The sequence below is a fragment of the Cephaloticoccus primus genome, assembly GCF_001580015.1.
Lineage (GTDB): Bacteria > Verrucomicrobiota > Verrucomicrobiia > Opitutales > Opitutaceae > Cephaloticoccus > Cephaloticoccus primus.
On the sequence record NZ_LSZQ01000052.1, the window covers coordinates 57672 to 113625 of the forward strand.

55 protein-coding genes (2 of these 55 only partly in view) are annotated in these 55954 nt (G+C 64.1%); 19 read left to right on the forward strand and 36 right to left on the reverse strand.

From position 1 onward, the window contains the following. The 26 genes from secY to uvrA all read right to left on the reverse strand — a co-directional run. Window positions 1-1016: the 5' portion of a preprotein translocase subunit SecY gene (gene secY / locus AXK11_RS06865; protein WP_068630622.1), read on the reverse strand. 487 nt of this gene lie to the left of the window's left edge; the window shows 1016 of its 1503 coding nt (coding positions 1-1016); it begins with the start codon at window positions 1014-1016; its stop codon lies beyond the left edge, outside the window. A 118-nt stretch (window positions 1017-1134) separates the two neighbouring features. Then, on the reverse strand, window positions 1135-1584 hold the full coding sequence (rplO, locus tag AXK11_RS06870) for a 50S ribosomal protein L15 (protein WP_068630623.1): 450 nt from the start codon (window positions 1582-1584) through the stop codon (window positions 1135-1137). A 125-nt stretch (window positions 1585-1709) separates the two neighbouring features. Further along, the gene (gene rpsE / locus AXK11_RS06875; protein ID WP_082780998.1) at window positions 1710-2363 is read right to left on the reverse strand and encodes a 30S ribosomal protein S5; all 654 of its coding nucleotides are present in this window, start codon (window positions 2361-2363) and stop codon (window positions 1710-1712) included. Window positions 2364-2374: 11 nt separating this feature from the next. Further along, window positions 2375-2737 carry a 50S ribosomal protein L18 gene (gene rplR / locus AXK11_RS06880; protein ID WP_068630625.1) on the reverse strand — a complete coding sequence of 121 codons (363 nt, stop codon included), beginning with the start codon at window positions 2735-2737 and terminating at the stop codon, window positions 2375-2377. A gap of 35 nt (window positions 2738-2772) precedes the next feature. Then, the gene (gene rplF / locus AXK11_RS06885) at window positions 2773-3309 is read right to left on the reverse strand and encodes a 50S ribosomal protein L6 (RefSeq protein ID WP_068630627.1); all 537 of its coding nucleotides are present in this window, start codon (window positions 3307-3309) and stop codon (window positions 2773-2775) included. 20 nt (window positions 3310-3329) lie between these two features. Next, window positions 3330-3722: a 30S ribosomal protein S8 gene (gene rpsH / locus AXK11_RS06890; protein ID WP_068630629.1), complete on the reverse strand. Its 393-nt coding sequence runs from the start codon at window positions 3720-3722 to the stop codon at window positions 3330-3332. Between the two features lie 79 nt (window positions 3723-3801). Then, the gene (gene rpsN / locus AXK11_RS06895; RefSeq protein WP_068630631.1) at window positions 3802-4107 is read right to left on the reverse strand and encodes a 30S ribosomal protein S14; all 306 of its coding nucleotides are present in this window, start codon (window positions 4105-4107) and stop codon (window positions 3802-3804) included. Window positions 4108-4122: 15 nt separating this feature from the next. Next, window positions 4123-4704: a 50S ribosomal protein L5 gene (gene rplE, locus AXK11_RS06900; protein ID WP_068630633.1), complete on the reverse strand. Its 582-nt coding sequence runs from the start codon at window positions 4702-4704 to the stop codon at window positions 4123-4125. Window positions 4705-4842: 138 nt separating this feature from the next. Then, window positions 4843-5121 (reverse strand): 50S ribosomal protein L24, encoded by a 279-nt coding sequence (gene rplX, locus AXK11_RS06905; RefSeq protein ID WP_068630635.1) that lies wholly within the window; start codon window positions 5119-5121, stop codon window positions 4843-4845. 2 nt (window positions 5122-5123) lie between these two features. Further along, window positions 5124-5489, reverse strand: a complete 366-nt coding sequence (rplN, locus tag AXK11_RS06910) for a 50S ribosomal protein L14 (protein WP_068630637.1) — start codon at window positions 5487-5489, stop codon at window positions 5124-5126. A gap of 98 nt (window positions 5490-5587) precedes the next feature. Next, the gene (gene rpsQ, locus AXK11_RS06915) at window positions 5588-5911 is read right to left on the reverse strand and encodes a 30S ribosomal protein S17 (protein WP_068630639.1); all 324 of its coding nucleotides are present in this window, start codon (window positions 5909-5911) and stop codon (window positions 5588-5590) included. Between the two features lie 49 nt (window positions 5912-5960). Further along, entirely contained in the window at window positions 5961-6158 is a 198-nt protein-coding gene (gene rpmC, locus AXK11_RS06920) for a 50S ribosomal protein L29 (RefSeq protein WP_068630641.1), read from the reverse strand. A gap of 51 nt (window positions 6159-6209) precedes the next feature. Continuing rightward, the gene (rplP, locus tag AXK11_RS06925) at window positions 6210-6617 is read right to left on the reverse strand and encodes a 50S ribosomal protein L16 (protein WP_068630643.1); all 408 of its coding nucleotides are present in this window, start codon (window positions 6615-6617) and stop codon (window positions 6210-6212) included. 53 nt (window positions 6618-6670) lie between these two features. Next, complete coding sequence (rpsC, locus tag AXK11_RS06930; RefSeq protein ID WP_068630645.1) at window positions 6671-7303, reverse strand: 30S ribosomal protein S3; 633 nt, start codon at window positions 7301-7303, stop codon at window positions 6671-6673. A 28-nt stretch (window positions 7304-7331) separates the two neighbouring features. Further along, window positions 7332-7673, reverse strand: coding sequence for a 50S ribosomal protein L22 (gene rplV / locus AXK11_RS06935; protein ID WP_068630647.1), 342 nt, complete (start codon window positions 7671-7673; stop codon window positions 7332-7334). 118 nt (window positions 7674-7791) lie between these two features. Beyond that, entirely contained in the window at window positions 7792-8067 is a 276-nt protein-coding gene (rpsS, locus tag AXK11_RS06940) for a 30S ribosomal protein S19 (protein WP_068630648.1), read from the reverse strand. 36 nt (window positions 8068-8103) lie between these two features. Continuing rightward, window positions 8104-8970 carry a 50S ribosomal protein L2 gene (rplB, locus tag AXK11_RS06945; protein ID WP_068630650.1) on the reverse strand — a complete coding sequence of 289 codons (867 nt, stop codon included), beginning with the start codon at window positions 8968-8970 and terminating at the stop codon, window positions 8104-8106. Between the two features lie 89 nt (window positions 8971-9059). Next, a complete protein-coding gene (gene rplW, locus AXK11_RS06950; RefSeq protein ID WP_068630653.1) occupies window positions 9060-9341 on the reverse strand; it encodes a 50S ribosomal protein L23 in 282 nt (93 codons plus the stop codon). After that, a complete protein-coding gene (rplD, locus tag AXK11_RS06955; RefSeq protein WP_068630655.1) occupies window positions 9338-9976 on the reverse strand; it encodes a 50S ribosomal protein L4 in 639 nt (212 codons plus the stop codon). The genes rplW and rplD overlap by 4 nt, the downstream gene beginning before the upstream one ends. 22 nt (window positions 9977-9998) lie before the next feature. Beyond that, complete coding sequence (rplC, locus tag AXK11_RS06960; protein WP_068630656.1) at window positions 9999-10646, reverse strand: 50S ribosomal protein L3; 648 nt, start codon at window positions 10644-10646, stop codon at window positions 9999-10001. 143 nt (window positions 10647-10789) lie between these two features. Next, window positions 10790-11098 (reverse strand): 30S ribosomal protein S10, encoded by a 309-nt coding sequence (rpsJ, locus tag AXK11_RS06965; protein ID WP_068630659.1) that lies wholly within the window; start codon window positions 11096-11098, stop codon window positions 10790-10792. A gap of 44 nt (window positions 11099-11142) precedes the next feature. Beyond that, a complete protein-coding gene (gene fusA, locus AXK11_RS06970; protein WP_068630660.1) occupies window positions 11143-13323 on the reverse strand; it encodes an elongation factor G in 2181 nt (726 codons plus the stop codon). Window positions 13324-13348: 25 nt separating this feature from the next. Then, window positions 13349-13822 (reverse strand): 30S ribosomal protein S7, encoded by a 474-nt coding sequence (gene rpsG, locus AXK11_RS06975; protein ID WP_068630662.1) that lies wholly within the window; start codon window positions 13820-13822, stop codon window positions 13349-13351. A gap of 43 nt (window positions 13823-13865) precedes the next feature. Beyond that, window positions 13866-14243 carry a 30S ribosomal protein S12 gene (gene rpsL / locus AXK11_RS06980; RefSeq protein WP_068630664.1) on the reverse strand — a complete coding sequence of 126 codons (378 nt, stop codon included), beginning with the start codon at window positions 14241-14243 and terminating at the stop codon, window positions 13866-13868. A gap of 467 nt (window positions 14244-14710) precedes the next feature. Then, on the reverse strand, window positions 14711-14884 hold the full coding sequence (locus AXK11_RS09825; RefSeq protein ID WP_156469246.1) for a hypothetical protein: 174 nt from the start codon (window positions 14882-14884) through the stop codon (window positions 14711-14713). Between the two features lie 282 nt (window positions 14885-15166). Beyond that, complete coding sequence (gene uvrA / locus AXK11_RS06990; protein WP_068630668.1) at window positions 15167-18067, reverse strand: excinuclease ABC subunit UvrA; 2901 nt, start codon at window positions 18065-18067, stop codon at window positions 15167-15169. Window positions 18068-18265: 198 nt separating this feature from the next. Between uvrA and AXK11_RS06995 the strand changes: the two genes are divergently transcribed. The 4 genes from AXK11_RS06995 to rpmA all read left to right on the forward strand — a co-directional run bounded on the left by AXK11_RS06995 (window position 18266) and on the right by rpmA (window position 21311). After that, window positions 18266-19459, forward strand: a complete 1194-nt coding sequence (locus AXK11_RS06995; protein ID WP_068630670.1) for an AI-2E family transporter — start codon at window positions 18266-18268, stop codon at window positions 19457-19459. Between the two features lie 90 nt (window positions 19460-19549). Further along, window positions 19550-20452 carry a DUF3108 domain-containing protein gene (locus AXK11_RS07000; protein ID WP_156469247.1) on the forward strand — a complete coding sequence of 301 codons (903 nt, stop codon included), beginning with the start codon at window positions 19550-19552 and terminating at the stop codon, window positions 20450-20452. Between the two features lie 237 nt (window positions 20453-20689). Then, window positions 20690-21004, forward strand: a complete 315-nt coding sequence (gene rplU / locus AXK11_RS07005) for a 50S ribosomal protein L21 (protein WP_068630674.1) — start codon at window positions 20690-20692, stop codon at window positions 21002-21004. 67 nt (window positions 21005-21071) lie between these two features. Next, window positions 21072-21311 carry a 50S ribosomal protein L27 gene (gene rpmA / locus AXK11_RS07010; RefSeq protein WP_068630675.1) on the forward strand — a complete coding sequence of 80 codons (240 nt, stop codon included), beginning with the start codon at window positions 21072-21074 and terminating at the stop codon, window positions 21309-21311. A gap of 304 nt (window positions 21312-21615) precedes the next feature. On the opposite strand, the gene pheA is transcribed toward rpmA, so the two are convergent. Further along, entirely contained in the window at window positions 21616-22701 is a 1086-nt protein-coding gene (gene pheA / locus AXK11_RS07015; protein WP_231865793.1) for a prephenate dehydratase, read from the reverse strand. After that, window positions 22701-23714 (reverse strand): SMC-Scp complex subunit ScpB, encoded by a 1014-nt coding sequence (scpB, locus tag AXK11_RS10295; protein WP_082781008.1) that lies wholly within the window; start codon window positions 23712-23714, stop codon window positions 22701-22703. The genes pheA and scpB overlap by 1 nt, the downstream gene beginning before the upstream one ends. A gap of 188 nt (window positions 23715-23902) precedes the next feature. Between scpB and ilvD the strand changes: the two genes are divergently transcribed. From ilvD to AXK11_RS10070, 3 genes are all read left to right on the forward strand, one after another. Continuing rightward, window positions 23903-25636, forward strand: coding sequence for a dihydroxy-acid dehydratase (gene ilvD, locus AXK11_RS07025; RefSeq protein WP_068630681.1), 1734 nt, complete (start codon window positions 23903-23905; stop codon window positions 25634-25636). Window positions 25637-25758: 122 nt separating this feature from the next. Further along, entirely contained in the window at window positions 25759-27360 is a 1602-nt protein-coding gene (locus tag AXK11_RS07030; protein WP_068630683.1) for a glucose-6-phosphate isomerase, read from the forward strand. Between the two features lie 132 nt (window positions 27361-27492). Beyond that, the gene (locus tag AXK11_RS10070) at window positions 27493-27654 is read left to right on the forward strand and encodes a hypothetical protein (protein ID WP_197456835.1); all 162 of its coding nucleotides are present in this window, start codon (window positions 27493-27495) and stop codon (window positions 27652-27654) included. A 57-nt stretch (window positions 27655-27711) separates the two neighbouring features. Here the strand turns inward: AXK11_RS10070 and AXK11_RS10075 are convergent, their stop codons facing one another. Together AXK11_RS10075 and AXK11_RS07040 are read right to left on the reverse strand one after the other, a co-directional pair. Further along, window positions 27712-28254, reverse strand: coding sequence for a hypothetical protein (locus AXK11_RS10075; protein ID WP_197456836.1), 543 nt, complete (start codon window positions 28252-28254; stop codon window positions 27712-27714). After that, a complete protein-coding gene (locus tag AXK11_RS07040; RefSeq protein ID WP_068630685.1) occupies window positions 28251-28577 on the reverse strand; it encodes a hypothetical protein in 327 nt (108 codons plus the stop codon). Before AXK11_RS07040 ends, AXK11_RS10075 begins: the two co-directional genes overlap by 4 nt. Window positions 28578-28866: 289 nt before the next feature. Here AXK11_RS07040 and rsmI point away from each other — a divergent pair, with 289 nt between their 5' ends. From rsmI to AXK11_RS07060, 4 genes are all read left to right on the forward strand, one after another. Continuing rightward, a complete protein-coding gene (rsmI, locus tag AXK11_RS07045) occupies window positions 28867-29592 on the forward strand; it encodes a 16S rRNA (cytidine(1402)-2'-O)-methyltransferase (protein WP_068630687.1) in 726 nt (241 codons plus the stop codon). After that, the gene (locus AXK11_RS07050; protein WP_068630689.1) at window positions 29589-30845 is read left to right on the forward strand and encodes a Ppx/GppA phosphatase family protein; all 1257 of its coding nucleotides are present in this window, start codon (window positions 29589-29591) and stop codon (window positions 30843-30845) included. The genes rsmI and AXK11_RS07050 overlap by 4 nt, the downstream gene beginning before the upstream one ends. A gap of 134 nt (window positions 30846-30979) precedes the next feature. Beyond that, window positions 30980-31309 carry a helix-turn-helix domain-containing protein gene (locus AXK11_RS07055; RefSeq protein ID WP_068630691.1) on the forward strand — a complete coding sequence of 110 codons (330 nt, stop codon included), beginning with the start codon at window positions 30980-30982 and terminating at the stop codon, window positions 31307-31309. Window positions 31310-31331: 22 nt separating this feature from the next. Further along, the gene (locus AXK11_RS07060; RefSeq protein WP_082781000.1) at window positions 31332-31925 is read left to right on the forward strand and encodes a PIN domain-containing protein; all 594 of its coding nucleotides are present in this window, start codon (window positions 31332-31334) and stop codon (window positions 31923-31925) included. On the opposite strand, the gene AXK11_RS07065 is transcribed toward AXK11_RS07060, so the two are convergent. From AXK11_RS07065 to lpxK, 3 genes are all read right to left on the reverse strand, one after another. Further along, complete coding sequence (locus tag AXK11_RS07065) at window positions 31917-33011, reverse strand: RluA family pseudouridine synthase (protein WP_082781001.1); 1095 nt, start codon at window positions 33009-33011, stop codon at window positions 31917-31919. The genes AXK11_RS07060 and AXK11_RS07065 overlap by 9 nt on opposite strands. Continuing rightward, a complete protein-coding gene (locus tag AXK11_RS07070; protein WP_068630695.1) occupies window positions 33008-34132 on the reverse strand; it encodes an aminopeptidase in 1125 nt (374 codons plus the stop codon). The genes AXK11_RS07065 and AXK11_RS07070 overlap by 4 nt, the downstream gene beginning before the upstream one ends. 463 nt (window positions 34133-34595) lie before the next feature. Next, the gene (gene lpxK, locus AXK11_RS07075) at window positions 34596-35858 is read right to left on the reverse strand and encodes a tetraacyldisaccharide 4'-kinase (protein ID WP_068630696.1); all 1263 of its coding nucleotides are present in this window, start codon (window positions 35856-35858) and stop codon (window positions 34596-34598) included. 192 nt (window positions 35859-36050) lie between these two features. Here lpxK and AXK11_RS07080 point away from each other — a divergent pair, with 192 nt between their 5' ends. The 3 genes from AXK11_RS07080 to AXK11_RS07090 all read left to right on the forward strand — a co-directional run bounded on the left by AXK11_RS07080 (window position 36051) and on the right by AXK11_RS07090 (window position 40969). Beyond that, window positions 36051-37130, forward strand: coding sequence for a pyridoxal-phosphate-dependent aminotransferase family protein (locus tag AXK11_RS07080; RefSeq protein WP_068630698.1), 1080 nt, complete (start codon window positions 36051-36053; stop codon window positions 37128-37130). Window positions 37131-37409: 279 nt separating this feature from the next. Further along, window positions 37410-40313 (forward strand): type IA DNA topoisomerase, encoded by a 2904-nt coding sequence (locus tag AXK11_RS07085; protein WP_068630701.1) that lies wholly within the window; start codon window positions 37410-37412, stop codon window positions 40311-40313. 104 nt (window positions 40314-40417) lie between these two features. Beyond that, complete coding sequence (locus AXK11_RS07090) at window positions 40418-40969, forward strand: hypothetical protein (RefSeq protein WP_068630703.1); 552 nt, start codon at window positions 40418-40420, stop codon at window positions 40967-40969. A 114-nt stretch (window positions 40970-41083) separates the two neighbouring features. Here AXK11_RS07090 and AXK11_RS07095 read toward each other — a convergent pair whose 3' ends face one another. Then, window positions 41084-41710 carry a PIN domain-containing protein gene (locus tag AXK11_RS07095; RefSeq protein WP_197456837.1) on the reverse strand — a complete coding sequence of 209 codons (627 nt, stop codon included), beginning with the start codon at window positions 41708-41710 and terminating at the stop codon, window positions 41084-41086. Between the two features lie 773 nt (window positions 41711-42483). On the opposite strand from AXK11_RS07095, the gene AXK11_RS07100 reads away from it, so the two are divergent. The 4 genes from AXK11_RS07100 to AXK11_RS07115 all read left to right on the forward strand — a co-directional run bounded on the left by AXK11_RS07100 (window position 42484) and on the right by AXK11_RS07115 (window position 47383). Continuing rightward, window positions 42484-44583 carry a potassium transporter Kup gene (locus AXK11_RS07100; RefSeq protein WP_082781002.1) on the forward strand — a complete coding sequence of 700 codons (2100 nt, stop codon included), beginning with the start codon at window positions 42484-42486 and terminating at the stop codon, window positions 44581-44583. A gap of 486 nt (window positions 44584-45069) precedes the next feature. After that, window positions 45070-46107, forward strand: coding sequence for a glycosyltransferase family 2 protein (locus AXK11_RS07105; RefSeq protein WP_068630705.1), 1038 nt, complete (start codon window positions 45070-45072; stop codon window positions 46105-46107). An 18-nt stretch (window positions 46108-46125) separates the two neighbouring features. Beyond that, a complete protein-coding gene (locus tag AXK11_RS07110) occupies window positions 46126-47007 on the forward strand; it encodes a glycosyltransferase family 2 protein (RefSeq protein ID WP_068630707.1) in 882 nt (293 codons plus the stop codon). Then, complete coding sequence (locus tag AXK11_RS07115; protein ID WP_068630709.1) at window positions 46997-47383, forward strand: DciA family protein; 387 nt, start codon at window positions 46997-46999, stop codon at window positions 47381-47383. The genes AXK11_RS07110 and AXK11_RS07115 overlap by 11 nt, the downstream gene beginning before the upstream one ends. 272 nt (window positions 47384-47655) lie before the next feature. On the opposite strand, the gene AXK11_RS07120 is transcribed toward AXK11_RS07115, so the two are convergent. After that, complete coding sequence (locus AXK11_RS07120) at window positions 47656-50208, reverse strand: hypothetical protein (protein WP_068630711.1); 2553 nt, start codon at window positions 50206-50208, stop codon at window positions 47656-47658. A 144-nt stretch (window positions 50209-50352) separates the two neighbouring features. Continuing rightward, window positions 50353-51951 (reverse strand): 2,3-bisphosphoglycerate-independent phosphoglycerate mutase, encoded by a 1599-nt coding sequence (gene gpmI, locus AXK11_RS07125; RefSeq protein ID WP_068630713.1) that lies wholly within the window; start codon window positions 51949-51951, stop codon window positions 50353-50355. A 232-nt stretch (window positions 51952-52183) separates the two neighbouring features. On the opposite strand from gpmI, the gene AXK11_RS07130 reads away from it, so the two are divergent. Then, a protein-coding gene (locus AXK11_RS07130; RefSeq protein ID WP_068630715.1) for a DEAD/DEAH box helicase crosses the window boundary here: on the forward strand, window positions 52184-55954 show its 5' portion. The gene runs 1371 nt beyond the window's last position; only the first 3771 of its 5142 coding nucleotides appear in the window; it begins with the start codon at window positions 52184-52186; its stop codon lies beyond the right edge, outside the window.

Sequence of the window (55954 nt, forward strand, 5' to 3'; positions counted from 1 at the left end):
AACAGGATCAGGCAGGTGTAGATCGCGTAGTAGCTCCAGTGGCCGCGCAGCAGCTGCTGCGAAAACTCGGTCAGGAACTTGATGTTGAAGGCCGCGCCGATCTGCGAAAAAATCTGCTGCGGGAAGAGGATGATCGCGCTGGCGAAGATCACCGGCATGACGCCCGAGTAGTTCACCTTGAGCGGGAGGAAGGAGCTCTGCCCGCCCATCACCTTGTTCCCCACGACGCGCTTGGCGTACTGCACGGGGATTTTTCGCTGGCCCTGGACGACCATGATGATGCCCATCGTCACCGCGAGGAAGAGCAGGATCATGACAATCGCCTGCGGGAGCCCGAGCCGCGCCACGCCGATGGGCGCAAAGAAAAGCTGGTAGGTCGCCGTCGCCGCAGCCGGGATATCGGCCAGGATACCGACCGTGATGAGCAGCGAGACGCCGTTGCCGATGCCGCGCTGGGTGATCTGCTCGCCGAGCCACATCAGCAGCATCGTGCCCGCCGTCATGTAAATCACCGAAGTGAGCAGGAAGCCCATCTTCCCCACCATCACAATGGGCCCGTAGATCGTAATGTCGTAGCCGGGGAAAAGCCGCCCGGGATTCTCAAGCGCGAGGATCAGTAGCGTCCCCTGCACCAGACATATCAGTACCGTCGCATAGCGCGTGTACTGCGTGAGCTTCTGGCGGCCGACATCGCCCTCCTGCTGGAGGCGGCTCAACGCGGGCACGAGCGCCGTCATGAGCTGAAACACAATCGAGGCGCTGATGTAGGGCATGATGCCCAACGCGGCAATGGCGCCCTTCACGAGGGCGCCGCCGGTGAACATGTTGTAGAGGCTGACGAGCGCCCCGCCGCCGCCCGCCGTCTGGTCGGCGAAAAAGGCCTGGAGCGGGTGCGGATCAATCCCGGGCAACGGGATGTGCGCCGCCACGCGGGCTACGAAGAGCAGCGCGAGCGTGTAAAAAATGCGCGAGCGTAACTCCGGGATTTTTAGAGAATTGGTAAACGCGGAGAACATTAAGCGTAGGGGGCGGGCAAATTAACCAAGAGAGAGTCGGTGCGATGAGAGAAGAGCGGCGCGAGTGTGGCGAGAGAGGCTGCGGCCCATGACAAAAGCCGTAGCCTCCGCATTTGCATCAGGCCGCGACGATGGCCTGGCCGCCCGCCTTTTCGAGCTTGGCCTTGGCGGACTCCGAAAACTTCGCCGCAGTGATTTTCAGTGCGCGGGAGATTTCGCCGTTGCCCAGGACTTTGAACTTCGTGTCGCCCTTGCGCAGGAAACCGTTGGCGGCGAGGACGCCGGCATCGACTTCGCTGATCGCGGCGTCGAGCGTTTCGAGGTCGCCCAGATTCACGATCGGCAGCTCGGTGCGGAAGTTCGCGTTGTTAAAGCCGCGATGCGGGAGCCTGCGGTAAAGCGGCATCTGCCCACCTTCAAACCCGGGGCGGATGCTGCCGCCGGAGCGGGCCGTCTGGCCCTTGCCGCCGCGGCCGCTGGTCTTGCCGTGGCCGCCGCCTTCGCCGCAGCCGACACGCTTCTTGCGGTGCACGGCACCGGTAACGTTCTTAAGTTCGTGGAGTTTCATAGTGTTCCTGTAAGGGGCGCCCACCCACGAAAACGCAGCACATGTAAGTGTGCGCCTCCCCGGGCGGACTCGGATAAGTTTGATTCTTCTTCGGGCAACGCGGAGCGGAAGAGAGGGCGGGGAGCTCAGCCCTCGCTCTTCAGCGCGTTCCTGTAAGCCTCGGCCACGCGCAGTTTGCGCAGCCCTTCAAACGTCGCGTTCACGACGGCGATGTGGTTTTTCGAGCCGAGCGACTTGGTCAGCACGTTTTTGACACCCGCGGCCTCAAGAACGGCGCGGACACCGCCACCTGCGATGAGGCCGGTACCGGTCGTCGCGGGGCGCAGCAGCACGCAGCCGCCATCGTACTCGCCCAAGACCTCGTGCGGGATCGTGTCGCCCTTGATCTGCACGGTGACCATGTGCTTGTTGGCGTGCGCGGTGCTCTTGCGAATCGCTTCGGGCACTTCGTTCGCCTTGCCGTAGCCGATGCCGATCTTGCCCTTGCCGTCGCCGACGACGGAGAGGGCCGAGAAGCTGAAGCGGCGACCGCCTTTGACGACCTTGGCGCAGCGGTTGATGAAGACGACTTTCTCGATCAGGCCGGAGTCGTCTTCCTTGGCCGAGTTATCGCGGCGGGAGTCGCGGCGCGGGCCACGCCCGCCACCACCGCCTTCGCGACGGCCGGGGCGGGAAGGACGCTCGGGACTCGGAGCAGCAGCAGCGGGTGCGGCAGCCGCTTCGGGGCTGGCAGCGGAGGTGGGCTCGGGGGCGATAGGAGTTTCAGTTTCGGTGCTCATGAGCGAGGCGCTTAGAATTGGAGTCCGCCTTCACGAGCGGCTTCGGCGAATTGTTTTACTTTACCGTGGTAGCGGGCGCCGTTGCGGTCGAAGACCACGGAGCCGATTCCGGCTTCCTTGGCCTTGACGGCAAAGGCCGTACCCAGCTCCTTGGCTCCGGCCACATTGGCCGCGACTTTCTTTTGGCGAAAATCGGGGGCCAGCGAGGAGAGGAACGCGAGGGTCACACCGCGGTCGTCGTCCACGGCCTGCGCGTAAATGTGCTTGCCGGTAAACTTGACGGTGAGGCGCGGCCGCTCGGCGGTACCATTGATCTTCTTGCGGATGCGCCAGCGGCGCTTCTGCAGGAGTTTGCTTTTTAGAATAGTGTTCATGGGTGGTGCTCCCTTGAGAGAAGTTGCGACTAGGGTTAAGCGACGGTCTTGCCTTCCTTGCGGCGGACGCGCTGGCCGACGATCCGGACACCTTTGCCCTTGTAAGGCTCGGGCGGGTAGTAGCTGCGGATCTCGGCGGTGACGGCACCGACCAGTTGCTTGTCCGCGCCCTCGACCTTGACCTTCGTCTGGTCGGTGACCGTGACGGTGATCCCCTCGGGTATGTCCATCACGATGGGGTGCGAGTAGCCGAGCGCGAGGTCGAGCTGCTTGCCCTTGAGCGTGGCGCGAAAACCGACGCCCTGGATTTCGAGATCTTTGACAAAGCCCTCGCTGACGCCCTTCACCATACCGGCGATGATCGAGCGGGCCGTACCGTACATCGAGCGCGCGAAGCGGCTCTCATCGACAGGCTGGACCGCGATCTGGCCTTCGGCATTGGTGATGCTTACGACGGGCGCGAATGTTTTGGAAATTTTCCCCTTCGGGCCATCGACGCTGACCGTGGTGCCATCAATGGCGACCTTTACGTTGGCGGGGACCGGGACGGGTTGTTTACCGATGCGACTCATGGTGCTTGTGGTTCTCCGTGTTACCAGATTTTGCAGATGAGCTCGCCCCCCGCCTTTCTGCGGCGGCAGTCCTGGTCCTTCAGCAGGCCTTGCGAGGTGGAGAGGATCGAGATGCCGAGGCCGTTGAGCACGCGGGGAATCTCGGTGTAGCGGTAGTAGAGGCGACGCCCCGGCTTGGAGACGCGCTGCAAGTCCGTGAGTACGGGCTGGCCGTCCACGTACTTCATTTTAACGACGAGGGTTTTGTGGCCGCGCGCGTCGGTGCCGAGCGTGTAGTCGGAGATGTAGCCGTCGCCTTTGAGAATGGCGGCGATGCTCTCTTTAAGTTTGGAGTGCGGCGCGGAGCACTCGTCGAGCCGGGCCCGCGAGGCATTGCGCAAGCGGGTCAGGAAATCACTGATTGGGTCGTGCATGAGTTGGATGTTTTCTTGTCGCGCCCGGGCGGGTCATATCCGACTCCCGCTCAGGCCAAAAATCTGGGTTTTCCCCCGTTTACCAGGAAGACTTGGTGACGCCGGGAATCTTACCCGCGAGGGCGAGCTCACGGAACTGGATGCGCGATACGCCGAACTTTCGGATGTAGGCGCGCGGGCGGCCACTGAGCTTGCAGCGGTTGTTGACGCGCACGGGCGAGGAATTGCGGGGAAGCTTGGCGAGCTTCTTCTGCGCCGCGAAGAAGTCTTCGTCGCTGGTCTCGGGATTTGCGAGGGCCGCTTTCAGCTCGGCGCGCTTGGCCTTGTATTTTTCGACAAGACGCTCGCGCTTCTTGTTGCGTTCGATGGCGGATGTTTTCGGCATGGGTGGTCGAGAGTGTTAGGCGGCGGCTTTTTGCTCGGTGGACGCGGTCGCGGCAGTGCGGCGGAAGGGCATGCCGAGCAGGCGGAGCAGCTCGCGGCCTTCTTCATCGTCCCTGGAGGTGGTCACGATGGTGATGTCCAGGCCCATCGTCTTCTTCACGTTTTCCACCGTGATTTCGGGGAAGATGGTGAAGTCGGTGATGCCGAGGTTGTAGTTCCCGTTGCCGTCGAGTTTTGGGGAGATGCCGCGGAAGTCGCGAATGGTCGGCAGTGCGACGGCGATCAAGCGGTAGAGGAAGTCCCACATGTTGGCGCCGCGCAGCGTCACACAGCAGCCGACGACCTGGCCCTGGCGGAGCTTGAAGTTGGAGATCGCCTTCTTGGCCTTGGTGAGCACCGGGCGTTGACCGGCGATGAGGCCGAGGTCGCGCTGGATGTCGGCGATCTGCGTCTTGTCCGCGTCGGCATCGATACCGGTGTTGAGGACGATCTTCTCGACCGTCGGCACTTGATGCTTGTTGGTGTAGCCGCGCGCCTTGGTCAGCGCGGGGACGACCTGCTCGGCGTAGAGGGTTTTAAGTGTCGGTGTGTGGCTCATTGCTGGATCCACCGGATTTCCGACCCGGCGGCATAGGGAGTGAAAAAAAGGGGGCGAGTAGCGTGTGTCTCAGGTGCGCTTGGCAAGTGCGAAGATTGAGCGCGCCTGCGATTGGGCTTCGGTTCGCACAGGTAAGGCTCAGGCGGCGGCCGCAGCGGCGGACTTGCCGCGCTTGCTCGCATCGTAAGTCGCCTTGAGCATGAGGTTGGAGATGTGGATCGAGCCCTCGCGCTCGGCAATCGTGCCATTGGGGTGATCCTGCGACTTCTTGAGGTGGCGCTTGATCATCGCCACGCCTTCGACCCGCGCACGGGACTTGGCGGCGAGGATTTCCAGCACCTTGCCTTCTTTACCTTTATGCGAACCGGCGATGACGGTGACCTGGTCGCCGCGTTTGATGTGAAATTTAGCAGCCATTGTTAGAGTACCTCCGGGGCCAACGAGATGATCTTCATAAAATTCTTCGCGCGCAGCTCGCGGGCGACCGGGCCAAAGATACGGGTGCCCTTGGGGTTGTTGTTGGCGTCGATGATGACGACCGCGTTGCTGTCAAAGCGCAGGTAGCTGCCATCCGCGCGGCGGACCGGAGCCTTGGTGCGGACGACGACCGCCTTGACGACCTCGCCCTTCTTGACCGAGGCATCAGTCGAGCTTTCGCGGATGTGGATGGTGACGATGTCGCCAATGCCCGCGGTGTCGGTGTTTTGCCCCGCCTTGCGGATCATGGCGGCCTTTCGCGCGCCCGTGTTGTCGGCGATGGTGAGTCTGGAACGAAGTTGGATCATGACGTGAGTCCGTGTGTGGGATTTAAATAGTCAGTGCAGACGCGAAGTGCGGCGCGCGGCGGTGGAGGGAAAATCGCAGTGCAAGCGGAGGCGCGTGCTCAGGCCTTGGCCTCTGCGCCCGCAGCAGCGGCAGTCTCGGCAGCGACGTCCTCAATGCTCGCGGCGCGCTCCAGGATCGAGACGATGCGCCAGCGCTTCAGGCGGCTCAGGGGGCGCGTCTCCATGATCTCCACCTTGTCCCCCGGGTGCGTCTCGTTTTTCTCATCATGCGCGTGCACGACGGTCTGGCGGTTGACGACCTTGTGGTAAAGCGGGTGCGGCGTCTTGTAGGGGATCGTCACCTTGATGGACTTGTCGCCGGAGCGGCTGGTGACGAAGCCGATGAGTGTCTTGCGGCTGTTATGGCGAATGTGCTGGGACATGGGCGGCAGTATGTGTGGCGAGCGTATGAGGCAGTGACCAGAGCGCGCGTCAGGCGGCTTGGCGGCCCTTCTCGTTCAAGATGGTTTCCAGGCGGGCGATTGTCTTGCGAAGCGCGCGCAGTTCGTGGGTTTTCTCCAGCTGGCCGGTCTGCTTGCGCAGGCGCATCTGGAGGAGCTGGTCGCGGGACTCGCGGAGCTTGGCAGTGATCTCGACCGGTGAGAGTTCGCGGATTTCTTTAGAAGTCATGAGTGCAGTGTGCGCGTGGGCAGGAGTGATCGGCGGGCGGGCGCGCTCAGGTTAGCGGGTGATGAAACGGCAATGGAAAGGCAGCTTCGCATCCGCCAGGCGGAAGGCTTCCTTGGCGATCGTGGCAGGCACGCCGGAAAGCTCGAAAAGCATGGTGCCCGGCTTGATGACGGCGATGTAGTAGTCGACCGAGCCCTTCCCCTTACCCATGCGGACTTCGGCGGGCTTGCTGGTGACGGGCTTGTGCGGGAATACGCGGATCCACAGTTTCCCTTTGCGCTTGAGGTGGCGGGTGATCGTGACGCGCGCGGCCTCGATCTGGCGGCCAGTCATCGGCCCACGAGTGAGCGACTGGAGGCCGAACTCGCCAAAAGCGAGCGTATTGCCGCGCTTGGCGTTGCCGGTGTTACGGCCTTTCTGGGATTTGCGGTACTTGGTGCGTGCAGGTGCGAGAGCCATAGTTGGTTTCTCCTAAAAGTGATTCGATCCGGCGGCGTGCGAAGGAGCGGCGATTAGTTGTTGTCGGACTCTTTTTTGCAGATCCAGCACTTGATGCCGATCTTGCCGTAGACGGTCTGCGCCTCGGCGAAGCCGTAATCGATGTTCTCGCGCAGTGAGTGCAGGGGCACTCGGCCCTTGCGCTGCCACTCGCGGCGCGCGATGTCGCCACCGCCGAGACGGCCCGAGCACTGGATGCGGATGCCGCTGGCGCCGAGTGTCATGGCGACTTCGACGGCCTTTTTCATCGCGCGGCGGAAGGCGATGCGGCGCTCCAGCTGGAGCGCAACGTTTTCGGCGACGAGCTGCGCCTCGATCTCGGGCTTCTTCACCTCCTGGATGTCGAGGAGGATTTCCTTCCCCGTGATGCGGGCGAGCTCTTCCTTGATCTTCTCGACCTCCTGGCCCTTGCGGCCGATCACGATCCCGGGCCGAGCGGTGTAAATCTCGACGCGGACGCGGTTGGAGGCGCGCTCGATAAAAATGCGCGGCACGCTGGCCTGCTTGAGCTTCTCCATGAGCTTCTCACGGATGATCTGGTCTTCGACCAAGAGCTTGCTGAAGTCCTTCTTACCGGCGTACCAGCGGGACTGCCAGTTGCGGCGGACGGCGAGACGGAAGCCTACGGGATTGGTTTTCTGGCCCATGTTGGGAAAAGGAGGGGGAGCTAGTAGATCAGTTGGAGTTGCCGTCGCTGAGGACGATGCGGATATGCGACATCTTTTTGCGGCGGGGCTTGGCCGTGCCGCGCGCACCCGCCTTGAAGCGTTTGAGGACGGGGCCGTTTTCGATGATCGCCGACTTCACCGTGAGTGCATCGGCACTCAGGTTGTTGTTGTTCTCCGCATTCGCGATGGCGCTCTTCAGCGTCTTGACGATCAGGCGGGCAGATTTGCGCGGCACGAGCGTGAGAAACTCGACTGCCTCGGCAGCCTTGCGGCCTTGGATCGTACGAGCGACTTCGCGCACTTTTTTCGGCGACATGCGCGCGTATCGGGTGAGGGATTGGACTTCCATGATCTTGTGATTCCTTGGGCTAAGGCGACAGCAGGGCTTCCCCATACCAGCGGGGAATTTAAAGCCCCCCTGCCCTTTTTTCAGACGTGTGTCAGGTTAAACAGAAACGAAGAGTGGGTTAGACGGCTTTCTTGGTCGTAGCGCCGTGCGACTTGAAGGTGCGGGTGGGCGAAAACTCACCGAGCTTGTGGCCGACCATGTTTTCGGTGACGTGCACGGCGACAAAGGCCTTGCCGTTGTGCACATTAAACGTGTGGCCGACGAAATCGGGCGTGATCGTCGAGCGGCGCGACCAGGTCTGGATCGGCTTGTGCGAACCGGCAGCCGCCGCCTTCTCGATCTTCTCGAGCAGGTGGTAATCAACGAAAAAGCCCTTTTTGATGGAACGTGCCATGGTGGGTAAGTGATGCGCTTAAAAGCTGTGGGGAGATTACTTGCGGCCGCGCGGCTTGCGACCGTTGTGGTGGACGATGATGAGGCTGTTCGAGGGCTTGGAACGGCGGCGCGTCGGATAGCCCTTGGCGAGCTGGCCCCAAGGCGAGACCAGGTGCTGGCGGCCACCACCACTCTTGGAGAGTCCGTTACCACCACCGTTGGGGTGGTCGATCGGGTTCATCACGATACCGCGGACGCGCGGACGCTTGCCGAGCCAACGTTTGCGGCCCGCCTTGCCGAGCGACTGGTTGGAGTGATCGGAGTTGCCGACTTCGCCAATCGTCGCGCGGCAATTCGGGTTCACCAGTCGGATTTCGCCCGAAGGCATCTTGAGCTGGGCAAAGCCGTTCTCGACGGCGACCAGCTCAATCGATGCGCCCGCCGAACGCGCGAGCTGCGCACCGCGGCCCGGGACGAGCTCCACTGCGTGCACGCGGGTCGCCGGAGGGATCAGCGCGAGCGGATAGTTGTTGCCCACCTTGAAGTCGTTGTGCCCGGCCGTGTTGGAAGCGAGGATCGTTGCGCCGACCGCGAGTTTTTCGGGCGCGATGATGTAGCGCTTTTCACCGTTGGCGTAAGCCACGAGCGCGATGTTGGCCGAGCGATTCGGGTCGTACTCAATCGCCTGCACGCGGGCCGGGATGTCGAGGATGCTGCGCTTGAAGTCGATGATCCGGTAGAGGCGCTTGTGCCCGCCGCCGCGACGGCGGGAGGTGATGCGGCCATAGACGTTGCGGCCACCACTCTTGTGCTTGGACTCGGTGAGTGCGCGCTCCGGGCGCTTCTTCGCGAGCTGCGGCTGGTGGTTGAGCGTGGTGAAACGCTGGCTGGGCGTCGTAGGACGAGAGGCTTTGAGTGGCATGGGAGTGTGGCTCCTTCGCGGTAATTTAAAGTGTGGTTAACAGGCGTATGTGGCGTAGTGCGCGACGACGGGTGAAGGGCACTCTCGGCTCAGATCAGCTCGATCTTGTCGCCCGTCTTCAGCGTAACGATCGCCTTCTTGTAGTCGGAGCCCTGGACGTGGCGCCCGTTGCGAGTGCGTTTGTTCTTGCCCCGGTAGTTCTGGATGTTGACGCGGCGGACGCTGACCTTGAAGGCCTGCTCTACCGCCTCGGCAATCGAGTGCTTGTTGGTGCCTGGGTAGACCTCGAAGGTGTACTGGCCGAGCTCAGCAGACTGCTTGCTCGATTTCTCCGTCATCCGGGCGAGTTTGAGAACGGCGTTTGGGTTCATTTCGTCTTACCTCCGTTGATGCGGGAGAGAATCTTTTCGAGGGCGGTGCTGCTGACGATGATCTTGCGGTACTGGGCGAGATCCACCGGGTTGAGCTCGGCGGCCTCTTGCAGCGATACACGCTCAAGATTGCGTGCGGCACGGAAGGTCTCGTCCGAGAAAGGCGCGTCGACGAGGAGGATCTTCCCCGTGGGCGCGATCCGCTCGACGACCTCGTTCATGAGCTTGGTCTTCGGCTCAGGCAGCGCGAACTGCTCGATCACCGCGAGCTCCCCCGTGTTGGCGCGCTCAAAAACGGCGCGGCTGAATGCGAGTGCCCTCACCTTTGCGTTAACCTTCTTCGAGTAGTCGCGGGGCTTGGGGCCGAAAACGACACCACCACCGACCCAGAGCGGCGAGCGCGAGGAGCCGGCGCGGGCACGGCCCGTGCCCTTCTGGCGCCAGGGCTTCTTGCCGCCACCGCGGACTTCGCCGCGAGTCTTGGTCGAGTGCGTGCCTTGGCGGCGGTTGGCGTTGATGGCGACGATCACCTCTTTGAGCGCCTGAAGGCCTTTACTGCCTTCAAACACGGGGAGGTCGGCAAACTCTTGCTCGGTGCTGGTTTTCCCGTCGGGACTAAAAACTGTGAGTTTCATGGGCTAGCGTTATCCTTTGGTATTAGGCGTTCCTGGGCTGGCCTTTGATGGCGCTGCGGATGATGACATCGTCGCCGTTGGCCCCGGGGATGGCTCCCTTGAGGAGCAGCAGGTTTTTGTCGGCGATGACCTGGACGACGCGCAGGTTTTGCACCGTGCGCTGGACGTTGCCCATCTGCCCGGGCATCTTCTGGTTCTTCAAAACGCGGCCAGGTGTTTGGCGCATACCGATGGAACCGATGCGGCGGTGAAACATGGAGCCGTGCGACGCGGGGCCACCGCCGACGCGGAAGCGCTTCACGACGCCCTGGAAGCCCTTGCCCTTGGAGGTGCCGACAACGTCAACAAGTTGGCCCTCATTGAAAATCTCGACGGTGACAGTGTCACCGGCCTTGGCGTCAGGAGCCGCATCGAGGCGGACTTCGCTGAGGACACGCGGGGCGACCTCAAGACCGGCCTTCTTCGCGTGGTTGCGCTCGGCGAGCGACGTGTTCTTCGGCTTCTTGGTCGAGAAACCGAGCTGCACGGCATTGTAGCCGTCGCGATCAGAGGTTTTGACCTGAACGACCGAGCAAGGACCGGCTTCGACTACAGTGACGGGGACCAAGACGTTGTTCGCGTCGTAGACCTGCGTCATGCCGAGTTTTTTGCCTAAAAGCGATGTAATCATAAGGCTAAGCGGTAGGTGGAAGATTTCAGACCTACATTAGTCAGGCTCCAGCGGTGCGGTTTTTTTGATCGCCCCAGGCGCCGGACTTTCGCGCGCCGAGGAAGAATGCCCGCACATGGGCATCTGCTAACTATGGACTAGGGTTATACGTTGATCGTGATGTCTACGCCGGAGGGAAGGTTGAGTTTCTTGAGCTCGTCCACCGTCTGCGCGGTGGGCTCGATGATGTCGATGAGGCGCTTGTGCGTGCGCGACTCGAACTGCTCCATCGACTTTTTGTCGCCGTGCGGGGAGCGGTTTACAGAAAGCTTCTCGATGCGGGTGGGCAACGGGATGGGACCCGAGACGCGCGCGCCGGAGCGCTTGGCGGTCTCGACGATCTCCAGCGCCGACTGGTCGATGACGCGGTAGTCGAAGCCTTTGAGTTTGATGCGAATGCGTTGGCCTTTCATGGCAGATTGGAAAAAGGGACTGTGGCGAGGTGTGGGCGGCCGCTTTAGCTGCGGGCAGGAGCGCGAGAGCTGGACTCGACGATCTTGGCGAGCAGCGAGCTCGGGACTTGCTCGAAGTGCGAAGGCGTAATCGAGGCGCTGGCGCGGCCTTTGGAGAGCGAACGGATGTCGGTCACGTAGCCGAAAAGCGTTTCGAGCGGGACATGGGCCGAGACGATGCACGCGCCCGCCTTCGACTCCATCCCCTGGATCTGGCCGCGGCGGCGGTTCACATCGCCCATGAGGTCGCCCTGGTATTCTTCCGGAGTCGTGATCTCGACCGCCATGATCGGCTCAAGGAGAATCGGGTTGGCCGCTTTCATCGCCTCCTTGAAGGCGAAGATGCCGGCCATCTTGAAGGCGAGTTCGGAAGAGTCCACATCGTGGAACGAGCCATCGACGATGCGCACCTTGATATCGACGACGGGGTAGCCCGCGACGACACCGTTGTTGGCGCCTTCCATGATTCCGTCGGTCGTCGGCTTGATAAATTCCTTGGGGATGACGCCACCGACGATCTCGTTGATGACCTCGATGCCCTTGCCCTTTTCGTTGGGCTCGATCTTGACCACGGCGTGACCGTACTGGCCCTTACCACCGGACTGGCGGATGAACTTACCCTCGCCAGTGGCCTCGGCGAGGATCGTCTCGCGGTAGGCGATCTGCGGTTTGCCGGAAGCGGCCTCGACCTTGAACTCGCGCTTCATCCGGTCGCGGATGATGTCGAGGTGCAGCTCGCCCATGCCGGAGAGAATCGTTTGCCCCGTGTCGGTGTCGGTCGAGACGCGCAGGGTCGGGTCTTCGGCCACGAGCCGCTGGAGCGCGTTACTCATCTTCTCCTGGTCGGCCTTGCTGTTGGGCTCGATCGACATGGAGATGACGGGCTCGGGGAAGGACGGCGGCTCAAGACGCACATCGTAACCTTCGTCGCACAGCGTATCGCCAGTGATTACGTCCTTGATGCCGACGAGCGCACAAATGTCCCCCGAGTACGCGACGTCGATTTCGTCACGATCCATCGCACGCATGAGCACGAGGCGCGAGACGCGCTCGCTGCGGCGGGTGCGCGGATTGTACAGCGGCGTCCCCTTCGGGAGTTTTCCGGTGTAAACGCGGTAGAAAACGAGCTTTCCGATGAAGGGGTCGCTCCAGAGCTTGAAGGCGAGACCGGCGAGCTTGCCGTTGTCATCGACCTTCACCGCCACTTCGTTGCCCTCGGAGTCCTGGCCCTTGATCTCGTCGACATCGAGCGGGTTGGGCAGGTAGTTGACGACGCAGTCGAGGAGGCGCTGGACGCCTTTTTTCTTGAATGCAGAGCCCGGGATGACGCCGACGAAATTCATCGAGATCGTCGCCTTGCGGACTGCGATTTGCAGCTCCTCCACCGTGACTTCCTCGCCGCCGAGGTATTTTTCGGCAATCACGTCGTCGAAGTCGGAAACCGCTTCGATCAACTTTTCCCGATACTCTTTCGCCTGCGCGGCGAGCGCTTCGGGAATCGCCGAAGTGCGGGGCTTGAGGCCGAGCGAGTCTTCCTCATCGCCAAAAATGTAGGCGCAGTTCTGCACCAGATCGACGACGCCGTTAAAGTCATCCTCCTTGCCGATCGGGATGAACAGCGGATGCGCGTTGGCACCGAGCTTCTCGCGCATCTCTTCGATGGCGCGGAAAAAGTCCGCTCCCGTGCGGTCCATTTTGTTAACGAAAGCGATGCGCGGCACGTTGTACTTGTTCGCCTGCCGCCAGACTGTCTCGGACTGCGGCTGCACGCCGGCAACCGCGCAAAATACGGCGACCGCGCCGTCCAGCACGCGCATCGAGCGCTCGACCTCGGCCGTGAAGTCCACGTGCCCGGGCGTGTCGATGATGTTGATGCGCTGCTTGATCCCCTTCCAGGGGCCGCTCGACGCATCCCACGCACAGGAGATCGAGGCCGCCGTGATCGTGATCCCGCGCTCGCGCTCCTGCTCCATCCAGTCGGTCACCGCAGTGCCTTCGTGGACTTCGCCGATCTTGTGAACCGCGCCCGAGTAAAACAGGATGCGCTCACTGGTCGTCGTTTTTCCCGCGTCGATGTGCGCGGCGATACCGATGTTGCGCGTCCACTCTAGCGGGAACGGCCGATCTTTGGCATTCGCCGCAGAAATCTTCGACTTCTCTGTAACAATGGAAATGGCTGAGGACATTTTTTAGGACGACGGCGATTTTTTCTTACCAACGGAGATGAGCGAAGGCGCGGTTGGCCTGGGCCATCCTGTGTGTGTCGTCCTTCTTCTTAACCACGACGCCCGTGTTGTTGTAGGCATCTACGATCTCGGCGGCCAGCGCGTCGCGCATCGGCATGGCCTTGCGGTTGTTCGCCGCGGCGACGAGCCAACGCAGCGCGACCGACTCCTGCCGCTCAAACGAAATCTCGACCGGCACCTGATACGTCGCCCCACCCACGCGGCGGCTCTTCACCTCCAGGCGCGGACGCGCGTTCTCCATCGCCCCGAGCAGCAGGTCGACCGGGTTCCCCTTGTCGAGCTTCTCGGACACCTTTTCAAAGGCACCATAAACGATGCGCTGCGCGGTGTTCTTCTTGCCGTCCTTCATGACGACATTGACTAGGTGGGCAACCAACGGGCTGTTGTAGCGAGCGTCCGGGGTGATCTTGCGCTTAGTGGCTCTGTGGCGACGTGACATAGCGAGGTGTTAAGAATTGGTTTTCTTGAAAAGTGAGTGGCCCTTACTTGGCCTTCGGACGCTTCACCCCGTACTTCGAGCGGCTGCGGCGGCGTTTCTCGACACCGGTCGCGTCGAGCGCGCCGCGCACGATATGATAGCGCACACCGGGCAAGTCCTTCACACGGCCGCCGCGCACCAGCACAATCGAGTGCTCTTGCAGCGAGTGACCCTCATCGGGGATGTACGAAATCACCTCGATACCGTTGGTCAGGCGCACCTTGGCGACCTTACGAATAGCGGAGTTCGGCTTCTTCGGCGTGCGGGTCATGACCTGCACACAGACGCCGCGGCGAAACGGGTTGCTGTCCAAAGCCGGGGACTTCGACTTGGCCACAACCTTGCGGCGGCCTTTGCGAACGAGCTGATTGATGGTCGGCATACTGAGGGTACGTGTGAAATCTAGGGAAAAGAGGCCGACGCTAGCACCGCAGTTTAGCTCGGCAAGCGTTTTTTAGCCAAAATCGTACAGGACGCGTAACTTCGCGTCCACCAAGGCATTGGCGCAAAAAAACCAAAAAAAAAACGCCCGGCCACGAAGGCCGGGCGATAAACGGGGCGGAGCGTAAGCTCAACACCCCGTTTTTGGCGGGAGGGATTCACAGGACAGGCGAACTGAGCACTGGAGACAAGTCTTAATTGCGAAAAATTTTTACTAAAAAATCCCCACTCCCCTACGCCCCACGCGTGTGACAGCAGGCGGCTGGGGCACCAAACGCAAATGGAGCGGGAACCCATTGGGGCGAACCCCGTCGGTTTACGGGTTAAATCCGGATCCGACCGGAGGGCGGGGGATTTTCATGTAAATTTGCGATTTTGGGCGGGAGGGCGGGCAAAGCGCACGCGCCCTTAACCCCAAATCGCAAGAAGTAGCGCGAGCCCGATCAGCGCGAGTACCGCAAGGGCTACGGCGATGATTGCCGCCTGCACGATGCCAACTATCATGGGCCGCAGCCAGCCCCAGCTCCAGTCCCAGTCCGACTCTTCTCGATCCTCGGGGTAATCGTCGTGGTAACGTCTCATAGGCAGCGCCGACACTGCCCCACGCAACCGATAGCGCACGACATAAAACAGGAGTCGCCGCTTCGCCACTGCCGCATTTTCCCGCTAACCCAAAAAATCCGCCCCATTCGCACTTTGAGTCCTCTTCCTGTCGCGCAGCGACAGGGGGAATTCACGTAAATTTGCGATTTTGGGCGGGTGCGCAGCACACGGGCAAAATCGCAAATTGAATGGAAGTGGCGACCCGCCACCGCCGCCCGCGCAGGGCCGCCCTCCCGCCTGGCTGCGCGGCTGCGCACCCTTTTATTGGGCGGCGGCAGTGGCCCAGTGTTTGAGGGCGGTGCCGGTAGTGGAGCGCGGCTCGGCCTCGATGCCGGAGCGCGGGCCGGCGTAGACGAGCTCGCCGCCTGCCTTGCCGCCGCCGGGGCCGAGGTCGATCAGCCAATCCGCCAGATTCAGGACGTCGAGGTTGTGCTCGATGATGATGATGGTGTTGCCCGCGTCGCGCAGTTTGAAGAGCAGGTCCATGAGCCGCTGGATGTCGACCCAGTGCAGGCCGCTGGTCGGCTCATCCAGTATGTAGAGGGACTGGCCTTGCTGGCGTTTGCTGAGCTCGAGCGAGAGTTTGAGCCGCTGCGCCTCGCCGCCGGAGAGTGTCGGCGCGGCCTGGCCGAGTTGCAGGTAGCCCAAGCCCACGGCATCCAGCGTTTCCAGCTTGTCGATGATCCGCGGGATGTTGCGAAACAGCGCAATCGCCTCCTGCACGCTCATGTCGAGCACGTCGGAGATCGAGTGTCCGTGAAAGCGCACTTCGAGCGTTTCGCGGTTGAAGCGCCGCCCGCCGCAGCTCGGGCAGGGCGCGTAGGCATCGGCCATGAACTGCATGTCGAGCTTGATCAGGCCGTCGCCCTGACAGGTTTCGCAACGGCCGCCGCGCACGTTGAAGGAAAAGCGGCTCGCCTTGTAGCCGCGCACTTTGGCGAGCGGCACTTGCGCGAAGAGCTCGCGCAGCAAATCCATCAGGCCGACAAAGGTCGCGGGATTCGACCGCGGGCTGCGCCCGATCGGGCTTTGATCGACGAGCACGAGTTTCTCGAAAAACTCCAGCCCTTCGATGGCGCGGTGCAGCCCGGGCAAGGTCTTCGCGCGGTTGAGTTTTCGCGCGGCGGCCTGCGCGAGGATGTCGTTGACGAGCGAGCTTTTCCCCGAGCCGCTGGGGCCGGAAACGCAGGTCAAAAGCCCGACCGGAAATTTCGCATCGATGCCTTTCAGGTTGTGCTCGCGCGCCTCGCGCACGGTCAGCCAGGCGCCATCGGGCGAGCGCGTGCCCGCGTCGTTTTCGATCCGCAGTGTGCGCGAGAGGTAGCCCGCGGTCTGCGACTGCCTGGGCGAGAGTTTGAGGCACTCATCAAGCGGCCCCTGGAAGAGCAGTTCGCCGCCCTGCTTCCCCGCGCCCGGGCCGAGCTCCAGCAGCTCGTCGGCGATCCGCATCGTATCTTCGTCGTGCTCGACGACGACGACGGTGTTGCCCCTGTCGCGCAGTTCCTGGAGCTGGCGCAGGAGGCGCGCGTTGTCGCTCGGGTGCAGGCCGATCGTGGGTTCGTCGAGGACGTAGATCACGCCCATGAGGCCCATGCCGAGCTGCGTCGCGAGCCGCACGCGCTGCGCTTCGCCGCCGGAGAGCGTCGCCTGCTCTCGGCCCAGCCCGAGGTAGCCCAAGCCCGTATCGAGCAGAAAACGCAGCCGCCGCGAGATGCCTTGCGCGAGCTCGCTCAGGCCCTCGTCTGCGGCGAAGCGCGCCTCCAGCCCGGCGGCAAACCGGGCGGCCTCCTCGACATCGAGCGCGAGAAACTCGGGGTAGCTTTTGCCCGCGAGGCGCACGGCGGCGCTGCGCGCGTTGAGCTTGGCGCCGTGGCACTCGGGGCACGGGCCGCTGATCATGAAGGTCGTCAGCCGCGCGCGAAATCCGTCGCTTTTGGTCTCGCGAAAACTCTCCTCCAGGTCGGCGATTACGCCCGGGAAAGGCATCGGCTGCGGGCTGCGCATCCGGCGCAGTTTGAAGGCAAACTCGCGCTCGCCCGCGCCGTGCAGGATCACCTGCCGCACGTCTTCGGGCAGCTCGCTCCAGGGCAGGTCGGGATCAAAGGGCAGTTGCTCAGCGAGCTGCTTGAGCAGCGCGTTGTGGCGGATGATCAGGTTTTTCCCGCCGAGCCGCCACGGCTTGATCGCGCCGCCGCGGACGCTCTTCGACGCATCGGGCACGATGAGTTCGGGCGCGAAATGCAGCTTGCGGCCGAGCCCGCCGCAGCTCGGGCACGCGCCTTTCGGATGGTTCGCCGAAAAATGCTGCGGCGTGAGCTTCTCAAACACGTCGCCGCAGACTTCGCAGGCGAGGTGCTGGCTGAGCGGTATCTCGCGCCACTCGTCGGACTCGCGGCTCGCCTGCACCAGCGCAAGCGCGCGGTCGCCGCCTTCGCGGAAACACAGCTCCAGCGAATCGGCAAGGCGGGCGCGTTGATCGGCCTGGACGACGAGCCGATCCACGACGAGCTCGACTGCGAGCTCCTGCGTACCGAGCCCTTTGGGAATCGCATCCGCGTCGTCGAGGTCGGCGATTTTTCCCGCGATGCGCACGCGCTGAAAGCCGCGTTGGCGCAGCCGCGGCAGCTCCTCGCGCAGCACGCTGGGGCGGGCGCGCAGCACCGGCGCCAGCAGCATGAGCCGCTGGCCCGCACAAGCCTGGAGGACTTGCTCGATGTTGTCGTCGAGCGAGCGGCGGCGGACACGCCCGCCATCCTTTGGGCAAAACTGCTCGCCGCCGAGCGCCCAGAGCAGCTGCGCATAGTCGGCGATCTCGGTGGTGCTGGCGATTGTGTGGCGCGCACTGCTGCCGCCACCGCCACTGCCCGAGCTGCCGCGCTGATCAATCGCGAGGACGGGCGAGAGACCGTGGATGAAATCCACGTCGGGCCGTTTGAGCTGGTCGAGCACGGCGCGCGCCTGCACCGAGAGCGACTCGATGTATTTGCGGTAGCCCTCGGCATAGAGCGTGTCGAAGGCGAGCGAGGATTTCCCCGAACCGCTGGGACCAGTGATCACGATGAGCCGACCGCGCGGGAGGCGCACATCGAGGTTGCGCAAGTTGTGCTCGCGCGCGCCTTTGATGTGGATGTGCGTGGCGGCGGCTGAGGCGGTGGCGGGCATGGAGCAAGGGCGTGGGAAAGGGCGCATCGAGCGAGTGCGGGTGCGCGCAAAAAACAAGCAGTGAGGCAGTGATCGAGGCGGAAAGGGAGAGCGCAGCGCGAGGACGCGCACTGCCGCAAGACAATCCCCAAAACCGCCCTCAAAGTTAAGCCTCGTAAGCCACCGCAGCGTGGAGGCAGCATCCGCGCCCACTTCCCGATGGATGCCCCCAGCCAGCAGCACCGTTTCCTGAGTCCGGCACAGCGCCGCATCGTGGGCTTCGCCCTGAGTTTTGCCGCCGTGCTGGGAATCGTCGTTCTGCTCGTGGCCAGCGTGGTGGCGCTGGGGCGGCTTGTCTCGTTCTTCGCCGGAGTCTTCGGACCGCTGGCCATGGCGGGCGTGCTCGCACTCATCATGCTGCCCGTCGTAGAGCTCGTGGAGCGGCGGCTGCGCTGGCGGCGGATCGTCGCAGTGGCGGCGTTTTACGCGCTGTTCGTGTGCGTGATGGTGGGTTTTGGCGTGCTGCTGCTGCCGCCGCTGATCGACCAACTGCTCAACTTCATCGCCTACGTGCCGACGCTCTGGGAGAGCGCGACGCGCTACCTGGAGGGCGCCTACCCCGAGTGGGTCGCCATCGTGCAGCGGCAGTTGGAAAACCCCACACTGGCGACCATCGCCCAGAGCCTGACAAGCGAGCTCGACGGGCTTCTCGTGCAGGCGCTGCCCTCGCTCAGGGCGGCGGGCATCGGCATCCTCGGCCTCTTCGGCTCGATCGCGCAGCTCGCCGTGGTGCCCGTTTACCTTTTTTTCTTTCTGCTCTCGCGCGGGGCGCCGACCCGCCACGTGCCCGAGCACCTCGGCTTTTTGCGGCCCTCGCTGCGTGAGGACGTCGTGTTTCTCCTCAACGAGTTTATCGCAATCGTGGTCGCCTTCTTTCGCGGCCAGCTCCTCATCGCGCTGCTCATGGGTGTGATGCTCGCGACAGGATTTTCGCTGGTCGGGCTGCGCTTCGGGCTCTTCATCGGGCTGACGCTCGGGATCCTCAACATCGTCCCCTACCTCGGTACGATCATCGGCCTGGCGATCACCGTGCCGCTCGCGTTTTTCCAGCCCGGGGGCGGCTGGCAACTCGTCGGCCTCGTCCTGCTGGTCTACCTGATCGTGCAAAACATCGAAGGCTGGATCCTCACGCCCAAGATCATGGGCGAGCGCACGGGGCTGCATCCGGTCGTCGTCATCGTCTCGATCTTTTTCTGGGGAACCGCCTTTGGCGGCATCCTCGGGATGCTCTTCGCGATCCCGCTGACCGCATTTTTCGTGACGCTGTGGCGGCTCATTCGCCGCAAGTATTTCGGCACCCAGACTGTGGAGCAGCCCGGGCCCACAACGCCTGCCGCCGCCGTGGAAGACTAGCCAAAACAACACGCTACGCTCTCGCGCTCGCAGTGCCGCGTGCCGCAAGTCGCCTGCTCGCCCCAATCACCCCACCCCGCCACCAAAGCCATGCGCCGCCCCCTGTGCCCCTTGTTCGTTTTTCTGGTCGCTGCGGTCGCATTCGCGCCCCGCACCGAAGCGGGCCCAGCACCAGAACAGGCCGCCGCTCCGCCATCTCCACCCATTTCCAGTGAGCCGCTCGCGCTCGGCCACGGCGAGCAGCTCCACTTTCAAATCGCGTGGGGGATTTTCCCCAAGGCGGGTGAAATCAAAATCAGCGCCGAGGAAGTCTCCGAGTCAGAGCCCATGCCGGCGATCAGTACGGATAACGCCACTGGCCGCGGGCACCACTTCGCCGAAGAAAACGGAGCGCCGAGCTCCCCTCGCCTGTTGCGCATCAGCACCACGACCCGCACCCGCAGCACCGTAGCGAAGTTCTTCCGCTTCCGCGCGCAGTCTATCGCGCTCTTCGATACGCGCAGTGGCCTGCTCCTCCACAGCGAAGAAGAAAGCCACTCGCGCAAGAAGGCCACCCGCCAAAGCCTGGACTTCGACTACCCCGCGCACCGCGCCCACTACACCAATGAAGTGGCCCCCGAAGAATCGCGCCCACTCGTGCTCCCGCCCGGGCAGCCGATGGACCTGATTACCAGCCTCATCCAGACGCGGGCCTGGGATCTGCGCCCGGGCGAAAGCCGCGATGCGCTCGTCATTTTCGAGGACGATTTTTACGAGCTCACCATCCACGCCACTGGCTACGAAGAGCTGAAAACCCCGCTGGGCCGCTTCCGCACACTCATCCTGGAGCCGCGTATGGAACGCACCGAGCCCAAGGGCATGTTCAAGCGCGGCTCCACCGTAAAAGTCTGGATCTCGCAAGACACCCGCCGCCTCCCCGTGCGCTTCCAGGTCGAGTTCAAGTTTGGCGCTGGCGTCGCCACCCTCGTGAACTACAGCCCACCCGAACCATAGCGGTCGCAGACCGGTTTATTGGGCGCAGCGTCGTTGCCACTGCGCCCAAAGCCGTAAACCAAAACTTCGCCCCAACGGGTTTTCGCTCCACTCGCTCTGCCCGTGGGTGGACGGCGCACCAACGAGTGCGCCGCCAGTAAATCGGTCGAAGACCATGTCCCAAAGGAAAGGAAACTTCGCTCCAAAAATCCCCTTGCCTTGCGAAGGCCTGAGCGGCTCTATCCCGCCCTTTTATCTATGAAAGCGACTATCCGAACCCAAGGCCAGCAGCTCACTGTCTCCGAGGGCGACATCTTGACCGTAAACCGCTACCCAAACACGGAAGCCGGTGCTCTAGTGGAGATCAGCGATGTGTTGGCTGCCGGTGAAGGCGAGTCCTTTAAGGTCGGCACCCCGCGGCTCGAAGGAGCCGTCGTCTCGGTAAAAATCCTGGAGAACAAGCGCGGCAAGAAGGTCATCGTCTTCAAGAAAAAGAAGCGCAAAGGCATGGAGCGTAAGCGCGGCCACCGTCAGGAGCTCTCGGTCATCAAGGTCGAGTCGATCAGGGCCTGAGGCACCTCCTCCGCCCGCACGCTGCCCCAGCACCCGTAACCACCACATTTAAAGAAAGCACTCAGTCATGGCGCACAAAAAAGGACAGGGAACATCCAGCAACGGCCGCGAGAGCCACTCCAAGCGGCTCGGCGTAAAACGTTTCGGCGGCGAGTCCGTCCTGGCCGGAAACATCATCATCCGCCAGCGCGGCACGCGCATCCACCCGGGCCGCAACGTCGGCGTCGGGCGCGACTGGACGCTCTTTGCGCTGAAGGACGGCACCGTCCAGTTCGACAAAGCCAAGCGCAGCGTCTCGATCGTCTGAGCAACGGGTAGCGGGCAAGGCCCTCTCGGCGGGCCGCCGCTTCCGCGCCAAACGCGAAAACTCCCCTTTCAACGCAGCCCCACCCGGGCTGCGTTTTTTTGTGCCCACCAAACTGGCTAAGGCGAAGAAACTCGCCGTGCCCCACTGGAGGCGGCGCCGACGTATTTTCAGAAATCGCGCCGCACACGCGCACATTTCGCCGAAGCTTCGCGCGCTCCCGCCTCCCTCATCTTCCCCCGCTCGACACAGCGGGAAACACGCTGCGAAGCGGGGCGTAGCAAAATGCGGCGCGGCAGCTCAGCCCTTATGTGGAGGAGACGGCGGGGTAGCTGCCGAGCCATTTCACCAGCGGGCAGAATTCGCGCAGCTCGGCCAGCGCGGCTTGCATCGGCGGGTCTTCGTAGTGGCCGCTCACGTCGATGAAGAAGTAATAATCCCAAGGGCGAAGCTTGCTGGGGCGGGACTCGATTTTGGAAAGATTGATCCCGCGCTCGGCCAGCGGCATCAGCATTTTGAGCAGCGAGCCGGATTGCGACGCCGCCTCGTCGCCGAGCGAGATGAGGAAGCTACTCATATCCTTACCGCCACCGATCGGCCCAGCGGCCTTGTGGCCAATGATGAAGAAGCGCGTCGTATTATCGGTCTTGTCCTGAATCTGCCGCGCGACAACGGGCACGCCGTAAAACTCCGCCGCGAGCTCGCCTGCTACGGCCGCCGCCCCCGGCTCCCCCGCGGCGATTTGCACGGCGCGCGAGGTGCTCGACGCCTCGACGAGGCGGGCCTGGGGCAGGTGGCGTTGCAGCCAGTAGCGGCACTGCGCGAGGGCCTGATCCTTGGAATAAACGGTAGTAATTTTTTCGAGCGGCTCGTTGGAAATCAGCGCGTGGTTGATCTCGACGTAGAGCTGGGCCACGACTTTCAGGTCGCTTTGCACGAAGCTGTCGAGTGCCTCGCGCACGCTGCCTTCGGTCGAGTTTTCGATGGGGATCACCGCGTAGTCGGCCTCGCCTTTTTCGACTGCCGCAAAGATGCCTGCAACGCTGTCCATCGCCCGATAGTCCAGGCTCGCGCCAAACTTCTTCATCGCCGCCGCATGCGTGTTGCTCGCTTCGGGGCCGAGGTAGGCGATGCACAGCGGCTTCTCCAGGGCAATCCCCGCCGACATGAGCTCCCGATAAATCGCACGCAGGGCCTCATTTTTCACCGGGCCGGTGTTGGAGGCGACCACCTTGCGCAGGACGGCTTCCTCGCGCTCGGGCACGTAGATCTCGCCATTGGTCGCGCGCTTTATCTCGCCGATTTTTTGGGCGAGCATCAGTCGGCGGTTAATGATGTCGACGAGCTGGCGGTCGAGCTCGTCGATCTGGGTGCGGATAGGCTCTAGATCCATCAAACAGGTTCCTCCTCTTTTTCGTGTGTTGTGGAGACCGGGGCAGCGGCGTGGGACTCGACGTCCGGGCCCTGTGTTCCTTCGGCCGCAGCGGCCGAAGCCGCCCGCGACTCATCCGATGCGAGCGCTTCGGGCTCGATTGAGACCTCTTCGAGATTGGGCGTCTCGCCTTCGCCTGCTTCGAGTGGCAGCCCCATCGTCGCATCAGTGGCGGGAGCCGCGGCGGCCTCGGCAGAGGCTTGCAGCCACTCGTCGATCTGGCGGTTGGAGAGCACGTCGGAGGCGGGCAGCTCGTCGAGCGAGCGCAGCCCCACAAACTCCAGAAACTGGTCGGTCGTCCCGTACTGGATCGGGCGGCCGGGGAGCTCCGCGCGGCCGACGATGTAGACCAGCTCGCGCTCGATGAGCTTGTTTAGCCCCGCGTCGGCAGAGACACCGCGGATCGTCTCGATCTCGCCGCGCGTGACGGGCTGGCGGTAGGCGACAATGGCCAGCGTCTCGAGCGCCGAGCGGCTCAGGCGGGCGGGCGCGGGCTCGCCGCGCAGGAGCCGCACCCAGCGCGCGAAGCGCGGATGCGTCACGAGCCGGTAGCCGCTGCTGCCCTCGATGAGCAGCAGCCCTTCGTCGGCCTCGCGCAGCTCGGCAGCGATGGCGTCCATCGCATCGCGGATTTGCGCGGCAGTCACCAGCGAGGGCACGCCGCAATAAAGTGCGTCATCCACATCGTCAGCGAAGGCCATCTGCGCAGCGTCCTCGTCCTCGGCGGCAGCGGCAGAGGCTTGGGCCACGACTGCCGAGGCCACAGCAGCAGCGGCGGGCACTGCCGTAGCCGCCTCCCCCTCCTGCGCGCCCGCAGTGCTCCCCGCCAGCGGCTGCGCGGCGGCGGGCTCTTTCCCGTCCGCCTCCTCCGAGTCGTGAAACCGCGCAAAGGTCGCCTGGATGTCTTTGGTCGTCAGCGGCTGGGTCGATGAAAACAGCAGCGCGCGAATCACTTTTTTTAGGTTGAAAGCCATGCGGAGAAACGAGCCCGCAGTGAATGCGCAGGCGGCCAAATCGAGGCAACACCCAAGCCTGTACGCAGGAGAACTTTTTAGCGCGGCCAATCGGGCTGGCATCATGAAATTAAAAACCGCCTGCGGCGCTCAAGACCCCTTGCGCTGCTTTGCGCGCTCCAGCTAGCGTCGGCACCCGACCCACACCTATGAGCCTTTCCAAAAACGAAGTAGACACGCTCCGCCCGCATTCCTCCGTCGTGGTCGATGGCAATGACCGCGCCCCCGCCCGCTCGATGCTGCGCGCGGTGGGCTTCAGCGATGAGGATTTCAAGAAACCGCAGATCGCCGTCGCCTCCAGCCCCAGCGACATGACACCGTGCAACGTGCACCTGGGCGAGCTCAGCGAGCACGCGCGCCAGGGGATCACCGCAGCGGGCGGCAAGCCGGTTTACTTCAACACGATCACCGTCACCGACGGGATCAGCATGGGCACCCAGGGGATGCGCTACTCGCTCGTCTCGCGCGAGGTCATCGCCGACTCGATCGAGACCGCGGTCGCGGCGGAGGGCTTCGACGGGCTCGTCGCAATCGGCGGCTGCGATAAAAACATGCCCGGCGCCATGATCGCCATCGCGCGGCTGAACCGGCCCGCGGTCTTCATCTACGGCGGCACGATCTTGCCCGGCTTCACGGCCGAGGACTGCGATCACAAAAAACCGCTCGACGTCGTCTCCGTTTTCGAGGCCGTCGGCAAACACGCCAAGGGCGAGCTCGACGACGCGGGGCTAAAGGCGGTCGAGTCCGCCGCCATCCCCGGGCCCGGCTCCTGCGGCGGCATGTACACGGCCAACACGATGGCCAGCGCCATCGAAGTGCTCGGCATGAGCTTGCCCAACAGCAGCGCGCAACTGGCGATCAGCGAGGCCAAGCGCCAGGACTGCGAGCGCGCGGGCGAGGCCGTCATGAACATGCTGCGCAAGGGCATCCGCCCGAGCGACATCCTCACGCGCAAGGCCTTTGAAAACGCGATTACGGTGTGCATCGCGCTCGGCGGCTCGACCAACCTGATCTTGCACCTGCTCGCCATCGCACACGCCGCCAAGGTGCCGCTCGCGCTCGAAGACTTTCGCGAGATCGGCGAGCGCGTCCCGCTCCTCGCCGACCTGAAGCCCTTCGGCAAATACAATATGAGCCACCTCGTGCGCATCGGCGGCATCCGCCCGATGATGAAGATGCTGCTCGATCGCGGACTGCTCCACGGGGACTGCCTCACCGTCAGCGGCGAGACGATTGCGCAGACGCTCGAAGGCGTGGCGCCCTACGCGCCCTACCCCGAGGGCCAGGACATCATCCGCCCTTGGGATCAGCCGATCAAAAGCTCCAGCCACCTGCGCGTGCTCCACGGAAACCTCGCGCCGACCGGCGCAGTCGGGAAAATCACCGGCAAGGAGGGCCTGTACTTCAAGGGCACGGCCAAGGTCTACGAAGGCGAGGAAGACGCGCTGCGCGGCATCCTGCGCGGCGATGTCGTAAAGGGAGACGTCGTCGTCATCCGCAACGAAGGCCCCTGCGGCGGCCCGGGCATGCGCGAGATGCTCTCGCCCACGAGCGCCGTCGCCGGCCGCGGGCTCATCAAGGATGTCGCACTCATCACCGACGGCCGCTTCTCCGGCGGCTCGCACGGCTTCGACGTCGGCCACATCACGCCCGAAGCCGCCAGGGGCGGCCCGATCGGCATCGTGCGCAACGGCGACCTCATCGAAATTGACGCAGTGAAAAACACCCTCTCGCTGCTCATTCCTGATGACGAATACGCCCGCCGCATGGCCGCCTACCGCCCCGCCCCGCCGAAAGAAACACGCGGCGTCCTGGCCAAGTATGCCGCCCTCGTCGCCACGGCTTCCGAAGGCGCCGTCACCGATAAAAATCTGAACCTGTAACCCGCAACTCACCCAACCCTCCATCCCAGCGCGCAAGTCCCCCTTACACTGGCACAGCCGCCCGGTCTGCGACCGCGACGCCGCGCCAGTAAAAAAGGGCAACGCCCCCGCTCCCACCCGTCATGACCTGGTCACGCTTCAAAGAATATTTTTATCAAAACACCGAGCTCGGCCTCGCGCTCGACATCAGCCGGATCCCCTTCCCCGAGGATTTTTTGGCGACGAAAGAGCCCGCCATGCAGGCCGCGTTTTCCGCAATGGCCGCGCTCGAAAGCGGGGCAATCGCCAATCCCGATGAGCAGCGCATGGTCGGCCACTACTGGCTGCGCCGCCCCGAGCTCGCGCCGGGCGCCGAGCTGCGCGACGCCATCTCCGGCACGCTCCAGCGCATCCGCCAGTTTGCCGCCGAGGTGCACTCCGGCGCGATCAGCGCGCCCGACGGGCAGCCCTTTAGCCACCTGCTCGTCATCGGCATCGGTGGTTCGGCGCTCGGCCCGCAGCTCGTCCACCACGCGCTCGGCCAGCCGGGGCGCGACCGGATGAGTGTCTCGTTTTTCGACAACACCGATCCCGACGGCATCGACTACGCCCTCGACGCCATTGGCGGAAAACTCGCGCAGACGCTCGTCGTCGTCATCTCCAAATCCGGCGGCACTGCCGAGACGCGCAACGGCATGCTTGAGGCCGCCGCCGCATTTCGCGCCGCGGGGCTCGCCCCCGCCAGGCATTTCGTCGCCGTCACGGGCGAAGGCTCGCAGCTCGACAAAGTCGCCGCCGCCGAAGGCTGGCTCGCGCGCTTCCCCATGTGGGACTGGGTGGGCGGGCGCACCTCGGAGCTCTGCGCCGTGGGGCTGCTCCCCGCCGCGCTCCAGGGGATCGACATCGACGCCATGCTCGCGGGCGCCGCTGCGGTCGACGAAGTGACGCGCCGCCCGATCACTCGCGAAAACCCCGCCGCGCTGCTCGCGCTCATGTGGCACTTCGCCACCGAGGGCCGCGGCGCGAAGGACATGGTCATCCTGCCCTACAAGGACCGGCTGCTGCTCTTCTCGCGCTACCTCCAGCAGCTCGTCATGGAGTCGCTCGGCAAGGAGCTCGACCTCGAAGGTCGCGTCGTCAACCAGGGCATCGCCGTTTACGGCAACAAGGGCTCGACCGACCAGCACGCCTACGTGCAGCAGCTCCGCGAGGGCGTGAACAACTTCTTCGTGACCTTTATCGAAGTGCTCAAGGATCGCAGCAGCAGCGGCGACGGGAGGGGCGGGAGGGCGCGCGCACCGATCCAGGTCGAGCCCGACGTCAGCTCCGGCGATTACCTGCAGGGCTTCTACCTCGGCACGCGCGATGCGCTCAGCGAGAAAGACCGCGGCTCGATCAGCCTGACGATTGACGAGCTGAGCCCGCGCAGCCTCGGGATGCTGATCGCGCTCTACGAACGCGCCGTCGGCCTCTACGCCTCACTCATCGGCATCAACGCCTACCACCAACCCGGAGTCGAAGCGGGCAAGAAGGCCGCCAGCGGAGTGATCGCGCTCCAGCGCAAGCTCCTCGCCGCCCTGCGCGAGGCGGGCGCACCCGCCGAAGGCCAGACCGCCGAAGCGCTCGCCGCCCAGGTCGCGGGCTCCCCCGAGCTCAGCTTCAAAGTACTGGAGCACCTCGCCGCCAACGGCGTCGTCAAGAAACAAGCCCGCACGCCGTGGCACAGCTCGCTCTACCGCGCGTAAACCAGGCGGCCCACAGGCCGCCCGGCTACCGCCCTAGCCAAAACCCGCACGCGACGGCGGCCTCCATTTTTTTGAGCGGCGCGCGGGTGTCTGAACTCCCGCCGCTCCCGCCCCCACTTTTCCCGACTCCCTATGAACGTAAAAACTCGCCTCTTGGCCCTGCTATTTCTCGCCCTCGGCTCGCTCTTTGTGGGCGGCTGCATCACCCGCACCAGTACCGACTCGTCGATCCCCTGGAGCCGCCCCGCCGATTGGGAAGGCCAGATCCCCGGCCTCACGCAGCCCGGGATGTAAGGGCCGCCAGTGGGCGGGCCTCTGCTTCGTCGGGCGAGGAGCAGGGGTGAGCGAGACTCACGCCTGCTGCTGCTTGCCGAGCATCTGCTCTTGCAGGGCGGTGTAGCATTCCTCGGCGACTTTCATCGCCGCCCTGCGCGCATCGACCAGGTCCTTCTCTTCCTCTTCGAGGCGCGACTTGTCCATGTTGCCCAAGCGCCCGATGTGGCTCGCCAGCGCCGTCCGCGCATCGTCCTTGGGGAAGCCGTTTACCCGCTTTTGCTTCAGGCTGTGCGCGCGGTCGATGATCGCGTAGCGCGCCTTGTCGGCGACGTAGCCCAGGTGCACTTCGACCGCCAGCAGCTCCTCCAGCGCCGCGCGCAAACTCGCCCGCATCCCCTTGCTGTTCGCGTAGCGCAGCAGGTCGCCGCGCACGATTGCCAGCTCGATCGAGATCAGCAGCCCCACATCCCGCAGCCGCGCCGCCTCGCGCACTTGAGCGAGTAATTTTTTGCGCTGCTTCGCCAGCTCACGAGAGGCAGGAGTCTTTCTTAACCGGAGAACCGCCCGCTCTTCGGCTAATAGAACGTCCTCCACATCATCCAGGAGCGGATGGCTCATAGCTGGTACTCCTTCTCCAGCCAGTCGGCCCCATAAGCGGCCTCGGCAGGCGCAGTGTTAAAGCCCCAGTCACGGATAAACTGCGCACCGCGCTGGATTTTGAGAAACATCAAACTGTTAGGCGAAGGGTTTTCCACTACAGCCATCCAGGCCCAGAACGTGTCTCGATCACCGGCATCCATAGCCGCACTGGATTCCGCCGAACACAATGCATCGAAGTCTTCAGTTAGCAGGATAAGCTCCCGCTCTTTGGCAGACAGGTAGCTCTTGGGCAGCTTTTTTCCGGAGGGCGAGGTCGTGAGGGGCGCGGTCGTCGTTTCCATAATGCGGCAGGAGCTAGGCCACCGCCGCCCCAGAGTCAACGTGAGCCGCGCTGCCGCGCGCGTGGGCTTCCCCCATTCGCTTGGCCCCACTCCATTCGCGCGCACCCGCACGCACGCTCGCTCGCGCAGTGGCGCAGGGGCGCAGTGGATGGCATTGACGCCGCCGCCACAAAAGCCCGGGCTGCCGGACCGTGACGCACACCGCAGCGCCGCTGCCGCACCGCCGCCCCCGCCAAGGCCAACCGCGCGCGCCACACACACACAAGCCCGCCGCCCCCGCATCCGCCGTATGTCCGATCTTAAGGAAAACACCTCGCTCACTCCGCTGCCCGGGCACCTCTACATCGTCGCCACGCCGATCGGAAATTTGAGCGACCTGAGCCCGCGCGCCAGCGCCATCCTCTCGCAGGCCGACATCCTCGCCTGCGAAGACACGCGCACCACCGGCGGCCTGCTCGCCCGCCTCGGCCTGCCGCACCGCACGCTCGTCGCTTACCACGACCACAACGAGCGCGACGCCGCCGAGCGGCTCATCCGCGAGCTCGCCGCGGGCAAGAGCATCGCACTCGTCAGCGACGCCGGCACCCCCGCGATCAGCGACCCGGGCTTCCGGCTCGTGCGCGCCGCGCGCCGCAGCAGCCTGCCCGTCATCCCCATCCCCGGCCCCTGCGCCATTACCGCCGCACTCTGCGCCAGCGGCCTGCCGACCAACGGCTTTCTCTTCGCTGGCTTCCTGCCGCCAAAGAGCGCCGCCCGCATCCGCTTTTTCCTCAAACACCGCGACTTCGCCTACACACTCGTCCTCTACGAAAGCTGCCACCGGATCGAAAAAGCCGTCGCCGAAATCCACACCACCCTGGGCCCCGAGCGCGTGATCTGCGTCGCCAAGGAGCTCAGCAAGCGGCACGAAACCTTCTTCGTGGGCACCGCCGCCGAAGTGCAGGCGGCCCTCCAGAACGCCAGCCTCAAGGGCGAGTTCGTCCTCCTGATCGCGCCCGCCGGTTTTGAGCTATGAGCGCCCCCACGAGCTCCGCGCCCGCAGCACGCGCCACCGCCGCCGCACGCGCCCCCCACTCGCCACCAATCGCAGTCATCGACATCGGCAGTAACTCCATAAAAACACTCGTCGCCCGCCGCGCAGCCGCCCCAACTGCGCACACGGCTCACAAAGCCGCTCCCCCACTCCCAAACCAGCGCGAGCACACACACACCAAATCGGGAGCTGACGCACGCTGCGCCGGCTCCCCCGCCACTGCCGCCGCCCCGTCCGCGCAAATCGAGGCCCTCTTCTCGCGCTCGATCAATGTGCGGCTCAGCGCCGGAGCGGATTGGCGAGACGGCCGCCCTACACTCGCCCCCGAGGCAATGGAAGCCGCGCTCCGCGCCACCCAGGAACTGCTGCGCGCCGCCGCGCCCTACTCGCCCCGAAAAATCGCCCTCATCGGCACCAGCGCGCTGCGCGACGCCGCCAACGCCGCCGAATTTACCGCCCTCGTCCGCGCCCACACCGGACACCGCATCCGCATTCTCTCGGGCTCCGAGGAGGCCGCCCTCATCGGCCGCGGGCTGCTCTGCGACCCCGCGCTGCAAGCGCACTCACACGCCTACGCCTTCGACCTCGGCGGCGGCAGCCTCGAATGCCTGAAACTGCGCGGCGGCCAGCTCAGCGCCGCGCTCAGCCTGCCGCTCGGCAGCGTGCGACTCATGGCCCGGTGCGTCGCCGATCCCACCGCACCGCTCGCCCCCACCGCACGCGCCAAGATCCGCGCGCAGGTCACCCAGAGTTTCGCCGCATCGGGCTTCGCGCTCGACCTGCCCGAAAACGCCCCGCTCATCGGCACGGGCGGCCTCTGGTTTAACGTCCGCGCCATGCTCGCCGCGCAGCACCGTGCGAGTGTGCCTCAATTTCCGGAGCCACTTGAAACTCCCAAGGCCACGAGAAAGGCATGCACACAGACCAAGGGGGTAGACCGAGCACCGCCCCTGCCAGCCGCGCGCGCAAACCCCGCCGCGCCCGACGCAGCCGCCCCCCACGCCGAGCTCGCCCCGCCGTGGATCACGCGCGCGCAGATCTCCCAAATCCTGGAGCAGGCCGCCGCGCTCCCGCTCGCCGGCCGACTCGCACTCCCCGGCATCGCCGCCGCCCGCGCCGACATCCTCCCCGTCGCCCTCAGCACCATGCTCGCGCTCCTCGACTTCGGCCAGTGGCCCGGCCTGCACCACTCCGCCTACAATCTGCGCTACGGCCTCGCCGCCTCCTTGCTGTAGAGCTACGCGCCCAAGCGAAAAGGCCAAGCCGACGGCGCACCAACGAGTGCGCCGCAAAATGAAAGGGTCGAAGACCCCTTGTCAGGGGGTGAGAGCGTGCTAGCTTTCGCGTACACGAAAGGAAAGGAACTGCCATGCCACTTGCCCAAGCTGTCACCGCCGAGCCGCCCGCGCCTGCCCGCACTGTCGCCGGAAAAGGTGAACCGCTCGACTTGTCCAAAGAGACGTTCTCAATCGCCGAGGCCGCGCGGTTTTTGAAAATCACCGAAGGCCACACCCGCTATTTAGGGGAGCTCGGAGTCTTGCCCATGCACCCAATAGACGGAGAGCTGCGGATTCGGAGCGATGACTTGGTGGCCTACCACCGCGAGAGGGAGGCAGAGATGGAGCGGTATCTAAACTCCCCGTTCGTCCAGGCAATGAGTGAAATCGAAGATGAGCTCATGAAGCAGGGGATTTACTAAAATCTACAGCCCGACACACTAGGTGATTGCTGAACCACACAGGCTCCTGTTCGGGCTTTCTCCGGCCGTATTTGATGCCTGTGTTTTGGCTAATCAGAAGGTGATCAACTTGCTGCTTACCTTGGCCGAGTTGGGGCTGATCCTTCCGCTTTGGACTGAACAGATTTTCGAGGAGACCTACCGCACGCACACGCAGCGCCTGCATTGGTCGCCGCGAATCGCACGAGGATTTCAAGCCGCCCTGTTGCGCAATTTCCCTGCAAGTCTGGTGAGCAACTACGGGCAGTGGATCGAGAAATGTACGAACGACGAAAAAGACCGCCATGTGCTGGCCTGTGCAATTGCGCGAGGAGCGACTGTGATTGTGACGTATAACCTGCGCGATTTCGGTGAAAAGCATCTGGCCCCTTGGCGAATCCGGGCACTGCATCCGCAGGACTACCTTTTGGAACTTCATGGAGGATTTCCTGAACAAGTTTTTAAAGCTCTCGAACAGGTGGCCCGTAAAAACTCCCGCAAGCTCGGCCGAGAGATCACGGTGGAGGAAGAGCTCGCCGCGCTCGCGCCTCACGTCCCCGAGTTTTCGCACGCGCTGCTGGGCAGGGTCTCAGCGTAGCGCCTTGATGAGGCGCTCCATGTCGGCGGGAACTGGGGCGTGCAGGTCGAGCGGCTGTTGGGTGATCGGGTGTGTGAGGGTGAGCTGCCCGGCGTGGAGCATCACGCGCTCGGGGTTCACGGGCAGGCGAGGGTCAGGCTTCCAGCCGTAGACGACGTCGCCCAAGATCACGTGGCCGAGCGACTGCATGTGGACGCGAATCTGGTGAGTGCGGCCTGTGTGGATCTGGCAGCGCATAAGCGTCGCCCGTTCGCCAAAACTTTCGGCGACTTCCCAATCGGTGTGCGCGGGCTTGCCGCCTTTTTCGGGAGGCACGAGTGCCATTTTGTGCCGGTGGTTGGGGTTGCGCCCGATGGTGTTTTTAAGTGTGCCGCTGAGTAGCTGCGGGCGGCCGCTGACGAGTGCGAGGTAGTGTTTGCTGATGCGCCGCTCGGCGAATTGGCCGGAGAGGCCGCGATGGGCGGCATCGGTCTTGGCGACGAGGATCACGCCCGAGGTTTCGCGGTCGAGCCGGTGGACGATGCCCGGGCGCTCCACGCCGCCGATCCCGCTGAGACTGCCCGCGCAGTGCGCCAGCAGCGCGTGCACGAGCGTGTCCTCACCCGTCGCGGCTCCCGGGTGCACAACCATCCCCGAGGCTTTGTTCACGGCGAGCAGGTGCTCGTCCTCGAACAATACGTTTAGCGGGATCGACACTGGCCGCAGCTCCAGCGGCTGGGTTTCGGGCAGGCGAAAGCGGAGCACCTGACCCGCGCTGACGGCAGCGGCCTGGCTGATGACCGCGCCGTCGGCCTGCACGAGGCCCGCGCTGAGTGCGCGTTGCCAGGCCACCCGGCTGTGCTCGGGGAAGGCCGCGGCGAGCACCTTGTCGGCGCGCGCGCGGTGGATGCCGTCGGGCACGGTCAGCGTGCGGCACTCGCCCGGGGGCGCAGCCGCAGCCCCAATGGCACCGGCACCCGCGTTGCTCGCAGAGCCTGAAACGCCCCACTCTTCTGAAGCGCGCGACTCACCTGCAAACGCTGCGCGCGGCAGCGAAGGCGGCGGCGGCGCCCCACCCGACTGTCGTTTGCGCGGCGCGCCACTCATCTGGAGTTTCCGAGCAGGTAGTCGGGGTTGAGCTTCTGAAGTGCTTTGGGGACGAAGAGCCCGTCTTTGCGGATCAGCTTGCCGTCGAACCACACTTCGCCGCCGCCGTACTCGGGCCGCTGGATGCAGACCATGTCCCAGTGGATTTGGGATTTATTGCCGTTGCCGCAGTCTTCGTAGGCTTGCCCGGGGGTGAAGTGGAAGGAGCCGGCGATTTTTTCGTCGAAGAGGATGTCGCGCATCGGCTCCAGGATGTGCGGATTAAAGCCGAGGGCGAACTCGCCAATGTAGCGCGCACCCGCGTCGCTATCGAGGATTTCGTTTAGCCGCCTGGTGTTGCTGCTGGTGGCCTCGACGATCTTCCCGCGCTGAAACCCGAGCCGGATATTGTCGAACGAGGTGCCCAGGTAAGTCGTCGGCGCGTTGTACTGGATGTAACCCTCGACGGAGTCCTTTACCGGGCACGAGAAGACTTCGCCGTCGGGGATGTTGCGCTGGCCGCCGCACTCCTTGGCGCCGATCCCTTTGATCGAGAAACGCAAGTCGGTGCCCGGGCCCTTGATGTGCACGCGGTCGGTCGCCGCCATCAGCTTGGCGAGCGCGCGCATGCCCGGGATCATCCGGCGGTAATCGAGCGTGCACACGCGGAAGAAGAAATCCTCAAAGGCCTCCGTACTCATCGACGCCTGCTGCGCCATCGCCGCCGTGGGCCAACGCAGCACCACCCACTTGGTCTTGTTTACGCGGTGCTCGAGTACGGGCTTCATCAGGCGGCTGACGAGTTGCAGCCGCTCGCCGGGCACGTCGGCCGTCTCAAAAATATTATCCGCCCCGCGCAGCGCGATATAGGCGTCCATGTCCTCCATGCGCTGCTTCTCGACGCGGGCATGCGGCGCGTACTGCGCCTCCTCGGCGTGGAACATCAGCTCGCGCGTGATCCGCGCGCGGTGGAGCTGCACGTAGGGATGCGCGCCGCGCGCACGGGCCGCGCGCAGCAGCGCAATCACCATCGCATCGGGCACATCGTAGGCGTCGATCAAAACGCGCTCGCCTTTGCGCAGCTCGGTCGAAAACGAGGTCAGCAAGGTCGCCAACTCAGCATAGCGGGGGTCGATAATCATGACACGATACTCCGCCGCCCCACGCGCCGCGCAAGGTCGCACGAAACCATTTTTTCTAAAAATCCCACTGCGCGTGGGGCGGCAGGCGGTGCCTGCACCCATTTACTGTGTGGTTCGTGTATCGCGCGTTCCGCGCGATACACGAACCACACAGTTGGAAACGGTCTTCGACCGATTTTATAGGCGCGGCCTCGCTGGGCCGCGCGGTCGTTGCCGCTGCGGCAGACCAGCATTTTCCCATTAACCCGAAAAATTCGTCCCGATGGGTTTCCGCTTCATTCGCGCACGGGCTGAGGCATCTGACCGAGCCGCCAACGAGCGGCTCGTCCAATAAAAGGGTCTGCGACCCTCGCGAAGCGACAGGGCAAAATCGCAAATTCAATGGAAGTGGTCACCGACCACCGCCGCCCGCGTAGGGCCTCCCTCCTGCCGCTCCCACGCGCAGTGGAGTCGCAAGACAGGCTCAGTCCTGCGCAAAGCAGATCCGGCCCACGGCTTCGTCAAAATCGGCCGCGCCGCGCAGCAGGTCGATTTCGAGCCGCAAGTAGTAAACCGGACAGCCCCACTGATGCGTGGGCGGGATGCGCACGGCGTCCTTTTCGGTCGTGAGCAGGCACTCCGCGCCCGAGCGGGCGGCCAGCGCGGCGAGCTCCACGAAGTCTTCCTGCACGTAGCGGTAGTGATCGGGGAAGCGCTCGCGGGCCACGAGGTCTGCGCCGAGGTCGGTCAGAAATTTGAAAAAACTCTCCGGCGTCGCGATCCCGCAAAAGGCCGCGACGCGGCGGCCTTTGAGAAACGAAAGCGGCGTGGGCTCGGGCGCGTGCGAGATCGCGTGTGACGCCGCAGCGGCAGCGGGCGCGCTTTCCTCATTTGCGGCAGGCGCGGGAGCCGCTCCCTCCTCGCCGCAATCGAGCCGCTGCAAGTACTGCGGCTGGTGCGTGCACTCGATGATGTCCACCCCGGGGTTGTAGCGCTCGATCACGGCCTCCAGCTCGGCGTCGCGCTCGCCGTTGCTCTTGGTGAGGAAGACGTAGGACGCGCGGCGCAGGTGCTTGATCGGCTCGCGCAGGATGCCGCGCGGCAGCAGGTGGCTGTTGCCAAAGGGGTTGGTCTTATCGACGAGCAGCAGGTTGAGCTGCCCCTTGAGCGGCAGGTACTGGAAACCGTCGTCGAGCACGAGCGTGTCGCAGCCGAAGCGCTTGATCGCGTAGGCGCCCGCCTTCACGCGGTTTTTGTCCACGAGGACGATCACGCCCGGGAGGTTGCGCGCGAGCATGTAGGGCTCGTCGCCCGCCTCCTCGCTGTCGAGGAGCACGCGCGCACCATCGCTCACGATCCGCGGCGGGGGCGCCGCCGTGTGGCTGATCGACCACCACCAACGCCGCCACAAAGGCGCGGCCCGGCTCTTGTAGCCGCGGCTGAGGATCGCGACCTTGCGCCCACGGGCTTGCAGCGCGCGCGCAAACTTTTCCACGACCGGCGTTTTCCCCGTGCCGCCGACGGTCAGGTTTCCCACCACGACCACGAGGCAGCCCAGCGGTTGATCGTGCAAGATGCGGTGCCGGTACAGCCACAGCCGCAGCTGCGCGATCCCGCTAAACAAATACGAGAGCAGCTCCAGAAAAGCCCCATAAACCGCCGCCCCCGCATCCGCGCGCCGCCCCAGAATCACATCGATAGTGTAGAGCTCCAGGGCGGTGGTTTTTTTCTTAAGCCAGGACGACATCGGGGGAGTAGTTGCAATGGAGGTTGACGCTCATTTTGGGAAGCCGCTTTCGTCTAAAAATCGCAGGCCTGCCAAGCCGCACCCGCGCTCGGTCGCCGCACGTGGGGTACGCTGCGTGAGTCGCTGGCTCGCCTGCGCTCGCAGCGCGCCCTCCCGCGCACACCTCCACATCTTTTTCCCGCATCCGATTTCATGAGCTACAAACTATTCATCCCCGGCCCCGTCGCCGTCTCCGAGAAAACGCTGCGTGCGATGGCCCAGCCGATGATCGGGCACCGCAGCGCCGACTTTATCGCGCTGTACGAGGCGATGCAGCCCACGCTCCAGGCACTCTGCTACACGCAAGACCCCGTCTACCTGGCCACCAGCAGCGCGTGGGGCGTGATGGAAGGCGCCCTGCGCAACCTCGTCGCAAAGAAAGTCCTGTGCTGCATGAACGGCGCGTTTTCGGACAAGTGGCTCGACGTCGCTACGCGTCTCGGCAAGCAGGCCGGGGCCCTGCGCTTTGAGTGGGGCCAGCCCGTCGATCCCGCCGCGCTGCGCGCCGAGCTCGCCAAAGGCGGCTACGACGCCGTGACCCTCATCCACAACGAGACCTCCACCGGCACGATGAGCGACCTGCCCGCCATCATGGCCGTCCTGCGCGAGTTTCCCGACGTGTTCTCCATCGTCGATACCGTCAGCTCCTTCAGCGTACTGCCGATCAAGAAAGACGAGCTCGGCATCGACGTGCTGCTCACCGGCACCCAAAAGGCGCTCGCCCTGCCCCCCGGCCTCGCCCTCGTCTCCGTCTCCCGCCGCGCGCTCGACCGCGCCGCCACGGTCCCCGACCGCGGCTACTACTTCGATTTTGTGGAGTTTCATAAAAACCACGAAAAAGGGATGACGCCCAGCACGCCCGTGATCCCGCTCATCTACGCGCTCAAGTCGAAGCTCGACGAAATCAACGCCGAGGGCGCCGAGGCCCGCTACGCCCGCCACGCCCGCCTGAACGCCACCGTGCGCCAGTGGGGCGCCGCGCGCGGGTTCAAGCTCTTCCCCGAAGAGCGCTACGGCTCGCTCGCGCTCAACTGCTTCGCCAACACGCGCGAAATCGACCTGCCCGCCCTCAACAAAATCCTCAAGACGGAGCACCACCTCGTGATCGACGGCGGCTACGGCAAACTCAAGGGAAAGACCTTCCGCATCTCCAACATGGGCGACGAGACCGACGAATCGATCGCCGCCCTCACCCGCGCCCTCGACGCCACCCTCGACAAGCTGAGCGCATAGCCCGGGGCATAGCTTCGGGGCGGGAGGCATCAAACGCGAATAGAGCGGGAACCCGTTTGGGCGAAGGTTTTGGTTAGCGGGCAAACTTTCAGCCCGGCCTCTGGTAGCGGATTTCCAACTGTGCAGTTCGTGTATCGCGCGGAACACGTGCGATACACGAACCGCACAGTAGATGGGTGCAGGCACCGCCTGACCCCCACGCGCAGGGGTGCCCCGACGAAATAAAAGCGCCGAAGACTCTTGTCAGCGGCGCGCACGGCACATTACCGCTCGCCGGCAATGAAGTCCCTTATCATCGCGGAAAAGCCGTCCGTGGCGGCCGATCTCGCCCGCGCCCTCGGCAAAGTCCCCAAGCAAAAAGACCACTACGAAAACGACCGCTATGTGATCTCGTCTGCCGTCGGGCACGTCGTCGAGCTGCGCATGCCCGAGGATATTGATAAGAAAAAGTACGGCTTCTGGCGGCTGGATGCGCTCCCCATCATCCCCGAGACCTTCGAGCTAAAGCCGATCGAGTCCTCCAAGGATCGCTTCAACCAACTCAAAAAACTCCTCGCGCGGAAGGACATCGACGAAGTCATCAACGCCTGCGACGCCGGGCGCGAGGGCGAGCTCATCTTCAACTACCTGTACCAGCTCACCAAGTGCCGCCTGCCCGTGCAGCGCGCGTGGATACAGACGATGACGCCGCAGGGCATCCGCACCGCCTTTGAGCGGCTGCGCAGTGCCGAGGAAATGGCCGGCCTGGGCGACGCCGCCCGCTGCCGCAGCGAGAGCGACTGGCTCATCGGCATCAACGGCACCCGCGCCATCACCAAGCGCATGTTCGGCTCGCGCGCCGGAAACGTCGCCTCCGTGGGCCGCGTGCAGACGCCCACGCTCGCCCTCATCGTCGGCCGCGAGCACGACATCCGCAGCTTCCAGCCGCGCGACTACTGGCGCGTCACCGCCACCTTCCAGGTCGCCGCCGGCCAGTACGAGGGCACTTACCAACGCCCCGATTTCAGGAAAAACGACGACGAGCACGACCGCGCCGACCGTCTCTGGGACCTGGCCGCCGCCGAGGCCGTCCTCGCCGCCTGCCAGGGCCAGCCGCTCGCCCGCGTCAGCGAGGAGAAGAAAGCCGCCACCCAAGCCGCGCCGCGCCTCTACGACCTCACCACCCTGCAGCGCGAGGCCAACTCGCGGCTCGGCCTCTCCGCCCGACGCACGCTCCAGGTCGCGCAAGCCCTCTACGAACGGCACAAGGTCATCAGCTACCCGCGCACCGACTCGCGCGCACTGCCCGAGGACTACATCCCCACCTGCCGCGACGCGCTCACGCAGCTCTCCGGCGAACTCGCCCCGCACGCCGCTCGCGTCCTCGACAGCGGCTGGGTGCGCCCCAACAAGCGCATCTTCAACAACGCCCAGATCAGCGACCACTTCGCAATCATCCCCACCACCCAAAGCGCCGCCAAGCTCGACGGCATCGAGGCCAAGGTCTTCGACATGATCGCGCGCCGCTTCGTCGCCGTCTTTCACCCCGCCGCCGAGTTTGCCATCACCACGCGCACCAGCGAAGTCGGCCCACACCGTTTTAAAACCGAGGGCAAGGTACTCACCTCCCCCGGCTGGCTCGCCGTTTATGGGCGCACATCCATAGACGAGGACGAGAGCGCGGCCGGTGGGGCGGCCAGCAACAGCAGTGCAGATGGCACCGCCGAGGCGGCCACCGATGGCAGTTCGCCCGCCAAGCCCACCGGCAAAAACAAGTCGCTGCCCGCGCTCAGCCCCGAGGACAGCGCGCCCGCCTCGACCAGCCCTCCCGCCCAAGCTCAGGCGCGCACCCTCGCCGCCGAGCTCCACGCCGAGGCCACCAAGCCGCCCCCGCGCTACACCGAGGCCACCCTGCTCACCGCGATGGAAACCGCCGGTAAACTCCTCGACGCCGAGGAGCTCGCCGAAGCGATGAAAGAGCGCGGCCTGGGCACCCCCGCTACCCGAGCCGACACCATCGACGGCCTCATCAACCAACGCTACCTGGAGCGCGAAGGCCGCGAGCTCGCCCCCACGCCCAAGGCCGAGCAGCTCCTCGAATTTCTCACCGCCATAAAAGCCGAGGCCCTCACCAGCCCCGCCATGACCGGCGAGTGGGAGTTCAAGCTCCGCCAAATGGAGCAGCGCCACTTCGCCCGCGCCGACTTCATGGCCGAGATCGTCGAGCAGACCAAGGCCCTCGTCGAAAACGTAAAAACCTTCGAAGAAGACGCCGCCTCCGGGCGCGAAACCGCCATCCTCTCGCCCACCGATGGGCTTCCGCTGCGCGAGACCCTCCGCGCCTACAAATCCCAGGACGGTGCCCTCAGCATTTATAAAGTCATCGGCGGGCGAAAAATGAGCGAAGACGAAATCGCCGCCCTCGTCCGCGAGCGCCAGATCGGCCCGCTCGACGGCTTCGTCTCCGCCAAGACCCGCGCGCGCTTCGCCGCCTCCCTCAAGCTCGTCCACGACGCCGAGGCCGACAAGTGGAAGACCGAGCTCGACTTCGGCGACAAGGTCGACCTCGGCAGCCTCACCCCACTTTGGCGCGACGAGAAAACCGGTGCCGAACTCTGCGAGGCGGGCCCGCACTTCGTCTTGCGCGAGAAGCGCGGCGAAGATTGGGAGCAGACCTTTCGCGTGGGGCGCCTCATGTGCCAAAAGCCGATCGGCCCCGAGCACGCCATCCAGCTCGTCAGCCAGGGGAAGACCGAGCTCATCCAGGGCTTCATCTCCAAGCGCGGCCGGCCCTTCGACGCCTTCCTCACCCGCGATGGCGCGCGCATCCGCTGGGAGTTTCCCCCACGCGCCCCGCGCGTCGGCAAGGACGGCAAACCCGTCGCCCGCAAAACCAAGGCTCCGCCCGACCTCTCGCAGGCCAGCGTCCTGGGGCCCAGCAAGCTGCACCGCGGCGGCGAGCTCGTCCAGACCGCCGACGCCTACTACGTGCGCAAGCCCGAGGAAGACGGCCGCATCGTCTTCGAGCTCAAACGCCAGCTCTGCCAACAAGAAATCCCGCCCGCCGAAGTCCAGAAACTCGTGACCGACGGGAAGTCCGGCCTCATCGAGGGCTTCGTCTCCAAGCGCGGCACTCAATTTAGCGCCTACCTCGTCCTCTCGCCCAAGAAAAACAAAGCCGACTTCGAATTCCCCCCGCGCTGAACGGGCGCACGCAGGAGTTTCCGCTACTGCGCGTGGGGCTGGCGCCGCTGCAAACTGCTACAGCCAAGGTTGACTTATAAGACGCGGGGCGCGAACTTCGCGACATGCCCCGCGCGGTTGCAGTCACCTTGGAGGACGAGGAGGAGCTCCTGAATGCGGAAGCTCGCGCGGCCTCTGCGCGTGCACGGGATGAGGCACGGCCGGGACATGCGGCGCCAAGCGAAGTAGCCAAGCCCGCGCCTGCGGTGGCAGCCTCTCGCACCCTCGAAGAGCGGCTGGCTGCTGTCGAAGCCACAACCGGCTTGGCCGAGCTTAAGTCCAGCCTGATCAAGTGGGTGCTGTTTTCGGCTGCCGGAGTGCTCGTAGGAATCCTCAGCTTGGTCTTCACGTTGAACAACGCGACGAACGTGCGGATTGATCAGACGAATGTGAAGATCGACTCCGCAGTAGCTGAGCTGCGAACGGAGATGAATGTGCGCTTTGACCAGACTAATGCGCGGATTGACCAGTTGCAGAGCGAGACAAACGCGAGGTTCGATCAAATGAATGCGCGGATTGATCAAACGAATGCACGGCTTGACCAAATCAACCAACGGCTTGATCGGCTGTTTGAGCTGGTCGCCTCTCAGGGCGCCGCGCGTTCGGTGCGTGACTGAGCTACGCCCAGCCGCCCAGCCACACTCAAGGCAGCCCCCCTTCGCTCACGGCTGCTGCATACTCTCTGCGCGCTGGCGAATACGCCGCACGCGTAGTGCCAGCCGTTGACCGGTTTACCCGGCAAGCTGTTCACTGGAGGGACAAATATCATCCCCACGGACGGCAGCGATGAGTGTCCGTGCGAAGTCGGGGATGTAGGGAGCGAGGGCCGCCAGCTCGTGCTCGATGGTCACTTTGCTGCCAAGGGTTTCCGAAGCGTTTTGAGCGAGGGCACACAGTTCACGCAAGACGCACTCGGGGAAGAGGTGGTAGAGCTCCAGCAGGTAGTCGTCGGGGTGCAGTACGCGGCCGCGCCAAGGGGCGAGCTGCTCAGCACAGAAATTATGCAGGTTGTAGGTCACGATTTTGTCGGCCCGCGCCGCCAGCGCACAGGCCAGCACATGGCGGCCTGCTTCGCCGTTGTGGCACTGCGGCAGATAGCGCTCGTAGCCGCTGATCCGGCTCGCGGGAAACTGGTCGGACAGCGCTGCCCGAAAGGCGCGCGCACGCCGTGGCTCCCACCCCAGGTTGCCAGTCTGGATCTGATAAATATCCTTCAGAGTCCGCTTACTCCACAGCGGCTTGAACGGCACTTCCACCGCCCGCGCCAGCGTCAGCACCAGCCGCGCCAGTGCCTGATCCGCCAATATACAGCCATCCAGAACATCGCGGCTCAGCGGGAGAACGGTGCCCCCTTCCAATTTGGACGCCGCTCGTTGGTGGCGGCCAGCTCGCGCAACCTCCTGAGGAGCAACAGTCCCGATTAAGCCCAAATCATTCATTACTTGGATACAAATGCGATGATTGGCAGCGGTCGCGCTCCAGCGGCGCCGACGGATGAGGCAGGTTCACACACTCGGTGCACCGTTAAATGAAAGATAAGCATTCCGAACCAAAGTCACTATCGACGTATTCACAGTTTTGTGCCCCTCCCATAATTCTTGCTCCACCATTACGCCTGAATCTGGACCATACACCAAATTATCAAAGCGCCAGCGAGCCGCTATCGAGAAAAGGCTATGATCTACTCTCCATTCCTTTTAGAACAAGGGAGTTGGGCAAACTTTTATTGTTTACGGTAAAGCGCGATCGGCCCTTATTTATAATCTTGGGACACCAATCGATTATATGAATAAATCTGCCATTACCAAACGGTTAAAGAGTGACCCGATCCTGTAGGTATTTACCCTGATCGGCCGGAGCAGTGAATATACTTATATAACAGAGGAGGAGTAAGGTGAAGCAGGAGCATAAGCCCGGAGCTTATACCATATGACACCTACTCATTCTATTCGTATTAATACTGAAAGTATAAGAACGGATCGTTTTGGCTGAGCTGCGAGCACCACTCCACCTTCTGCGCCCGGGCTCTTCCGATGGGCTAACACGCTTCATTTACCGTGCTACAACCTGCGTACTGGATGGGTAAAACGGCTTGGAGATGCGACGATCCGCACCAAGGCTTCGCCGCCCAATGAGTCCCGATGAGCACGGCAGCCAGACTACCCAAAGCAGTGCGCGCACACCGCGCGCCGACGCCAAGCCCAGCCGCCCTGATTCTCCCTCTGCCAAAGTGCCCGCCCAAACAGGAGCCCGCGCGGGGCTCGCCTTGATCGCGCTGGGCGTGGTCTTTGGCGACATCGGCACCAGCCCGCTCTATGCGCTGCGCCAGTCTATCGCGCTGCTCCCCACGGCCGAGCTCACGGACGGGGTCTTGGGCATTCTCTCGCTCATCTTCTGGTCACTGGTTGGCATCGTGAGCCTCAAGTACCTGGGCTTCGTCACCCGCGCCGATAATCGCGGCGAGGGCGGCATCTTCGCGCTCTTCGTCAAATCGCGCCTCGAACGCGCCCCCGGCGCCCCGCCGATCTTGGCTCCCGACAACGCACGCTCAGGGAGCAACAGAAATCCGGACGCGCGGCCAGGCTCTCCGCCCGCCAACCCCTCGCGGGTGCTCCGCGCGCCAAGAAAAAGGGGGCTACGCCCCCACACGCTGCTGATTATTTTTGGGGCCTGCATGCTCTGCGGCGAAGGTGTGATCACTCCCGCGATTTCGGTGCTCTCCGCAGCCGAGGGGCTCAGTGCCGTGGCCCCTCAAACACATGCGCTGATCGTCCCGCTGGCCTGCCTGCTGCTCGGCGGGATCTTTTGGTTTCAGAGCAAGGGCTCTGCCAAGATCGGCCGCGTCTATGGGCCGGTCATGCTCCTGTGGTTTACCGTGCTGGGCGGGCTCGGCCTGTGGCAGGTGATCCGCGAGCCGGTCGTCCTCCGCGCGCTCGCGCCGTGGTACGGCTGGCAGCTCCTGTGGCAGCACCCGCTCGAAATCACCGCGCTGCTCGGCGCTGTGGTGCTGGCGATCACCGGAGTGGAGGCGATCTATGCGGACATGGGGCACTTCGGCCGCCGCGCGATCATGCACGCGTGGTACTTCGTCGCGCTGCCCGCACTCGCGCTCAACTACTTCGGCCAGGGCGCACACATCCTCGCCACCGAGCGCGCGGGCGGCGGAGCGGTTGACAATCCCTTTTTGGCAATCGCGCCCGAGGGCGCCGCGCGGCTGGGGCTTATGCTGCTCTCGGTCTTCGCTGCCGTGATCGCCAGCCAGGCGCTCATCTCGGGCACGTTTTCGATGATCCGCTCGGCCATCCAGTTCGGCTTTTTCCCACGGCTCAAAATCCTGCACACCAACGCCGCGCACCGCGATCAGATCTACATCCCGCTGGTCAACGTCGCGCTCTGCATCGGCTCGATCACGGTCGTCCTGCTTTTCCAGCAAAGCTCTGCGGTCGCCTCGGCCTACGGCGTCGCCGTCACTGGCGCGATGGCGATCACCACCTTTGCATTTTACCTGGTCGCCCGCCGCGCCTGGCGCTGGTCGCGCTGGCGTGCGCTGCCGCTGTGCGCGCTGTTTGGCGTCGTCGACCTCGCCTACTTTTACAGCAACCTGCACAAGTTTGCCGATGGTGGCTGGGTACCGCTGGCGATCAGCATCGCCCTGCTGCTCGTGATGCACACCTGGCGCTCGGGCAAAAACGAAGTCTTCGCCCGCGTCTACGCCAACGACATCACCGAAGACGAGCTGTGCGAGATCGCGCTCAGCCCGCACATCAAGCGCGTGCGCGGCACGGCCGTCTTCATGGCGGGCAACCCCAAGGGCACGCCGCTGGTGCTCCTCCACCACGTCAAGGCCAACAAAGTCCTGCACGAGACAGTCGTCCTGCTCAGCGTCATGACCTCCGATGCGCCCTACGTCCCGGTGGCTGAGCGACTCGAAATCCGCGCCATCGGCCAGGCCGGCGTGTGGCGCGCGATCGCCCACTTCGGCTACATGGAGTCGCCCGACGTCGCCGCCCTCATCGAGCAAATCCGCGAGCAAGGCGGCGTGCCGCTCGTCCCCGCCGAGGCCACCTACTACTTCAACCGCGAGATGATCATGCCCGGCGGCGCGGCGCGCATGCCCGAGTGGCAAAAGCACTTTTACGGCTTCCTCAGCCGCAACGCCCGCCAAGCCCGCGACTACTACCGGCTGCCGCCCATGCAAATCATCGAAATCGGCCTGCCCATCCAGTTGTAGCCCGTCACACGCTGTGCACGCTGACGGCGAGGCAACGCCTCGCCGCACCATGAAACAGTCGAAGGCCCTCTTGTTTTGCGAGCCGCTCGCTGGCGGCTCGTCAGGGGCGCCACGGGCCATTCAATTTGCGATTTTAGGCGGGAGGGCGTGTGCTGTGCTCCCAGACAAAATCGCAAATTTACATGAACCTCTCCCGACCTCCGGTCGGGTCGGAGAACCGATGGATAACCCGTTTGGGCGATTTTTTGGGTTAACGAGTAAACGCTAGCCGGACGCGGCCCAACGAGGCCGCGCCCATAAAATGGGTCGAAGACCCTGTCGCAACGCGGCGGGGGAGGCAAATTTGGGAATCGTGCTTCGACGCAAAGCGTCGGGGCCGATTCCCAAATTAAATGGAAGGGGACACCGTCCCCCGCCCCACGCGTAGTGGAGCCCCGGACAAGCGCTTGCCGCGACGGGCGGCGGCACTCCAGATTCCCACCTCACATGTCTACCGAAGCCCTGCCCCTCATCACAGTCGCCGTTTGCACGTACAACCGTGCGGTGGTGCTGCGGCAGATGCTCGAACGACTCGTCGCCCAGCACTACCCGACCGACCGGCTGGAGCTGCTCGTCGTCGATAATAACTCGACCGACGGCGGTGCCACGCGCGCCGTCGTTGAGTCGTTTTCTATTCCGGCAGCCCCTCCCGCCTCCTCCGCCTCCCCCTCCCGCCCCACCACGCATACCGCGGCGCCGATCCGCTACCTGCACGAGCCTGGCCAAGGGCTCTGCCGGGCGCGCAACCGCGCAATCGCCGAGGCACGCGGCGACATCATCGCCCTGCCGGACGACGATATCTTGATGGAGCCCGATTGGCTGCGCGAACTCTGCGCACCGCTCATCGCGCAGTGGCGGGAGGGGCCGGAGGGGCGCAAAACAATCGGCTGCGTAGCGGGAGAGGTCGTGCCGATCTTTCCCGACGGGCAGCCCGAGTGGATTGCCGAGTGGCACGGGCCACAGGGCTTTCGCAGCGCGGCGGAAGGCGCGGGGCCGCTCCCGCCGCAGCACTCGCCGATGGGCGCCAACTTCGCGTTCCCGCGCTGGGTGTTTGAGCAGGTGGGCAGCTTTCGCACCGAGCTCGACCGCAAGGGCGCGAGCTTCTTTGGCGGCGGCGACCGCGAGATGGTGAGCCGCATCCGCGAGGCCGGCTGCGAAGTGTGGTTTGTGCCCGCCGCCAGCGTGCTTCACCAGATGCCCGCCTCGCGCACGACCTTTCGCTACGCTGCGCGGCATGCCTTTGACTCGGCGCGCAGCCGCGTGGTCGAGCGCGTCAAGCGGAGCGAAAGCGGAGCGAAAGCGGGGGCCGCCTACCTCGTGTCGCGCTTTTTGGCAAACGTCGTTAAGGCCCTTGGTTTCGCGCTGCTGGCGGCGTTTTGGGCACTGCTCTTGCAGCACGGTGCGGCGAAAAAAGCACTCGTGCGCGCATGGCGCAGCTGCGGCTACCTTTACCAGATCCCGCGCTCGTTGTTCGGGCGAGTGTGACCCAGCCCCATCCGACCTGTGAGAAACGTAGGCCCACAGCCGCCACCCGATTCATCGGCACCGCCTCCACTGCCGATCAGCGTCGTAATCGTCGCGCGCGATGAGGCCGCCAATCTCCCGCGCTGCCTCGGCTCCGTGCGCGGCTGGGTGGCGGAAATCATCGTCGCACTCAACGGCACGACGGACGACAGCGCGGCGATTGCGCGAGCGCACGGCGCGCTCGTTCACGAGCTGCCATGGGCAGGCTACCGCGATACAAAAAACGCCGCGCTCGACCTCGCCACCCACGCCTGGGCGCTGTGCCTCGACGCCGATGAGGAGGTCTCGCCCGCGCTGCGCCAGTCGATCCACGCCTTCTTCACCAGCGGGATGGGCGGGCGAGATGGGAGGGGCGGGAGCGCGGCGGCAGCGGGAGAGGTAGGAAGGGCGGGAGGGTTCGTCGGCGCACGCTTCCCGCGCAAGGTGTGGTTCATCAACCGCTGGATCACACACGGCGATTGGTATCCCGACCTGAGCCTGCGGCTCGTCCTGCGCGCGAAATCGCGCTGGGGCGGCGACGCCTTCGTCCACGAGAAAATGGTCTGCGACGGCCCCGTCGCCACGCTGCGCGGCGACCTGCACCACTACTCCTTTCCCACGCTCGCCAGCCACGTGGACAAGATAACCCCCTTCGCCGCGCTCTTCCTCAAACAGCAGCGCGCGCGGGGCCGCCGCTTCTCGCTGCTCGCCGCACTCACCCGCCCCGCATGGCGCTTCATCCGCGCGTACTTCCTGCGGCGCGGATTTCTGGACGGCTACCCGGGGCTCTACATCGCCTGGGCAACGGCCTTTGGCGCCTTCGTCCGCTACAGCACCTTGTACGAAAACGAAACTAGGAAGGAGCCGCCCGATGCCGAGTGAGCCGCAGCCTTTTAGCCGAGTTGCCGAGTCGCTGATCGCCGAGTTTCGCGGCGTGCCGCGGCACGAGCCGCGCCGCCAGGTGAAGCGCCCGACAAAGCCGCTCGCCGAGCTCGTGGAGCAGATTTTGCAAAAGTACAAAATCGGCCGCGAGTCGCCCGAGCAGCACATCCGCGACCACTGGGCCGAGCTCGTGGGCTCCGCCAACGCCAGCTACTCACACCCCGTGGAGATCGGCCCCAGCGGGCGCCTGCTCGTCCTCGCCTCACACGCCGTCGTGCGCAGCGAGCTCTTTCACCACCGCGCACGCATCGTTGAGAAAATCCGCGCGCTGCCCGGCTGCTCCGCCGTAAAACACCTCAACATCAAAGCAGGCTAGCTCGCCCAATAAAAGGCTCAGCACCCTGCACGCAGCGGCAACGAGGCCGCGTCCGGCTAGCGTTTACTCGTTAACCCCAAAAATCGCCCAAACGGGTTATCCATCGGCTCTATTGCCCGACCGGAGGTCGGGAGAGGTTCATGTAAATTTGCGATTTTGTTCGGGCGCAAAGCGCACGGGCAAAATCGCAAATTAAATGGAAGTGGCGACCCGCCACCGCCGCCCGCGTAGGGCCGCCCTGCCGCCACGCGCAGTGGAGCGTTGCCTCGCCTTCAGGGCAGAGCGGCGGGAGTGACAGCGGTGTCCGCAGGCGCAGGCTCGGGCTTGGCAGCAGCGGGCTCGAAAGGGCCTTCCGCCGCTGGAGGGGCCGGCGGCTCAGTTGTCGGCTGAGTGGCTGCATCCTCGGGCTTCGCTACTTCGGAAAGCTCGGTGGGCGGCGGCTCCGCGTTCGCGGGTGCGGCTGGCGCGGGCTCCATTTTGGGAGCGTCTGATTTTTGCGGCGCGGGAGTGGGTTTGGGCGCGTCGGGGAAGTTTTCGGGATCGTGTTCCTCGCCAGTTTCGGCGGCGCGTTTGCGCGACTCGGGCATGGGCGGCGCGGCAAAGAGCCGACCGTCGATAAACTCTGTGACGTAGCCTTCGGTGACGAGCCAGCGCAGATCGAGCTGGAGGCGGTGCAGGGCCTCGCGCTCGGCAACCGTATCGGCGGATGCGACGGCTGAGTTTTCGGCCACGGCTTCAGCCGACTTTTCGGGCGCAGGCGCGGCAACTGCCGCCACAGCTTCTGACGCGGGCGCGGACTCACTCGGGCTTTCGTTTTGCGCACCAGCACCCGCAGGCGATAGCGGCGCCTTATCAGCAGCGGCGGAAGCTGGCTCGGCAGCAGGAGCCGGCGCAGGCTTGAGCCCGAGGAAGCGCTCGGGCAGCTCGCTGACGAGCACCATCGGGTTTTTCTCAATGAAGTCGATGAGTGCGGCGATCGAGTCGGCAAAGGTCTGCCCGGGCGTGCGGAATTTGCGCTTCACCGCACACACGTAGGCGATGCCTTTAGTGCCTTTTTTGAAGATCGTGAAGTGCTCGCGGCGCAGCCGTCCGCGCAGGCCGTTGGCGGTGTCGAGCGGGAAGCGGCGTTGCCGCTCCAGGGCGCCTTCGATGGCGCGGCGGATTTCGCCTTCGGGCAGCTTGTCGAGCAGGTTGCCATGAAAGCGCGCGGTGTCGCTGGTGCGATAAACCTGCCCGCGCGCATGGGTGAGCAGGTACAGGCGCGCCTCTTCGAGGCTGTCGAAAGTCACCGCGGGCGTTTCCTCCGGCGCGGCGGCATTCGCGGCGGGCGCTGCGGGAGATTCGGGGGATTCGGAGGAAGCCGTTTCAGATGCTGGCGTTTCGCCGCTCGCGGACGGCTCGCTCGCTTGTCCGGTGGCCGAAGCTTCGGCAGGCGCGGTCTCACCCGTTTCCGAAGCGGCGGGTGCAGCCTCACTCGCTTTCGCCGACTCGGGATTTTCGGCGTGAACCGTTTCGCTCGGCGGCACGGGTAAGCCCTCGGTTTGGGCAGCAGGCGTTTCCTGCGCGGCAGCGGCCTGCGCATCGGCATCAGTCGCGGCACTTGCCTGCGCGGCGGACGTCGGCTCGTTGCCAGTCACGCTTTCGGTGGGCGCAGTAGAGGCGGCGGCCTGGGCTTTGGTTTCCCCAGTTTTTTTCGTGTCCGCGCTGCACCAGGTGTAGCGCGTGATCGTCTTCATTTTCTCCAGCCACTGGGCAATGGCCTCAGGATCGCGCAGGGTCTCGATCTTGGCGCGGAAGGCGTCGAAGGAGAGGTGCTTGATCCGCGTGTCGAAGTGCTGCTGGACGATCTGGTTGTAGCGGTGGTAGTTGGGCGGGCCGAGGAGCTCGCCGGTCACGCCGCAGCGGTTGATGACCTGGAAGTTGCCCTTGGGCGGGTCGATCTGGACCTGCTCGGTGTGGAAAAACTGCCCGATGTGCTGGGCCACCACGTAGTTGATGACGGCGTCCTCGCTGTCGAAGGGCACGCCGTCGGGCCGCGCGATGTAGATCGGTTGGCGCGGCGCGGCGTCGGCAGGAGGGGCGGCAGGCTTGCGCGTGAGGTGGACGATGAAGCGGTCGTTTTTGGCGACGACGGTGCGCGCAATCTCAAACAGTTCGAGCGTGCGGTAGGAGCTGCGGATCGTCTTTGCCAGCGAGGCGAAGCTCTTGTCTTCGGGGTAAAAGCTGACCGCGAAGTGCGGGCTGTCGTAGGGCGGCTCGTAGTGCGGACGCTCGCGGTTGTAGTTCGCGAAACGACCGCCACCGCCTCGAGGCCCCGCGCCACCGCCGCTGCCTTGTGCGCGGCGATCTGCACCACCGCGCGGGCTGAAGCTGCCCTGCGCACGTCCATCGCGGCTTGCGCCGTCCTGTGCGCGTCCATCGGTGGCGGCTCGGCGGCTCACGCCGTCCTGCGCACGCCACCCGCCCTGCCGCTGGTCTTGCGGGGCGGCACCTTCGCGGCGCGAATCGCCAGTGCCAGCAGCAGCGCTGGCTGGCGCGTCAGCAGGCCCGGGTTTGCGAAAGCCGCGGCGGTCGCGCGAGGCCGGGCCGCCGCCTGGGCGATCACCGCGCCCTCCCTCACCGCCGCCACCGCCCGCACGCCAATCCCGGCGCGCGCCACCCGCCCCAAAATCGCGCCGCCCGGCGTGCTCGCCGCGCGGGCCGCCTTCGCGTTTCTCGGCCGGCTTGGACTCCCACTTCGTGCCAAAGCTGAAGCCCTGGAGCTGCGAGAGGTCGAGTGTGTTGAGGTCGGCGGGCTTGGCCTGCTTGTCTTGGGTGTCGTCCATATTGAGGCGGGCGAGCGCTGCGGGCTCGCGTCGGTGGTGGGGCTGGTCGCGTTGTAGGTACGATTCTCTTTCCGGGGAAATTTCGGGAGCGGCTGGGGAGGGGCGGGAGGGCGCTCAATCAATGCAAGCCGCGCAGCGTGCTGTTCACGCCGCGCCGCCTGCAATAAGATTTTGGCCGGTCATCTCGGGAGGCTGCGGCAGCTCCATGAGGGCGAGGAGCGTGGGCGCGATGTCGGCGAGGCGCCCGCCTTCGCGCAGCCGCGTCTTCGGCGTGAGGCGCGAGTCCACGACGAAGGCTTCGACGAGGTTTAGCGTGTGCGCGGTGTGCGGCATTTTGCGCGGGCCATCCCACATCTGCTCACAGTTGCCGTGGTCGGCGGTGACGATTGCGCGGCCGCCGACTGTTTCCAGCGCGGCGAGCAGCTCGCCCACGCCCGCATCGGTCGCCTCCACGGCGCGCTTGGCCGCCTCCAGCGAGCCGGTGTGCCCGACCATGTCGGGGTTCGCGTAGTTGACGACGATCAGCGCGTACTTGCCGGAGAGGATCGCCTCCTTGCTCGCGCGCGTGACCTCGGCCGCGCTCATCTCGGGCTGGAGGTCGTAGGTGGCGACCTTGGGGCTGGCGGGGCAGTAGCGGTCTTCGCCCGGGAAGGGCTCGGTGCGGTAGTTGTTAAAGAAGAAGGTGACGTGCGGATTTTTCTCGGTCTCTGCGCAGCGAAACTGGGCGAGGCCCGCGCGAGAGACGACTTCGCCGAGGATGTTTTTGAGCGGCGGCGGCTTTCCCGAGACGACGTGCACGGGCAGGCCCGCTTCGTACTCGGTCATCGTCGCGTAGTAGAGGTCGAGCTTGGGCCCGCGTGCGAAGCCGTCGAAATCGTCGAGCACGAAGGCCTTGGTGATCTCGCGCGGGCGGTCGCCGCGGTAGTTGTAAAAGAGCACCGCGTCGCCATCCGAAAAATGCGGGAGCGGCTGACCGTCGGCACCGAGCAGCCGCGTCGGCGGCAGAAACTCGTCGCCCGCCTGAGTCGGCGCGGGCGGGTTGTCGTAGTGGCGGCGGAGCGCCTCGGCAGCGCTGCGCGCGGTGGCCTCGGTCGCGCGACCGCTGAGCAGATCGTAGGCGCGCTGCACGCGCTCCCAGCGGTTGTCGCGATCCATCGCCCAAAAACGCCCGCAAATCGTCGCGATGCGCCCCACGCCGATCTCGCGCAGCCGCGCCTCGATCTGCTCGACGAAGCCCAACCCGCTGTCCGGCGGCGTATCGCGCCCATCGGTGAAGCCGTGGATCAACACACGGTCGGCCGGGATGCCGTCCGCCCGCGCTTGCTCCAGAATGCCGTAAAGGTGCTCCAACATCCCGTGCACCCCGCCGTCGGAGAAAATCCCCATCAAGTGCAGCCGCGCCGTGGGCTCGCGGCGCAGCCGGTCGAGGATCGCCAGCCAGACAGGGTTTTGCGCGAGCTGTTTCTCGCTGAACAGTTTGTTGAGCCGCACCAGCTCCTGGTCGACGATGCGGCCCGCGCCGATGTTTTCGTGGCCCACCTCGCTGTTGCCCATCTGCCCCTCGGGCAGCCCCACATCCAGCCCGCTGGCCGACACCTGCGTCACCGGATAACGCAGCCGCAGTGCGTCTTCGCAAGGCGTCGCCGCCAGAAACGCAGCATTGTTCGGGTTTTGATCGGCGTGGGGATTTTTCCCCCAGCCATCGCGGATGATGAGGAGCACGGGCTTACGGTTCGTATTCATAAAGTGAGATAGCACGCACAGTGCGCCGCTGCGCCCCCGCCCCGCAAGAGTCTTCGATTGGCCCGGTAGCAAAGAAAGGTGCGAGTGCTCCAGCGAGCGTCGCATCTGAATTCTCAACGCGTGGATCAGAAAGCATTGGCGTTTTTCCGATGAAGAACAGGGATTGGCACTCACACGCTGTCGTCACACTCGCCTCCCCATCCACTCACCCAATCGCCCCCAACCCAACCCGATGTCCACTTCTCAACCTGCGGCCGCGCCCCAGCCCACCGCCACGGCTCTACAAAAGCTTCTGGAAAGCATTCGCCAAACAGCCCGTCACGAATCGGAGAAAGGGCGCCTTTTTGAGCGACTGGTCACCGACTACCTCAGCCACGAGCCCGGTTTTCGCGCTCTTTACGCCCAGGTACAACCCTATGCGGCTTGGGCGAAAGAACAGAGCCAGTGGGAGCTCAACCCCAATGACACCGGCATCGACCTCGTCGCTACGACTCATGCAGGCGAGCATCACGCCGTTCAGTGCAAGTGTTACGCCGCCGACCGCGTTATCAGTAAACCTGACATAGATAGCTTTATGTCCGCCAGTGGGCATCGCGCCTTCAGTGCCCGCCTGCTCATCGATACCACCTGCAAACCCCTCGGCAGCAATGCCGAGCAGATGCTCCAGCAGCAGCAGATCCCCGCGACGCGCATCAACTTGGAGGCACTCGAAACCAGTGCGATTGATTGGGCACGCTACGCACTCCCTCAGGCTCCTGCCACTCCGGCGGCTGTCTTCCTGAAACCCAAAAACCAGTCCCGCCCGCACCAGCAAGCCGCCATTGCCGACGTCCTCCACGGCCTGCGACAGCATCCCCGCGGCAAGCTCATTATGGCCTGCGGCAGCGGCAAGACCTTTACTGCGCTGCGGATCGCGGAGGCGACAGCCTCCCCCGAAGGCCACATCCTCTTCCTCGTCCCCAGCCTGGCCCTTCTTTCGCAAACACTCACCGAGTGGACCCAGCAAAGCACCCTGCCGATCACCGCCTTCGCCGTGTGCTCGGATACCGAAGTCGGCTCTGGCACCAAGCCCGCGCACACAAGCGATACCGAGCAGGGCGACCACTTCCGGCTTTCCCTTCACGAGCTCGCCTACCCCGCCACCACGCGGGCCTCCGCTCTCGCCATGCAACACGCCGCGCGACGACGCCCGGCCTCCATGACGGTCATATTTTCCACCTACCACAGCCTCGGTGTCATTGAGCGTGCCCAAAAAGAGCACGGCCTTCCCCCCTTTGACCTGGTCATTTGCGACGAGGCTCACCGCACCACCGGCCAGACTTGGGAGGGAGACGAGGAAAGCCATTTCGTGCGCATCCACGACAACACCGCGATCCGTGCCACCAAGCGGCTCTACATGACCGCCACTCCGCGCATCTACGATGCCGAGTCACAGCAGCAGACCCAAAAGGCCAAAGATCTGACACTCTACTCCATGGACGATGAGGCCATCTACGGCCCCACCTTCCACGCCCTGACCTTTTCCGCTGCGGTGGAGCAAAAACTGCTGGTTCCCTACAAGGTCATCGTCCTGACCATAGAGGAAAAAGAAATCAACGAGCGTGTACAAAAACTCCTCACCGACGAGAACAACAGCCTGCGCATGGACGATGCCGCCAAAATCATCGGCTGCTTCAAGGCACTCGCCAAAGAAGGCTTGGCAGACCTCTCCGACGACCCCGCGCCCATGCGCCGCGCTGTGGCCTTCTGCCAAATCATTGATCGCGAGCGCGGCGCCAACACCGGCAAAGGCGGCGGGAGGAGCAATAAAACCGCCGCGCGGCAAATCGCCCAGATGTTTGGCGCCGTAGTTGAGGAATACCAAAACACCGCCAGCCCCGAAGAAAAAGCCACGCAGCGCAGCATGCGGCTACGCTGCGAAGCCGACTACGTACACGGCGGCATGGGCGCCGCCGAGAAAACGCAGAAAATCAACTGGCTAAAAGACGACAGCGCAGACGACACCTGCCGTATCCTCACCAACGTGCGCTGCCTGTCCGAAGGCGTAGACGTCCCCGCACTGGACGCCGTCCTGTTCCTCACCCCGCGAAATTCGCAGGTCGAAGTCGTCCAATCCGTCGGGCGCGTCATGCGCAAGGCACCGGATAAAAAGCGCGGCTATATCATCCTCCCCGTAGTCATCCCCTCCGGGATAGAGCCGCACAGGGCACTCAATGACAACAAAACCTACAAAGTCGTCTGGCAGGTCCTGCAGGCCCTGCGCTCGCACGACGACGAGTTCGACCGCTTCATCAACCGCATAGAGCTCCTCGGCAGCGACCCGCAGCGCATCGAGATCGTCGCCGTCACTGGCCTTGCCGCCCGCAAGCCGAGACAAAGTGGCGGAGATAAGCCCATTATAGACACCAGGACTGACACCGGCATCGGCACCGCACCGCCACAGCCCCCTCCCGACGAGCAAACGCAAATCCGCTTCCCTACCGGCGAGCTGGAACGCGCCATCCTCGCCAAGGTCGTGCAAAAAGTCGGCAACCGCGACCACTGGGAACAGTGGGCCCAGGACATTGGCCGGATCGCCCAGCTACAGATCGCCCAGATCAAAACAATCATAAGCGACCCCCGACGAGTCGAAGCCATCGCCGCCTTTGAGCAGTTCAAGGCACAGCTCCACAAACACATCAACACCAGTATCGGCCAAGACGAGATCGTCGAAATGCTGGCCCAGCACCTCATCACCAAGCCGGTGTTCGATGCGCTTTTCGGCGGCGACCATTTTAGCCGAAACAACCCCATCAGCCTGGCCCTGCAAACTGTCACCGATATTCTGCTGGCCGACTCTTCGCTAGACCGCGAACGCCAGGCTCTGGACAGCTTTTATGAAGACGTGCGCAAACGCAGCAGCGGCATTGACGACCCCACCGCGCGCCAAACCCTGATCATTACGCTTTACGACCAATTCTTCGCCAAGGCCTTCCCAAAGGTCGTTAGTAAACACGGCATCGTATACACCCCGATTGAAGTCGTAGACTTTATCCTGCACAGCGTCACGCACCTTTTACATACCCACTTTGGCAAGACACTGGAAAGTGAAGACGTACAACTGCTCGACCCCTTCACCGGCACCGGCACCTTTATGGCACGGCTGCTCGCCAGCGGTCTGATTGCCCCGGAACACCTGCCGCGCGTTTATCAGCAGCAACTCCACGCCACCGAAATTCTGCTGCTACCGTACTACATTGCTGCAGTGAATATCGAGTCCACTTTTGCGCAACACTGCCCCGGCGCACCGTACACACCCTTCCCGGGGATCTTGCTGGCCGATACTTTCAATATCCCTACCGAAAAAACCGAAACCCTGCTCGAAAACAAAAACGACGCACTGGCCGCCAACAACGCCCGCCGCAAGCGCCAGATGGAAAGCAAGATTACCGTCATCATCGGCAACCCGCCGTATTCGGTGGGACAGAAAAGTGAGAACGACCAAAATAAAAATGTCGCCTATCCCGAGCTGGATAACCGCATCAAACAAACATACTCTGCGCGGGGAACAGCCACCTCCAAAAAATCCTTGGTAGACAGTTATATCCGCGCCATCCGCTGGGCATCCGACCGCATTGACCCGCAGACCGGCGGCATTATCGGTTTTGTCACCAACGCAGGTTGGCTGGATTCAGCCGCCACCGATGGCATGCGCAAATGCCTGACAGAAGAGTTTTCCAGCCTGTATATCTTTCACCTGCGCGGCGATATTCGCAGCGAGATACGCGGAAATGTGAAAGATAAAAAAGAAGGTGGTAATGTCTTTGGGCAAGGCAGCACAACAGGTGTGGTCATTTCACTATTGGTCAAGACACCCCAGCACCAGACAGGGCAAGCGGGCAAAATCCATTACTGCGACATTGGCGACTACCTGAGCCGCGAGCAAAAACTGGAAAAAATCGCTGAATTAAAAAGCATCGCCGGTATTGCCGAGCAAGATTTGTGGCAGGCAATTACCCCGGAT

Bases quoted from the DNA above. Each gene is read 5' to 3' on its own strand.
- AXK11_RS07055 (WP_068630691.1), top strand. From the start codon at position 30,980: ATGCCACTTGCCCAAGCTGTCACCGCCGAGCCGCCCGCGCCTGCCCGC.
- rpsS (WP_068630648.1), bottom strand. From the start codon at position 8,067: ATGGCACGTTCCATCAAAAAGGGCTTTTTCGTTGATTACCACCTGCTC.
- fusA (WP_068630660.1), bottom strand. From the start codon at position 13,323: ATGTCCTCAGCCATTTCCATTGTTACAGAGAAGTCGAAGATTTCTGCG.
- rplU (WP_068630674.1), top strand. From the start codon at position 20,690: ATGAAAGCGACTATCCGAACCCAAGGCCAGCAGCTCACTGTCTCCGAG.
- rplE (WP_068630633.1), bottom strand. From the start codon at position 4,704: ATGAGCCACACACCGACACTTAAAACCCTCTACGCCGAGCAGGTCGTC.
- rplV (WP_068630647.1), bottom strand. From the start codon at position 7,673: ATGGAAGTCCAATCCCTCACCCGATACGCGCGCATGTCGCCGAAAAAA.
- AXK11_RS10075 (WP_197456836.1), bottom strand. From the start codon at position 28,254: ATGAGCCATCCGCTCCTGGATGATGTGGAGGACGTTCTATTAGCCGAA.
- AXK11_RS06995 (WP_068630670.1), top strand. From the start codon at position 18,266: ATGGATGCCCCCAGCCAGCAGCACCGTTTCCTGAGTCCGGCACAGCGC.
- ilvD (WP_068630681.1), top strand. From the start codon at position 23,903: ATGAGCCTTTCCAAAAACGAAGTAGACACGCTCCGCCCGCATTCCTCC.
- rplN (WP_068630637.1), bottom strand. From the start codon at position 5,489: ATGATCCAACTTCGTTCCAGACTCACCATCGCCGACAACACGGGCGCG.
- rpsN (WP_068630631.1), bottom strand. From the start codon at position 4,107: ATGCCGAAAACATCCGCCATCGAACGCAACAAGAAGCGCGAGCGTCTT.
- AXK11_RS10070 (WP_197456835.1), top strand. From the start codon at position 27,493: ATGAACGTAAAAACTCGCCTCTTGGCCCTGCTATTTCTCGCCCTCGGC.
- AXK11_RS07070 (WP_068630695.1), bottom strand. From the start codon at position 34,132: ATGATTATCGACCCCCGCTATGCTGAGTTGGCGACCTTGCTGACCTCG.
- rpsQ (WP_068630639.1), bottom strand. From the start codon at position 5,911: ATGTCCCAGCACATTCGCCATAACAGCCGCAAGACACTCATCGGCTTC.
- AXK11_RS09825 (WP_156469246.1), bottom strand. From the start codon at position 14,884: ATGAGACGTTACCACGACGATTACCCCGAGGATCGAGAAGAGTCGGAC.
- rpsC (WP_068630645.1), bottom strand. From the start codon at position 7,303: ATGGGCCAGAAAACCAATCCCGTAGGCTTCCGTCTCGCCGTCCGCCGC.
- rpsG (WP_068630662.1), bottom strand. From the start codon at position 13,822: ATGTCACGTCGCCACAGAGCCACTAAGCGCAAGATCACCCCGGACGCT.
- rplP (WP_068630643.1), bottom strand. From the start codon at position 6,617: ATGGCTCTCGCACCTGCACGCACCAAGTACCGCAAATCCCAGAAAGGC.
- rpsL (WP_068630664.1), bottom strand. From the start codon at position 14,243: ATGCCGACCATCAATCAGCTCGTTCGCAAAGGCCGCCGCAAGGTTGTG.
- AXK11_RS07080 (WP_068630698.1), top strand. From the start codon at position 36,051: ATGAGCTACAAACTATTCATCCCCGGCCCCGTCGCCGTCTCCGAGAAA.
- AXK11_RS07050 (WP_068630689.1), top strand. From the start codon at position 29,589: ATGAGCGCCCCCACGAGCTCCGCGCCCGCAGCACGCGCCACCGCCGCC.
- rplO (WP_068630623.1), bottom strand. From the start codon at position 1,584: ATGAAACTCCACGAACTTAAGAACGTTACCGGTGCCGTGCACCGCAAG.
- AXK11_RS07000 (WP_156469247.1), top strand. From the start codon at position 19,550: ATGCGCCGCCCCCTGTGCCCCTTGTTCGTTTTTCTGGTCGCTGCGGTC.
- rplB (WP_068630650.1), bottom strand. From the start codon at position 8,970: ATGCCACTCAAAGCCTCTCGTCCTACGACGCCCAGCCAGCGTTTCACC.
- rplX (WP_068630635.1), bottom strand. From the start codon at position 5,121: ATGGCTGCTAAATTTCACATCAAACGCGGCGACCAGGTCACCGTCATC.
- AXK11_RS07120 (WP_068630711.1), bottom strand. From the start codon at position 50,208: ATGGACGACACCCAAGACAAGCAGGCCAAGCCCGCCGACCTCAACACA.
- rpsH (WP_068630629.1), bottom strand. From the start codon at position 3,722: ATGCACGACCCAATCAGTGATTTCCTGACCCGCTTGCGCAATGCCTCG.
- AXK11_RS07065 (WP_082781001.1), bottom strand. From the start codon at position 33,011: ATGAGTGGCGCGCCGCGCAAACGACAGTCGGGTGGGGCGCCGCCGCCG.
- rpmA (WP_068630675.1), top strand. From the start codon at position 21,072: ATGGCGCACAAAAAAGGACAGGGAACATCCAGCAACGGCCGCGAGAGC.
- AXK11_RS07090 (WP_068630703.1), top strand. From the start codon at position 40,418: ATGCCCCGCGCGGTTGCAGTCACCTTGGAGGACGAGGAGGAGCTCCTG.
- rpsJ (WP_068630659.1), bottom strand. From the start codon at position 11,098: ATGAAAGGCCAACGCATTCGCATCAAACTCAAAGGCTTCGACTACCGC.
- AXK11_RS07085 (WP_068630701.1), top strand. From the start codon at position 37,410: ATGAAGTCCCTTATCATCGCGGAAAAGCCGTCCGTGGCGGCCGATCTC.
- rplR (WP_068630625.1), bottom strand. From the start codon at position 2,737: ATGAACACTATTCTAAAAAGCAAACTCCTGCAGAAGCGCCGCTGGCGC.
- pheA (WP_231865793.1), bottom strand. From the start codon at position 22,701: ATGGATCTAGAGCCTATCCGCACCCAGATCGACGAGCTCGACCGCCAG.
- rplF (WP_068630627.1), bottom strand. From the start codon at position 3,309: ATGAGTCGCATCGGTAAACAACCCGTCCCGGTCCCCGCCAACGTAAAG.
- rplW (WP_068630653.1), bottom strand. From the start codon at position 9,341: ATGAACCCAAACGCCGTTCTCAAACTCGCCCGGATGACGGAGAAATCG.
- AXK11_RS07115 (WP_068630709.1), top strand. From the start codon at position 46,997: ATGCCGAGTGAGCCGCAGCCTTTTAGCCGAGTTGCCGAGTCGCTGATC.
- uvrA (WP_068630668.1), bottom strand. From the start codon at position 18,067: ATGCCCGCCACCGCCTCAGCCGCCGCCACGCACATCCACATCAAAGGC.
- AXK11_RS07030 (WP_068630683.1), top strand. From the start codon at position 25,759: ATGACCTGGTCACGCTTCAAAGAATATTTTTATCAAAACACCGAGCTC.
- AXK11_RS07100 (WP_082781002.1), top strand. From the start codon at position 42,484: ATGAGTCCCGATGAGCACGGCAGCCAGACTACCCAAAGCAGTGCGCGC.
- gpmI (WP_068630713.1), bottom strand. From the start codon at position 51,951: ATGAATACGAACCGTAAGCCCGTGCTCCTCATCATCCGCGATGGCTGG.
- rplD (WP_068630655.1), bottom strand. From the start codon at position 9,976: ATGAAACTCACAGTTTTTAGTCCCGACGGGAAAACCAGCACCGAGCAA.
- rpmC (WP_068630641.1), bottom strand. From the start codon at position 6,158: ATGACTTCTAAAGAAATCCGCGAACTCTCACCGGTCGAGATCACTGCC.
- rplC (WP_068630656.1), bottom strand. From the start codon at position 10,646: ATGATTACATCGCTTTTAGGCAAAAAACTCGGCATGACGCAGGTCTAC.
- rpsE (WP_082780998.1), bottom strand. From the start codon at position 2,363: ATGAGCACCGAAACTGAAACTCCTATCGCCCCCGAGCCCACCTCCGCT.
- lpxK (WP_068630696.1), bottom strand. From the start codon at position 35,858: ATGTCGTCCTGGCTTAAGAAAAAAACCACCGCCCTGGAGCTCTACACT.
- AXK11_RS07105 (WP_068630705.1), top strand. From the start codon at position 45,070: ATGTCTACCGAAGCCCTGCCCCTCATCACAGTCGCCGTTTGCACGTAC.
- rsmI (WP_068630687.1), top strand. From the start codon at position 28,867: ATGTCCGATCTTAAGGAAAACACCTCGCTCACTCCGCTGCCCGGGCAC.
- AXK11_RS07040 (WP_068630685.1), bottom strand. From the start codon at position 28,577: ATGGAAACGACGACCGCGCCCCTCACGACCTCGCCCTCCGGAAAAAAG.
- scpB (WP_082781008.1), bottom strand. From the start codon at position 23,714: ATGGCTTTCAACCTAAAAAAAGTGATTCGCGCGCTGCTGTTTTCATCG.